The following is a 46,714-nucleotide window of genomic DNA, read 5'->3' on the forward strand; positions in this document are numbered from 1 at the left end:
TTGCCCGTCGCCGGCAGCGGATGCGTACTTTACGGCCTGGGCCGGAGCGACGCAAGGGGTTTTACCGAAAAATGTCCGGCAGATGACCCGGACCGGGAACATGGCCATCCACAGGGCCGTGGCGAAAGGCGCTGTGGATAAGTCATCGCCGGCCGGCAGACGGCGCAACACCCGAGCAAGGCGGGCGTTGTGTGTACTTTCCCCTGTTGTATGTGCTTTCCCGAGTCGTGGCGTACCGAGATCAGCGCAGGATCACGCGAGCATAGCGCTTCTTGCCCGCCTGGATGACGTAGCTCGTGCCCGTGTCGAGCATGTGGTCGCGCTCGACCACCTCGCCATCGACCTTGACCCGTCCGTTGCCCAGCATGTCCTTGGCTTGAGCGCTGTTCTTGGTCAGCCCCGAACGGTTGAGCACCGCCGCGATGGGCGCCTGGGCACTGCCCTCGAAATCCACTGTCACCTCGGGCAGGTCCTCCGGCAGCTCACCCTCCGCGAGCAGGTTGCCGGCGGACTTGTGGGCATGCGCCGCGGCCTCCTCACCGTGATAGCGCCCGATCAGCTCGCGGGCCAGAACCATCTTGATGTCGCGCGGATTGGCGCCGGCCTCGACGTCGCGCTTGAGCGCGTCGATCTCCTCGTTGGACTTGAGCGAAAGCAGCTCGAAGTAGCGCCACATCAGACTGTCGGGCATGGAGACCAGCTTGTTGAACATCGCCCCCGGCGCCTCGTCGACGCCGACATAGTTGTTCAGCGACTTGGACATCTTCTGCACGCCGTCGAGCCCCTCGAGCAGCGGCATGGTGATCACCACCTGGGGCGCCTGGCCGAAGTGCTTCTGGATCTCGCGCCCCATCAGCAGGTTGAACTTCTGGTCGGTACCGCCCAGTTCCACATCGGCCTCGAGGGCCACGGAGTCGTAGCCTTGAACCAGCGGATAGAGGAATTCGTGGATGGAGATCGCCTGATTGGCCGTGTAGCGCTTGTCGAAGTCGTCACGCTCGAGCATGCGCGCCACGGTACTCTGGCCTGCCAGCTCGATCATGTCGGCGGCGCTCATGGCCGAGAACCACTCGGCGTTGAAACGCACCTCGGTCTTCTCGGGGTCGAGGATCTTGAAGACCTGCTGCCGGTAGGTCTGGGCGTTGGCGCGCACTTCCTCTTCGGTGAGCGGCTTGCGAGTGACGTTCTTGCCGGTGGGATCGCCGATGCGCCCGGTGAAGTCGCCGATCAGGAAGATAACCTCGTGACCCAGGTCCTGGAACTGGCGCATCTTGGTCAGCAGCACGCTGTGGCCCAGGTGCAGGTCTGGCGCCGTGGGGTCGAAGCCGGCCTTGATGCGCAGCTTGCGCCCGGACTCGAGCTTCTTGACCAGCTCTTCCTCGATCAGGATTTCATGGGTGCCACGCTTGAGCAGCGCCAGCGCGCTCGCGACATAGGTCATCGTCTCCAACTCCACAGATACGGTTGTCGGTCCTGTACGCAGGCTCCTTCGAATGGGGCAGGATGGTAGCATGTCTTGGCGCCTTGCGGTGGCGCGGCCGCGACTGGGAGAGCCCCATGCCCTACTTCATCGGACTGATGTCCGGCACCAGCCTGGACGGCATCGACGCCGCCCTCGTCGAGTTCGATGCCGCAGGCAGCCCTCGCCTGCTCGCCACACACGACGAGCCCATGCCGGATGCGCTGCGCGACGCGCTGTGGCAGCTCTGCCACGCCGAAGAGGCCAGCTTCCGCGAGCTCGCCGCCGCCGAGGATGCCTTCTGCCGGCTGCAGGCCCGGGCGGTGGAGACGCTGCTGGCGGCCAGCGGCACGCCGCGCACGGCCATCGCCGCCATCGGCAGCCACGGCCAGACCATCGAACACGCCCCGACCGGGCACCATGGCGGCCCGGCCTATACCCTGCAGCTCGACAACCCCAGCCTGCTCGCCGAGCTGACCGGCTGCCCGGTGGTGGGCGACCTGCGCCGCCGCGATCTGGCCGCCGGCGGCCAGGCCGCCCCCCTGGCGCCGGCCTTCCACGAGGCGCTGTTCCGCGGTGGCGACGCTTGGCGGCTGGTGCTCAACCTGGGGGGCTTCGCCAACCTGACCCTGCTGCCGCCAGTCGGCAGCGAGGCCGCGGTGCTGGGTTTCGACACCGGTCCGGCCAACGTGCTTCTCGACGCCTGGCACGCCCGCCACCGCGGCGGACACTTCGATGCCGATGGCGCCTGGGCCGCCTCGGGCAGCGTCGATAGCGACCTGCTCGAACGGCTGCTCGCCGACCCCTTCTTTCACCAGCCGCCGCCGCGCAGCACCGGACGGGAGCACTTCCATCTCGACTGGCTCCAGGGCCATCTCGCGGACACCGAGTCGCCGGCCGACGTCCAGGCCACCCTGGCCGAGCTCACCGCCACGAGCGTGGCCCTCGGCGTGGAGATGGCCCGCGAGCAGCTGGACGCCCCGCCGGCCGAGGCGCTGATCCCCTGCGGCGGCGGCGCCCACAACCGCGACCTGTTGGCGCGCCTGGCGCGCCACCTGCCGGAGACGTCGCTGGTACCCAGCGACGACTGGGGCTGGCCGGCCGACTGGCTGGAAGCCGGCGCCTTCGCCTGGCTCGCCTGGCGACGCCTGGCGGGGCAGCCCGGCAACCTGCCCAGCGTCACCGGCGCGGCCGGTCCACGGGTGCTGGGCGGCCTCTACGCCCCCTAGCCAAAGCCCAGCCCCCTCCGTCCTAGAAGTCGTCCTCGTCGCGCAGCGAGAGCTTCTGCGCCGAATCCTGCGCCCGGGCCAGCGCCTCGCTGCCCTCGTCGCCGTACTTGATCATCATGCGCAGGTCATTGGCCGAGTCGGCGTGCACCATCGCCACCTCCTCGCTGATCTGGCCCGCCTTGAAGAGCTCGAAGAGCGCCTGGTCGAAGGTCTGCATGCCAAGATCCCGCGAGCGCGCCATGACGTTCTTGATCTCGCCCACGTCGCCCTTGCGGATCAGGTCGCCGACCAGCGGCGTGCGCAGCAGTACCTCGATGGCCGGGCAGCGGCCGCCGTCGCGAGTGGGCAGCAGCTGCTGGGCGACGATGGCGTGCAGGTTGAGCGACAGGTCGAGCCAGATCTGGTCGTGACGCTCGTGGGGGAAGAAGTGAATGATGCGATCCAACGCCTGGTTGGCGTTGTTGGCGTGCAACGTCGCCAAGCAGAGGTGGCCTGTCTCGGCGAAGGTGAGGGCGTGCTCCATGGTCTCGCGGGTGCGCACCTCGCCGATCAGGATCACATCCGGCGCCTGGCGCAGGGTGTTCTTCAGCGCCACCTCGAAGGACTCCGTGTCGATACCCACCTCGCGCTGATTGATGATCGCCTTCTTGTGCGGGTGGACGTACTCGATGGGGTCCTCGACGCTGATGATGTGGCCGCCCACTGTCTCGTTGCGCTGCTGGATCATCGACGCCAGGGTGGTCGACTTGCCGGTGCCGGTGCCGCCCACCACGAACACCAGGCCGCGCTTGATATTGGCGAGCTCGCCGAGCACCGGCGGCAGCGACAGCTCCTCCAGGTGGGGAATCTCGTAGCCGATGCGGCGAATCACCATGGCCAGCTGGTTGCGCTGCTGGAAGGCGCTGACCCGGAAGCGGCCGCGCCCCGAGAGACTCAGCGCGAAGTTGGCCTCGCGCTCCTCGCGGAAGCGCTCCCGGTGAGCCTCGGGCAGCGCGGCGGCGACCAGCTCGCGCACCTGCTCCACCGAAAGACGCTGGTCGCCGAGCGCGATCAGCTGGCCGGCGATCTTGATGGTGGGCGGTGCCTGGACCGAGATCAGCAGATCCGAGGCCTCCTTCTGGGCCATGATGCCCAGCAGCTGTTCCAGCCATTCGCGTGCGGTCATCTACCTGCTCCTGCATCGATGGGTGTCAGCCGCCTCACGGCGACAGCATGCTCTTGGCGCGGGCCTGGGCCTCGTCACGGGCCACCAGGTTGTCGCTCACCAGCTTGGCCAGGCTGGCATCCAGGGTCTGCATGCCCAGGTTGCCACCGGTCTGGATGGCCGAGTAGATCTGCGCCACCTTGTCCTCGCGGATCAGGTTGCGCACCGCCGCCGTGGCAATGAGGATCTCGTGGGCCGCCACGCGCCCGCCACCTTGGCGCTTGAGCAGGGTCTGGGCGATCACCCCCTGCAGCGATTCCGAGAGCATCGAGCGCACCATGGCCTTCTCCTCGCCGGGGAAGACATCGATGATCCGGTCGATGGTCTTGGCCGCCGAGGTGGTATGCAGGGTGCCGAACACCAGGTGGCCGGTCTCGGCCGCGGTCAGCGCCAAGCGGATCGTCTCCAGGTCGCGCAGCTCACCGACCAGGATGACGTCGGGGTCCTCGCGCAGGGCGCTGCGCAGCGCCGGGGCGAACCCCTGGGTGTCGCGGTGCACCTCGCGCTGGTTGATCAGGCAGCGCTTGCTGCGGTGCACGAACTCCACCGGATCCTCGATGGTGAGGATGTGGTCATAGCGGTTGTCATTGATGTAGTCGATCATCGCCGCGAGCGTCGTGCTCTTGCCCGAGCCGGTGGGGCCGGTCACCAGCACCAGGCCGCGCGGCAGCAGCGCCAGGCGGCGGAAGACATCGCCCAGGCCCAGGTCGTCCATGGTCAGCACCTCGCTGGGGATGGTGCGGAACACCGCCCCCGCGCCGCGTGCCTGGTTGAAGGCGTTGACACGGAAGCGCGACACCCCGGGCACCTCGAAGGAGAAGTCGGTCTCGAAGTGCTCCTCGTAGTCGCGGCGCTGGCGATCGCCCATGATGTCGTAGATCAGCTTGCGTACCTCCCGGTCATCCATGGCCGGCACGTTGAGGCGGCGGATGTCGCCGTCGACGCGAATCATCGGCGGCAATCCCGCCGAGAGGTGGAGATCGGAGGCGTTCTGCTTTGCCGAGAACGCCAGCAGTTCGGTAATATCCATGCACTTCCCCTGCTCCAGGTAAGGTTCCCCCAGTATGCCAGAGCTTTCGACATCACGGACTTCCTGTGACTGAGATGACGGATCTCATACTTCGCGAGTCGCTGGCGGCCGCCCGCAAGCGGCTGTCGTGCGCCCTGGCCTCGGCCGGGCGCCCTGCCGATGGCGCGCGTCTGCTGGCCGTGAGCAAGACCAAACCGGCCGGCATGATCCGCGCCGCCTGGCAGCTCGGGCAGCGCGATTTCGGCGAAAACTACGTCCAGGAGGCCCTCGACAAGCAAGCCGAACTGGCCGACCTGGACGGGATCGTCTGGCATTTCATCGGCCCCCTACAGTCCAACAAGACCCGCACGGTGGCCGAGCATTTCGCCTGGGTGCACAGCGTCGACCGCGAGAAGATCGCCGTGCGTTTGAACGATCAACGCCCTGCGGCGCTCGGCCCGCTCGATGTCTGCCTGCAGGTCAACGTCAGCGGCGAGGCCACCAAGGCCGGGGTCGGCCTGGAGGAGCTCGGGGCGCTCGCCGAGCGGGTCGTCGCGCTGCCCAACCTGCGCCTGCGCGGCCTGATGGCGATTCCGGCCCCGGCCGAGGGGCTCGCCGCGCAGCGCCTGCCCTTCGCCCGCCTGCGCGAGGCCCTCGAGGCGCTGCGCACGCGCCTGCCCGAGGCGCCGCTGGACACCCTTTCCATGGGCATGACGGCCGACCTGGAAGCCGCCGTGCTGGAAGGCGCCACCCTGGTACGCCTGGGCACGGCGATCTTCGGGGAGCGCACCACGCCCTAGCAACAGCGACCGGCGCATCCGCCGCTGGCGAGTCACCACGAATTGGAAGAAGGACACAACGCATGGCCAGCAGAGTCACCTTCATTGGCGCCGGCAACATGGCCAGCGCCATCATCGGCGGGATGATCGACAACGGCTACCCCGCCACCGCCATCACCGCCACCTCGCCCAGCGACGCCTTCCTGGCGCCGGTGCACGAACGCTTCGGCATCCACACCGACACCGACAACGTCACCGCGGTGCGCGATGCCGATGTCGTGGTCCTGGCGGTGAAACCCCAGGTGATGCGCGAGGTGTGCGAGGGCCTGCGCGACAGCCTGCAGCGCCAGCGCCCGCTGGTGATCTCGGTGGCCGCGGGCCTCACCGCCGAGACCCTCGACACCTGGCTCGGCGGTGGCCTGCCGCTGATCCGCTGCATGCCCAATACCCCCTCGCTGGTGGGTGCCGGCGCCTCCGGCCTCTACGCCACTCCCCAGGTCAGCGACGCCCAGCGCACGCAGGCCAGCGAACTGCTCGAGGCGGTGGGGCTGGTGGAATGGGTCGACGACGAAGCCCTGCTCGATGCCGTCACCGCGGTCTCCGGCAGCGGCCCGGCCTATTTTTTCCTGATGTTCGAGGCCATGGAGGAAGCCGGCGTCAAGCTCGGCCTGCCCGCCGAGACGGCGCGCCGCCTGGCCATCCAGACCGCCCTGGGGGCGGCGCGCATGGCGGCGCAGAGCGACCAGGAGCCGGCCCAGCTCAAGCGCAACGTGATGTCGCCCGGCGGCACCACCGAGCGCGCCATCGAGCACCTCGAGCAGGCCGGCCTGCGTCGCGCCCTGCTCGACGCCATGGATGCCTGCGCCGCCCGCGCCCGTGAAATGGCCGAGGAACTCGGCAAGCGCTGATCGCCCCACCCGCGCGCCTCACGCGCCTGTACGCACACGACATGGAGGAGCCCTGATGGGCAGTCAACTGGGAAACGCCGGCCTGCTGCTGGTCAACACCCTGATCAACATCTACCTGTTCCTGATGATGCTGCGCTTTTTGCTGCAGGCATCGCGGGCCGATTACTACAACCCGCTGAGCCAGTCGGTGGTCAAGATCACCCAGCCGGTGGTGGGCCTCTTCCAGGGCTTTCTCGGCCCGGTGATGGGCCGCTTCGACCTGGCCACCCTGGCCGCCGCCCTGGTGCTCAAGGCCGTCGCCATCGTGGTGATCCTGCAGGTGGCCGGGTTCGGCATGCCGCCCATCGCCAGCATCGCCATCGGCGCCGTGGCCGCGCTCGCCAACGCCATTCTCAAGATCTACTTTTTCGCGCTGATCGTGATGATCATCCTGAGCTGGGTGGCGCCCAACGCCAGCCATCCCGGTGCGCTGCTGGTCATGCAGCTGGTGGAGCCGATCATGGCGCCGGTGCGCAAGGTGATCCCTCCGCTGGGCATGATCGACCTGTCACCCATCGTGGTCTTCATCGCCATCAGCCTGATCGACGGTATCGTGGTCGGCTCGCTGACCCGGGCCGCCGGTGTCGCCGGCGCGCTGGTCGGCCTGTGAGCCAGCCCGACCTGAGTCGAACCCCAACGACGGGACACCCACGCCCCATGCCCGATCTTCCCCGCGATTCGGTCGGCCTGGTGACGCCACAGACGGCACACTTCGACGACCCCCTGGCCCTGGCCTGCGGCCGGACGCTGCCGGCCTATGACCTGGTCTTCGAGACCTACGGCACGCTCAACGCCGAGCGCTCCAATGCCGTGCTGATCTGCCATGCGCTGTCGGGCCATCACCACGCCGCCGGCTACCACAGCGCCGAGGAGCGCAAGCCCGGCTGGTGGGATGCGCACATCGGCCCCGGCAAGTCCATCGACACCGAGCGCTTCTTCGTCGTCTCGCTGAACAACCTGGGGGGCTGCCACGGCAGCACCGGGCCGGTGAGCGTCAATCCCGAGACCGGCCGCCAGTGGGGGCCGGACTTTCCCATGATGACGGTAGGCGACTGGGTCCACAGCCAGGCGCGCCTCGCCGACCGCCTGGGGATCGAGCGCTTCGCCGCAGTGATCGGCGGCAGTCTCGGCGGCATGCAGGTGCTGCAGTGGACGCTCACCTACCCGGAGCGGATCGCCAACGCCGTGGTGATCGCCGCCACGCCCAAGCTCTCGGCCCAGAACATCGCCTTCAACGAGGTGGCACGCCAGGCGATCCGCTCCGACCCCGAGTTCTTCGAGGGCTGGTACGCGCAGCACGGCACGGCGCCGCGCCGTGGCCTCAAGCTGGCGCGCATGGTGGGCCATATCACCTACCTGTCGGAAGACGCCATGGGCAGCAAGTTCGGCCGCGATCTGCGCAGCGACGACCTCAACTTCGGCTACGACGTGGAGTTTCAGGTGGAGTCCTACCTGCGCTACCAGGGCGATACCTTCTCGAGCTCCTTCGACGCCAACACCTACCTGCTGATGACCAAGGCGCTCGACTACTTCGACCCCGCCGCCGCCCACGGCGGCGACCTGGCACGGGCCCTGGCGCCGGCCGCCTGCCCCTTCCTGGTGGTGAGCTTCACCAGCGACTGGCGCTTCCCGCCGTCGCGCTCGCGGGAGCTCACCAACGCCCTGATCCGCGCCGGCAAGCCGATCAGCTATGTCGACATCGACTCGCCCCACGGCCACGACGCCTTCCTGCTGCCGGAGCCGCGCTACCAGGCGGTGTTCTCGGCCTTCATGACACGCGCCGCCCGAGACCTGGGCCTGGCAACGGGGACGGAGGAGACAGCCTGATGCGCACCGATCTCAAGCTGATCCACCGCTGGGTACCCCAGGGTGCCCACATTCTCGATCTGGCCTGCGGCGACGGCACCCTGCTCGCCGCCCTGGCGCGCGACAAGGGCGTCACCGGCTACGGCCTGGAGATCGATCCCGACGGCATCACCGCCTGCATCGCCAAGGGGGTCAGCGTCGTCGAGCAGAACCTCGATGCGGGACTCGCCAATTTCGAGGACGACAGCTACGACCTGGTGGTGATGACCCAAGCGCTGCAGGCGCTGCGCCGCCCCGACCGCATGCTCGACGAGATGCTGCGCGTCGCCGACGAGTGCATCATCACCTTCCCCAACTTCGCCTACTGGCGCCATCGGGTGCACCTCGGCATCCGCGGCTACATGCCGGTTTCCAAGTCGCTGCCCCACGCCTGGTACGACACCCCCAACATCCACCTGTCGACCTTCAACGACTTTGAACACCTGTGCCGCGACAAGGGTCTCACCATCACCGACCGGGCCGTGGGCATCCGCGACCACGAGGGGCACTGGACCTCGCGCCTGTGGCCCAACCTGTTCGGCGAGATCGCCATCTTTCGCGTCGGCCGCCAGTCCGGCTGACGCGCGGCTGCCAAACGAGGAACTCGTCATGAGGCATCGCACCGTCCTGTGTCGTCTGAGCGCGGCCCTGCTGCTCGCCCTCTCCCTGCCGCTCGCAGCCCAGCAGTTCGAGCAGGTGGGTGACTACCAGATCCATTACAGCGCCGTGAACACCAGCTTTCTCTCCGAGGAGATCGCCCGCGCCCACGACATCCCGCGCAACCGCGCCATGGCGCTGCTCAACGTGAGCGTGCTCGAGGAGCGCGACGACGGCACCACCCGGCCGGTGAACGCCCAGGTCGACGGCCAGGTCGGTGAGCTGGGCAGCGACACCGGCTCGCCGCTCGCCTTCCGCACCCTGCGCGACGACGACGGCCTGCTGTCGCAGGTCGCCGTGTTCCGCATCCACGAGGACGCCCCCATGCGCTTCGACCTGGACGTGCGTTACGACCGCAACGCCGAGCCCGCCGAGGTGAGCTTCATCCAGCGTTTCTATATCGAGCGCTGAAGAGGGCGTTTTCAAACTACTGTGCGGCCTGAAGGGCTCCATCCAAGCGCACCGGAAGCCGCCCGCCCAAGCGGATCGCCACAGGCCGGCCGTGGCGCCGCTCGACCTCGCAACCGTGCGCCAGCACCTCGACGCCCGCCCCCGCCACGCGTGACAGTATCGCGGCATAGGCCGGGTCGAGGTGTGCGGCCGGGGCCACGTCGGGAATGCCCTCGTGGGCCACGCAGAACAGCAGCACAGCGCGGTGGCCCTGCCCGGCCAGCGCCGCCAGCGCCTCCAGGTGCCGTCGGCCTCGCTCGCTCACCGCGTCGGGAAAGTAGCCATGGCCGTCAGCCTCCCTGAGCGTGACCTGCTTGACCTCCACGAAGGCCGTACCGCGCACCGGGTCCTCCAGGCGAAAGTCGAGCCGCGTCTTGCGCTCGCCCGCCACCGTCACCGCCGCCTCGCGTCGGAGCGCCGCGTAGCCGGAAAGCCCCGACACCCGCCCGTCACTCAGTGCCTCCTCGACGAGGCGATTGGCCCGCCCGGTGTGCACCGAGGCCAGGGCCAGGGTGCCGTCGGGCTGGGGCAGCTCGATCAGCTCCCAGGTCCAGGCCAGCTTGCGCGCCGGGTTGTCGCTCGGCGCCAGCCACACCCGGCAGCCCGGCACGTTGACCGCGCGCATCGAGCCGGTGTTGGGGCAGTGGGCGACCACCTCGCGGCCATCGTCGAGGCGTACGTCGGCCAGAAAGCGCTTGTAGCGGCGCAGCAGCGTGCCGGGCACCAGTTCGGGGTAATCCATGCGGCTCCCCTAGCGCCGCGCCAAGAAGCGCTCGAGGCGCGCCACCGCCTCCTCCAGCCGGGCGATGCCGGTGGTGAAGGCGATGCGCACGTGGTGCTCGCCACCCTGGACGGCGAAGTCGGTGCCCGGGGTGATGGCGACGTTCTCCTCCTCGAGCAGCGCCCGGCAGAAGGCCTCGCTGTCGCGGCTGTAGTGCGAGATGTCGAGCCACAGGTAGAAGGCGCCCTGGGGCGGCAGCGCCGGCGCCAGCTGCAGCGCAGCGAGCCCGGCAAGCAGGGCATCGCGACGCCGGCCGAGCTCGATACGGCGCTGCTCAAGGATGTCGCGGCACTCGGACGTGAAGGCCGCCAGGGCGGCGTGCTGGGCGGGCGTCGGCGCCGCCAGGAAGACGTTCTGCGCCAGGCGGGTGAGCGGCTCCACCGCCGCCTCGGGCGCCAGCAGCCAGCCCAGGCGCCAGCCGGTCATGCCGAAGTACTTCGAGAAGCTGTTGACCACGAAGGCATCCGGGGTGATCGACGCCGCCGACAGCGGCGGCAGATCGTAACAGAGCCCCTGGTAGATCTCGTCGACCAGCAGGTGGCCACCGCGATTCGCCACCGTCTCGGCCACGGCCGCGAGCTGCCCGGCGTCGAGCATGTGGCCGGTGGGGTTGGACGGCGTGGCAAGCATCGCCAGGCGCGTGGCGTCGTCCCAGTGGTCAGCGACCAGGCCGGCATCGAGCTGCCAGGCACTGGCGTTGTCCACCGGCACGGCATCCACCTCGGCCCCGGCCAGCGCCATGAGGTGGCGGTTGCAGGGATAGTTGGGATCGGCCATCAGCACCCGGTCGCCGGCCCCCACCAGCAGCTGGCTGGCCAACAGCAGGGCACCGGAGGCGCCGGGGGTGACCAGGATGCGCGCCGGGTCGACCGCGGCGCCGAAGTGCTCGGCGTAGTGGCCGGCGATCGCCTCGCGCAGCGCCGGCAGCCCGGCAGCCGGCGTGTAGCGGGTGTGACCGGCGGCTAGAGCCGCCTGGCCGGCCGCCACCACCGGCTCGGGGGTGGCGAAGTCGGGCTCGCCCACCTCCAGGTGAATGACGTCATGGCCGGCGGCCTCCCGGGCCTGGGCGATCTCCAGCAGGCTCATCACCCGAAAGGGGGCGACACGCGCGACGCGCGAGTTCCACGGCATGGCAGGCTCCTTGGCAGCGCTTGGGGGTTGGTGGGCCGGCTCGGCCCGCCGCATGATCACCGGGCCATTCTAGCGACTTTGTCGAATCTCGCCTAAACCCGGCACGCCAGAGGTTGCAAAGCCGGCATTTTTCCGCTAAACAAGCATGCCTTTGGCGTGAGATACCTGACCCCGTGGCGGGTATTGATCAGCAGTCACTCAAGTAACGAGGCACTCCCATGCCAGTAGCCGACACCAAGACGGAAGCGCCCAAGAAATTCACCCCGTACGAGCCGGCGCCGGGTGAAGAGTACATGAACGAACAGCAGCTGGAGCACTTCCGACAGATCCTGCTGGGCTGGAAACAGGAGCTCATGGAGGAGGTGGACCGCACCGTGCGCCACCTTCAGGAGGAGGCGAACAACTACGCCGACCCCGCCGACCGCGCCACCCAGGAAGAGGGCTTCAGCCTGGAGCTGCGCACCCGCGACCGCGAGCGCAAGCTGCTCAAGAAGATCAACGAGACCCTCGAGAAGATCGACGAGGAGGACTATGGCTTCTGCGAGGCCTGCGGCGTGGAGATCGGCATCCGCCGCCTGGAAGCCCGTCCCACGGCCACCCTCTGCGTGGACTGCAAGACCCTCGCCGAGCTCAAGGAGAAGCAGCTGGGTGGCTGAGCGGCTGCTTCGCTGCACCCTCGTGACGGGCACCCCAGGGTGCCCGTTTGCGTAACGGCCACTCCCGGCAGGAGTCGCCCATGCCCCACTACCGCGGCCGCTTCGCCCCCACGCCCTCCGGGCCGCTGCACTTCGGCTCGCTGGTCGCCGCCCTGGCCAGCTACCTGGACGCCCGCCAGGCGGGCGGCGAGTGGCTATTGCGCATCGAGAACATCGACCCGCCGCGCTGCGTGCCCGGTGCCGCCGACGCCATCCCGCGCCAGCTCGCGGCCTTCGGCCTGCACTGGGACGGCCCGGTGCTCTGGCAGCACGACCGCGACGCCGCCTACCGGACCGCACTGGAGTCACTCATCGCCCGGCAGCTGGCCTACCCCTGCAGCTGCTCGCGCAAGCAGTGGCGCGACTACCCCATCTACCCGGGCTGGTGTCGCGACGGGCTGAGCGAGCCGGACGCGCCCGCCGCCTGGCGGCTGCGCAGCGACCGCGGCCTGCGCCCGGTGACCTGGGAGGATCGCCTGTTCGGCCACCAGCACTTCGACCCGGCGCTGCTCGGCGACGTGGTGCTCCAGCGCAAGGATGGCCTCTGGGCCTATCAGCTCGCCGTGGTGGTGGACGACGCCGACCAGGGGATCAGCGACGTGGTGCGCGGCTTCGACCTGCTCGACAACACCCCCTGGCAGCGGGCGCTGCAGCACGCCCTGGCGCTGCCCGTGCCGCGCTACCTGCACCTGCCGCTGATCCTGGGCGAGGGCGAGCAGAAGCTCTCCAAGCAGAACCACGCCCCGCCGATCCCCGAAGACACCGAGGCGGCGCGACCGCTGCTCCACGCCGCCCTGGCGGCACTCGACCAGCGACCTCCCGCCGAACTCGCCACGGCGCCGGTCGCCGAGCAGCTCGCCTGGGGCGTGACCCACTGGTCGGTGGCGCGCATTCGCCCGCAATCCACCCGGCGCATCGCGGCGCCTTCCGACTGAGCGAGGCACCGGCCATGTACGTCTACCGCATCATGCTGCTGCTGGTGTTCGTGGGTTACTTGCTCTCGCCGCTGCTGATGAGCGGCTGGTCGAGCCCCGGCGTGGCCTGGTACCGTCCCTTCGCCATCTGGGGCGTGCTGATCGCCCTCACCCTGTGGCTGGAGCAGAAGAGGAAACTCGATGAGCGCTGAGCTGGCGCGCCTCTCCCCGGGCGGCCTGGTCGCCCTGGGTACCGGCTACCTGCTGGTGCTCTTCCTGCTGGCCCTGGCCGTGGAGCGCGGCTGGGTCGGCCGCGCCGTGACCCGCCATCCTGCCGTCTACACGCTGGCACTGGGCGTCTACGCCAGCGCCTGGGCGATCTACGGCAGCCTGGAGCTTGCCGCCAGCAGCGGCTACGGCTACCTCGCCTACTACCTGGGCGTGGCCGGCGCCTTCCTGCTCGCCCCGGTGCTGCTGGTGCCCATTCAGCGCTTGACGCGCAGCTATCAGCTCGCCTCCCTGGCCGACCTCTTCGCCTTCCGCTTCCGCTCGCGCTGGGTGGGCACCCTGATCACCGTGGTCAGCCTGCTCGCCGTGCTCCCGCTGCTTGCCCTGCAGGTGCAGACCCTGGGCGACAGCATCCAGCTGTTGACCGGCGCCGCCTCGCCGGGCCTGCTGGCACTGGTCTTCTGCGCCCTGAGCGCCCTGTTCGCGATGCTCTTCGGCGCCCGCCACAGCCGCCTGCACGCCCGCCACGACACCCTGCTCGCGGTGATCGCCTTCGAGTCGGTGATCAAGCTCGGCGCCCTGCTGACCCTCGGTGCCGTCGCCCTGTTCGGCGTCTTCCACGGCCCCGCCGATCTCCAGGCGTGGCTCGACGGCCCCGGCCAGCTGCACCAGGCCGCCAGCGCCCAGCCCGATGCCGCCCACTGGCGCACCCTGCTGCTGCTCTTCTTCGCTGCGGCGCTGCTCATGCCGCACATGTTCCACATCACCTTCGCCGAGACGCTGTCGCGGCGCACCCTGCTGCAGGCGAGCTGGACCCTGCCGCTCTTCCTGCTGCTGATGGCCATTCCGGTGCCGCTGATCCTGTGGGCCGCCCAGGCCCAGGGGCATGACCAGGCCGTGGGTAGCGCCTACCTGGCGTTCATGTTGTCGGAGGCCGCCTGGGTGGGGGCGCTCGCCTTCCTGGCCGGCCTGGCCGCGGCGAGTGGCACCATGATCATCATCGCCCTGGCCCTGTCGGGGATGATCCTCAACCACGTGCTGCTGGTCGCCCACCCGCCCGACGCCCAGCCCGATCTCTACCGCTGGCTGCGCTGGCTGCGCCGGGCGCTGATCGCCGCGGTGATCCTCGGCGGCTGGCTCTTCTATCACCTGATCGGCGTACACCACGACCTGACCACCCTGGGGCTCGCCGCCTTCGTCGGCATGGCGCAGTGCCTGCCGGGCCTGCTGGCGCTGCTCTACTGGCCCGGGGCCAATCGCAAGGGGATGGTCGCGGGGCTCACGGTCGGCACCCTGATATGGCTGGCCGGCCTGTGGCTGCCGCTGCTCGCCGGCTGGCCGGCGCTGGTGCTCATTCCCCCGGGGCTGGAGGGCCTTGCCGGCGAGCCCGGCTGGTACGTCGTGGCGCTGGTCTCGCTGGCCGCCAACAGCCTGATTCTCATCCTGGTATCGCTGGCCAGCCACACCTCCGCCGGCGAGCGTGCCGCCGCCGAGGCGTGCTCGGTGGACGCGGTGATCCGCCCCAAGCGCCTGCCGCTGCAGGCTGCCACCGGCGCCGACTTCACGCATCACCTGGCGCGGGCGCTGGGCAAGGAGGTCGCCGAGCGGGAGGTGGAGCGCGCCCTGGCCGACCTCGGCCTGTCGCCGCTCGACGGGCGCCCCTATGCGCTGCGCCGGCTGCGTGACCGCATCCAGGCCAATCTCTCCGGCCTGATGGGCCCCTCGGTGGCCCAGGACATCGTCGACCGCTACCTGCCCTATCGCCACGGGGGCCAGGATGCCACCGAGGACATCCACTTCGTCGAGAGCCGCCTGGAGGCCTACCGCTCACGGCTCACCGGCCTGGCCCGCGAACTCGACGGCCTGCGCCGCTACCACCGCCGCATCCTCGCCCGCCTGCCCGTGGGCCTGTGCACCTTCGGCGTCGACGACGAGCTGCTGATGTGGAACGACGCCCTGGCCGAGCTCTCCGGCATCGACGGCACAAGCGTGGTCGGTGCTCGCCGCGACGGCCTGCCAGCCCCCTGGGGCGAGCTGCTCGGTCGCCTGCTCGCGGCACCGGACGATCACCTCTACAAGCAGCCGGTGACACTTGGCGGCACCACCCGCTACCTGACGCTGCACCGCGCCGAGCTGCCCGCCGACGACGACCTCCGCGGCGGCACGGTGATCCTGATCGAGGATCACAGCGAGCTGAAGTGGCTGGAGGACGAACTGGTCCATGCCGCGCGGCTCGCCTCCATCGGGCAGGTGGCCGCCGGCGTGGCCCACGAGATCGGCAACCCCATCACCGGCATCTCGTCGCTGGCCCAGAACCTGCGCTACGACACCGAGGACCCCCAGGTGCTGGAGACCGCCGGGCAGATACAGCAGCTCACCGACCGCGTCTCGCGCATCGTCTCCTCGCTGGTCGGCTTCGCCCATGGCGGGCGCCATGTGGGCGGCAGCCGCTTCGCGCCGGTGGCCATCGCCACGGTCACCGAGGAGGCACTGCACTTGATCCGCCTGGCGCGCTCGGGCGAGGATGTCCATTACCGTAATCTCTGCACGCCCGACCTGGAGGCGATCGGCGACGCCCAGCGGCTGCAGCAGGTGATGATCAATCTGCTCAGCAACGCCCGGGACGCCAGCGAGCCCGGCGGAGAGATCACCGTCGCGGCCGACCGCGAGGGCGACTGGCTCAAGGTCAGCGTCACCGACGAGGGCCACGGACTCGACGACCGAATGCGCGAGCACCTGTTCGAGCCGTTCACCACCACCAAGCCGCCGGGTGAGGGAACCGGCCTGGGGCTGCCGCTGGTCTACAGCATCGTTGCCGAGCACCACGGACGGATCGAGATCGACTCGCCGCCTCCCGACCGGACGCGCGGCACCCGCATCAGCCTCTGGCTGCCCACCGACCGACAGGATGGTGACACCACCGATGAGCCGGATTCTGATCGTTGAAGACGAAGCCATCATCCGCACGGCCCTGCGCCGCCTGCTCGAGCGCCACGACTATCGCGTCAGCGAGGCCGGCTCCGTGGACGACGCCCTGGCCCTGGAGCCGAACGGCTTCGACCTGGTGATCAGCGACCTGCGCCTGCCGGGCGAGCCCGGTACCGAGCTGATTGCACGCGCGGCACCGACGCCGGTGCTGATCATGACCAGCTACGCCAGCATGCGCTCGGCGGTCGATGCCCTCAAGCAGGGGGCAGTGGACTATGTCGCCAAGCCCTTCGATCACGACGAGCTGCTGGAAACCGTGGCCCGCGTGCTGCACCAGCAGGCGTCGCGGTACACCGAACCCCCGGACATCACCGACAAGGCCGGCGCCCGCCATCAGATGATCGGCGAGTGTTCGGCCATGCAGGCGGTCTACACGCGCATCCGCAAGACCGCCCCAGCCGACGTCACCGTGCTGATCCAGGGCGAGTCGGGCACCGGCAAGGAGCTGGTGGCGCGCGCCCTCCACCAGCAGAGCCAGCGCACCCACGCCCCGCTGATCTGCGTCAACTGCGCTGCCATCCCCGAAACGCTGATCGAATCGGAGCTGTTCGGCCACGAGAAGGGCGCCTTCACCGGGGCCAGCGCCGCGCGTACCGGCCTGGTGGAAGCCGCCGACGGCGGCACCCTCTTCCTCGACGAGATCGGCGAGCTCCCGCTGGACGCCCAGGCGCGCCTGCTGCGCGTGCTGCAGGAGGGCGAGATCCGCCGCATCGGCTCGGTGGAGACACGCCACGTGGACGTGCGGTTGATCGCCGCCACCCATCGCGACCTGCGCGCACTCTCCAAGACCGGCGAGTTCCGCCTCGACCTCTACTATCGCCTCAACGTGATGCAAATCGACCTGCCGCCGCTGCGCGACCGCGAGGACGACATCCTGATGATCGCCGACGTGCTGCTGGAGAAGGCGTGCCGCCGCCACGGTCGCAGCGGCCTGCGCCTCTCCCGCGCCACCCGCCAGGAAATTCGCCAATACCCCTGGCCCGGCAACGTGCGCGAACTCGAGAACGCCCTGGAGCGCGGCGTCATCCTCGCCGAGGGGCACCTGATCCACCCCGATGACCTGGGCCTCACCCCGGGGCCGGCCAGCGTCGCCCGCCCCCCGGCCGAGCCGACCCCGCGCAGCCTCGAATCCGCCGCGGACGACGCGGCCGAGGGCGAGGAGGACCTCTCGCTGGAGGACTACTTCCAGCACTTCGTGCTCGAGCACCAGGACCAGATGAGCGAGACCGAACTGGCCCAGAAGCTCGGCATCAGTCGCAAGTGCCTGTGGGAGCGCCGCCAGCGCCTGGGCATCCCGCGCAAGAAGCCGGCACGCCGCACGGCCAGCTGAGTCTGCCAGGCCACCGCTACGACCATGGTTGAACGCCCGGCACACCCGCGCCTTGCCGGGAATTGTCGTGCGCCCCCGGCGACTTCTGCACCAGGTGTTACCTTCCCACACAGCAAGCGCCCCGCTTTGGCGCGAAGGCGGTAACACATCCTCCGCTCACGCCTCCGCTCGCGCCGCCGTGATTTTATAGCCAGCTGTTTTCCCAGAAAAAAGACCATCATGGCACATGGCATGCAACTCCCATGGCAAGAAAAACAACATCCGGCTGTCCCCGCGCCAACAACAACAACCAGGCGGCCAGGCGAGACAGGGCCCGTGCCAACAACAACAACCACGGGCCGTGGGATGACGCGGAAACGGGCGCAACAACAACTACACAGGCCCCGGCATCTTCCGCCCTTCGCTCCCCAACAACAACAATCAGCGAAGCACCGGATCCATCAGGACGCGACGCGCTCACTCGGCCACCAACAAGAACAAGGGCCGTCACGGCGCACCTTCGGCCAACAACAGCAACAAGCCGAAGGGAGGCAATCTGAATGCCGTCGTGGTTGGATTATTGTTTTGAATACGAGACGGTCGCTATCAGGAACGTCGACAAGCACAACAACACGGCTTGCCTGTGAACGCCTTGGTGACTGTGGTGCGTATTCAAGGCGATGCGCCATCACGAAGAAGAAACAGCCGCATGGATGCAGCGTTTTCGACCTGTCAGAGGAGGCCTTCGGGCCTCCTCTTTTGCTGTGGGCGCCACCCACGGGTGTTTCCCAAGGTGTCGGGGGTCGGCTACACTCTAGGGTTTTCGCACACCGCGCGAGGCGATATCGCCGCATGTTCAAAGGATTTACCCGCTTTCTGCAGAGTCCCGGCGCTCACCTGCGCACTCTCTTCGGCCCCGAGGAAGCCGCCGCCGGCGGCCGTGCCGGGCCCCTCATCATTCCCCGCAGCGACCATCCCGTATCGCGCCAGCACTTCAGCGAACCGGCGCTCAAGGTGCTCTATCGCCTGCACAACGCCGGTTTCGAGGCCTATCTGGTGGGCGGCTGCATCCGTGATGCACTGCTCGGTCGCATGCCCAAGGACTTCGACGTAGCCACGGATGCCACGCCGGAGCAGCTACGCGACCTCTTCCGGAACTCCCGGATCATCGGCAGACGCTTTCGCATCGTGCACGTGCGCTTCGGCCGCGAGGTGATCGAGGTCACCACCTTCCGCGGGCGGCACGGCGATGACCACGGCGACCACATCGCCCATCGCTCCGAAGAGGGCCTGCTGCTGCGGGACAATGTCTGGGGCAACATCGAGGAAGACGCCCTGCGCCGCGACTTCACCATCAATGCCCTCTATTACAGCATCGCCGACTTCTCGATCCACGACTTCGCCAACGGCGTGCACGACATCGAGACGCGCACATTGCGCCTGATCGGCGATCCGGAGACCCGCTACCGCGAGGACCCCGTGCGCATGCTGCGCGCGGTGCGCTTCGCCGCCAAGCTCGACTTCCAGCTGGCTCCGACCACCGAAGCGCCGATCGAGACGCTCGCCCCGCTGCTGCTGCAGATTCCGCCGGCGCGCCTGTTCGACGAGATTCTCAAGCTGTTCATGGCCGGCCATGGCGTGGCCACCTTCCGCCTGCTGCGCCACTACGGCCTGTTCGCCATGCTCTTCCCGGAAACCGAGGAAGTCATGGCCGAGCTGCCCTGGGCGGAACCGCTGATCGAGGCGGCTCTGGCCAGCACCGACCGGCGCGTCGAAGAGGAGCGCCCGGTGACGCCGGCCTTCCTGTTCGCCGCCCTGCTGTGGGGCCCGAGCCAGCAGCGCCAGGCAGCCCTGGAGGCCGAGGGCATGCCGCCCATCCCCGCCCAGCAGGCCGCCGCCCAGCAGGTGATCTCCCGACAGTTGCAGCACATCGCCATCCCCAAGCGCTTCAGCCTGCCCATGCGCGACATCTGGGAACTCCAGCAGCGCCTGCCCAAGCGCAGCGGCAAGCGCGCCCGCCAGACCCGCGAGCACCCGCGCTTCCGCGCCGCCTACGACTTCCTGCTGCTGCGCGAGGCCGCCGGCGAGATCGCCCCGGGGCTCGGCGACTGGTGGACCGCCTTCCAGGACGGGGACGACCACGAACAGGCACGCCTGCTGGACAAAGCAGGCGACGACACCGGCCCGGGCGGCAACGGTCGCGGCCGCCGCAGGCCCCGCAAGCGCCGGCGGCGCAGCACACGCCCCGAGTCATGAGCCTGGAGCGCCACCTCTACGTCGGGCTGGGCAGCAACCTCGACGACCCGCAGGGCCACGTCGAACGGGCGCTCGAGGAACTCGACCGGCTGCCCCTCACCCGTCGGCTTTCGGGCTCGCGGCTCTATGCGAGTCGCCCCCTGGGGCCTCAGGACCAGCCCGACTTCATCAACGCCGCGGCGCGCCTGGAAAGCCGGCTCTCGCCGCTCGCCCTGCTCGACCAGTTGCAGGCGCTGGAGCAGCGCCATCGCCGCCTACGTCGCCGGCGCTGGGGCCCCCGGACACTTGACCTCGACCTGCTACTCTACGGAGGGCTGTCCCTGCACACACCGCGCCTGACGCTGCCCCACCCCGAGATGCTGGGCCGCAGCTTCGTGATGGTGCCGCTGGCCGAGCTAGCGGGCTCGTGGACCCTGCCGGACGGGCGCACGATCGCTGCCGTGGCGGCCGGTCTGGACGGCACCGACCTGCACCCGGTGTTACCGGCGATCTGACGACAACCCGCCAGGTGTTACCTATCGACACCCTCGGGCGATTCGGGTAACAATCGCGGGTTACACCGAGGCCGAGGGGTAACGGCCCCGACGACACGACGAGAGCACGCCATGAAAACCGTGACCTTGAGCACACTGAAGGCCCGCAAGCAGGCGAGCGAGCCCTTCAGCTGCCTCACCGCCTACGACGCCACTTTCGCCCACGCGGCCGGCGAAGCCGGTATCGAGGTACTGCTGGTGGGTGACTCCCTGGGCATGGTGCTGCAAGGGCATCCCAGCACCCTGCCGGTGACCCTCGACGACATCTGCTACCACACCCGCTGCGTGGCCCGCGGCAAGGGCGGCAGCCTGCTGATGGTCGACCTGCCGTTCATGAGCAACGCCACCACCGAGCGCCTGCTGAGCGACGCCGGGGCGCTGATGCGCGCCGGCGCCGAGCTGGTCAAGGTCGAGGGCGAGGCGTGGATGGCCGAGGGCATCCGCGAGCTGACCCGCCGTGGCGTCCCGGTGTGCGCCCATCTGGGCCTCACCCCGCAGACCGTCTACCAGCTGGGCGGCTACAAGGTGCAGGGCCGCGACAGCGAGCGCGCCGCCCAGATCCTCGAGGATGCCCGTACCCTGGTGGAGGCCGGCGCCTCGGTGATCCTGCTGGAATGCGTCCCGGCGAGTCTCGGCCGCGCGGTGAGCGAGGCGCTCGAGGTGCCGGTGATCGGCATCGGCGCCGGCCCCGATACCGACGGCCAGATCCTGGTGATGCACGACGTGCTGGGGGTCACCCACGGCCGCACGCCGCGCTTCGTCAAGAACTTCCTGGCCGAGGCCGACAGCGTCGAGGATGCCTTCCGCCGCTACCACGACGACGTCAAGGCGCGTCGTTTCCCGGCCCCCGAGCACTGCTTCTGACCCCGGAGCCCGCCATGCGTACCCTGCGCGACATTGCCGCCCTGCGCGAGGCACTCGACGACCACCGCCGCCGCGACCAACGCATCGCCCTGGTGCCCACCATGGGCAACCTGCACGACGGCCACCTGGCCCTGGTCGCTGCGGCGCGCCGCCAGGCCGAGGTGGTGGTGGCCACCATCTTCGTCAATCCGCTGCAGTTCGGCCCGAACGAGGACCTTGCCGCCTACCCGCGCACCCTCGCCGAGGATCAGGCGAAGCTCGAGGCCGCCGGCTGCGACCTGCTGTTCGCCCCGGACAGCGCCGCGCTCTACCCGCACGGCCTGGACCACCAGACCCAGGTGCGCGTGCCCCAGGTGAGCGAAGGGCTGTGCGGCGGCGCCCGACCCGGCCACTTCGACGGCGTGGCCACCGTGGTCGCCATGCTCTTCAACCTGGTGCAGCCGCATCTCGCCTGCTTCGGCGAGAAGGATTACCAGCAGCTGGCGGTGATCCGCAAGATGGTCGCCGATCTGCATTTCCCCCTGGAGATCGTCGGCGTACCCATCGTGCGCGCCGAGGACGGCCTGGCGCTCTCCTCGCGCAACGGCTACCTCTCCGATGCCGAGCGCCAGGTGGCGCCGGCGCTCTACCGCACCCTGAGCCGGGCGCGCGACGCCCTGGAGGCGGGCGAGGCGCCCGAGCCGGTGCTGTCCGAGGCCAACGAGGCGCTGCGCCAGTCGGGATTCGCACCCGATTATCTCGAACTACGCGCCCGCGACCTGGGCCCCGTCACCGCCACCACCCGGGAAGCCGTGCTGCTCGCTGCGGCGCGGCTCGGCCCGGCGCGCCTGATCGACAACCTGACCCTGACGCTGCCCACCTGAGGCAGCGCCTCATCCAACACCCACGCGGTTTCACAAGGACTTCCCGCCGATGTACACCGTCATGCTCAAGGCCAAGCTGCACATGGCCCGCGTCACCCACGCCGTGCTCAACTACGAGGGCTCCTGCGCCATCGACGGCGAGCTGCTCGACATGTCCGGGATTCGCGAAAACGAGCAGATCCAGATCTACAACGTGGAGAATGGCCAGCGCTTCACCACCTACGCCATTCGCGCCGAGGAAGGCTCGAAGGTCATCTCGGTGAACGGCGCCGCGGCCCATCTCGCCGGTGCCGGCGACCGGGTGATCATCTGCAGCTACGCCCACTACAGCGAGGCGGAGCTCGACGCCCACGCCCCGGCACTGGTCTATCTCCAGGAAGGCAACGCCGTCAGCCACACCAGCAACGCCATTCCCGTCCAGTTGGCATGAGCCCGAGGTGGCTTGCCTCCCGGTTGGCCACCCTCAGCATCCTCCCCCTGATCGAGCAGTACGTCCCCACGCCAGCTATACTGAGGGGCCCTGACAACAGGCAAGTTTAGCCATATTGGCCATTGTCGCAGTGCACAAGGGTCCCCTATGCTGACGGGGCAGACGCCCGCACTCATGTTCAGGAGGTTCTTCCCATGCAAGAAGTGGTGATCGTTGCCGCCCGCCGCACCGCCGTCGGCGCCTTCGGCGGTTCCCTGGCCGGCATCCCCGCCAGCGACCTAGGCGCCCTGGTGATCAAGGACATTCTCGCCAACACCGGCGTTGCCCCCGAGCAGGTCGACGAGGTGCTGCTCGGCCAGGTACTCACCGCCGGGGTCGGCCAGAACCCGGCGCGCCAGGCCTCCATCAAGGCCGGGCTGCCCGACGCCGTGCCCGCCATGACCATCAACAAGGTGTGCGGCTCGGGCCTCAAGACCCTGCATCTCGCCACCCAGGCGATCCGCTGCGGCGACGCCGAGCTGATCCTCGCCGGCGGTCAGGAAAACATGTCGCTCGCCCCGCACGTGCTGCCCAACTCGCGCACCGGCCAGCGCATGGGCGACTGGAAGGCCATCGACTCCATGGTCCACGACGGCCTGTGGGACGCCTTCAACAACTACCACATGGGCATCACCGCCGAGAATCTGGCCGCGAAATACGGCATTACCCGCGAGGACATGGACGCCTTCGCCGCGGCTTCGCAGCAGAAGGCCTCGGCTGCCATCAAGGAGGGCAGGTTCAAGGGCCAGATCGTTCCCGTGGAGGTGCCCCAGCGCAAGGGCGACCCGCTGGTCTTCGATACCGACGAGAACCCCCGCGAGGTGACCGCCGAGAAGCTCTCCGGCATGAAGCCCGCCTTCAAGAAGGACGGCACCGTCACCGCCGGCAACGCCTCCTCCATCAACGACGGCGCCGCCGTGGTCATGATCTGCTCCGCCGAGAAGGCCAAGGCCCTGGGCCTCGAGCCGCTAGCACGCATTGCGGGCTACTCCAATGCCGCGGTCGACCCGGCGATCATGGGCATCGGCCCTGCCCCGGCTACCCGCCGCTGCCTGGAGAAGGCCGGCTGGAGTCTGGACGACCTGGACCTGGTCGAGGCCAACGAAGCCTTCGCCGCCCAGGCACTGTCGGTCAACAAGGAGCTCGGCTGGAACACCGACAAGGTCAACGTCAACGGTGGCGCCATCGCCATCGGCCACCCCATCGGCGCCTCGGGCTGCCGCATTTTCGTCTCGCTGCTGCACGAAATGATCGCCCGCGACGCCAAGAAGGGGCTGGCGACGCTGTGCATCGGCGGTGGGCAGGGGGTTGCCCTGGCCATCGAAAGATAAGCGCAAAGCTCGAAAGCAGAGCCTAAAAGAGACCGCCCCCGCAGCCAGGCTGCGGGGGCGGTCTTTCTTCCAGCTTCCGGCATTCAGCCGCCGGCTTACTTACACCGTGTTGTCGGCCGCTTCGGCCTCGAAGGCGGCCTTCTCTTCGGGGGTGATCTCCTTGATGGAGAGCTTGACGCGGTTGCGGTTGTCGATGTCGAGCACCTTGACCACCACCTCGTCCCCTTCGTTGAGGAAGTCACGCACGTCGTTGACCCGCTCGGGTACGATCTGGGAGATGTGCACCAGGCCGTCGGTTCCCGGCATGATGTTGACGAAGGCGCCAAAGTCGGCGATGCGCACCACCTTGCCGCGGTAGAGCTTGCCGATCTCCGCCTCGGCGGTGATGGCGAGCACGGTGTCGATGGCCTTCTTGGCCGCCGCCTTGTCCTCGGCGTAGATGCGCACCGTGCCGTCGTCGTCCAGGTCGATGGAAGCGCCGGTGTCATCGCAGATCTTGCGAATGGTGGCACCGCCCTTGCCGATCACATCGCGGATCTTGTCCGGGTCGATCTTGATGGTGGCCATGGAGGGCGCGTTCTCGGAGACCTCGGCACGGCTCTGGCCGATCACCGTGTTCATCTGCTCGAGAATGTGCAGACGCGCCTCGTGGGCCTGCTGCAGCGCCTGCTCCATGATCTCCTCGTTGATGCCCTCGATCTTGATGTCCATCTGCAGGGCGGTGACCCCCTCGGCGCTGCCGGCCACCTTGAAGTCCATGTCACCGAGATGATCCTCGTCACCCAGGATATCGGTGAGCACGGCGAAGCCGTCGTCGTCCTTCACCAGGCCCATGGCGATGCCCGCCACCGGCGCTTTCATCGGCACCCCGGCGTCCATCAGTGCCAACGAGGAGCCGCACACCGAGGCCATGGAGCTCGAGCCGTTGGACTCGGTGATCTCGGAAACCACGCGAATGGTGTAGGGGAACTCGTCGTCGCTCGGCAACATGGCCTGCACACCGCGCCGTGCCAGGCGGCCGTGGCCGATCTCGCGGCGCTTGGGCCCGCCCATGAAGCCGGCCTCGCCCACGCAGTAGGGCGGGAAGTTGTAGTGCAGCAGGAAGCGATCCTTGCGCTCACCCTCCAGCGACTCGATCAGCTGGGCGTCGCGCAGCGTGCCCAGGGTGGCGATGACGATCGCCTGGGTCTCGCCGCGGGTGAAGATCGCCGAGCCGTGGGTCTTGGGCAGGGTGCCCACCTCGATGGCCAGCGGGCGCACGGTCTTGTGGTCACGGCCGTCGATGCGCGGCTCGCCCTTGATCACCCGCGAGCGCACCACGTGCTTCTCGAGGCTGGCGAAGGCGCCCTTGACCGCGTCGGCATCGAACTGACCCTCTTCCTCGCCGGCCAGCTGCGCGACGGCCGCGGCCTTCAGCTCGGCCAGGGCATCCTGACGCGCCATCTTGTCGGTGATGCGGTAGGCCTCGCCCACCTTGGTCTCGAAGGCCTGCGCGACCGCATCCTTGAGCGCGGTGTTCTCGGCCGGCGGCTGCCACTCCCAGCGCTCGGCACCGGCCTCGGTGGCGAGCTCGTTGATGGCCTCGATGGCCACCTGCATCTCCTGGTGGGCGTAGAGCACGCCGCCCAGCATCTCGTCCTCGAGCAGCTCCTTGGCCTCCGACTCGACCATCAGCACGGCCTTCTCGGTACCCGCGACGACCATGTCGAGCTCGGAGGTGGTGAGCTCTTCCACCGTGGGGTTGAGGAAATACCCCTTCTCTTCGCTGAAACCGACGCGAGCGGCACCGATGGGGCCGTTGAAGGGCACGCCCGACACGGCGAGCGCCGCCGAGGTGCCGAGCATGGCGGCGATGTCCGGGTCATGGTTGCGGTCGGTGGAGAGCACCGTGCAGATGACCTGCACCTCGTTCATGAAGCCCTTGGGAAAGAGCGGGCGAATCGGACGGTCGATCAGCCGCGAGGTCAGGGTCTCCTTCTCGGTGGGGCGCCCCTCGCGCTTGAAGAAACCACCGGGGATCTTGCCCACCGCGTAGGTCTTCTCCTGATAGTGAACGGAGAGCGGGAAAAAGGGCTGGCTGGGATTGGCCTCCTTCTTCGCCACCACGGTGCACAGCACCACGGTGTCGTCCATGGTGACCATCACGGCACCGGTGGCCTGGCGGGCGATGCGCCCGGTTTCCAGGGTGACGGTGCTGCGACCGTACTGAAACGTTTTCTTGACCGGATTCACGGCGACTTCCTTCAACTTTTCTATCTCATGTATGGGTCGTTTCGACTCGGCGACCATTTTAGGGGTTGACGCCCGCCGGGGCTACCGGTTAGCGCCTTTGGCCGACCAAAAACGCAAAACGGGCAGCCCGAGGGCTGCCCGTTTTGCGTCGCCTTTGGCGCCGTCGCTTAGCGACGGAGGCCGAGACGCTGGATCAGCGACTGATAGCGCTCGAAGTCCTTGCGCTTCAAGTAGTCCAGCAGCTTGCGGCGCTGGTTGACCATGCGGATCAGGCCACGACGCGAGTGGTGATCCTGCTTGTTGGTCTTGAAGTGGTCCTGCAGGCCGTCGATGTTGGCGCTCAGCAGGGCCACCTGCACCTCGGGGGAACCGGTGTCGTTCTCGACTCGGCCGTACTCCTTGACGATCTCGGCCTTCTGTTCGGCTGTCAGTGCCATCTGTCTCTCCAGTCAGCAATATGCCTGAATGATGTGAATGGGTGAGACCACGCATATTTGCAGTCTCGAATCGTGCTTGATCCTGCCTTCTATTGCGCGACTGCCGTGCTGCACAGCCGCTTCGGCGCCACCTCCTGTGGCGCCGTCACCGTGACCAGGCCCAGGAAGGTGCCGTCACGGTAGAGCCTTGCCGTCTCGCCGCTGGCGAGCCCGGCGGTGGCCAGCCGCGCCGGCTGGCCGTGAGTCAGTCGCTGCGCTGCCGACGCCTCGGCATCGAGACGCGGCAGGTGGGCCACCAGCACGTCGGCAGGCAGCAGCGCCGCCTCGCGCGCGACCTGGTCGGGCAGCGCCTCGAGGGCCTCGAGGCTCAGCATGCCGTCGGCGGCAGCGAAGGGCCCGGTGGCGAGCCGGCGCAGCGCGCTGATATGCGCCCCGCAGCCCAGCACCTGGCCGATGTCCTCGGCCAGGGTGCGAATATAGGTGCCCTTGCTGACCCGCACCTCCAGCTCGAAGGCCTCGCTCTCGCAGGCGAGCAGCCGGGCATCATACACCCTCACGCGCCGCGCTGCACGCGCGATTGTCTTGCCCTCGCGGGCCAGCTCGTAGAGCTTGCGGCCCTGGTGCTTGAGCGCCGAATGCATCGGCGGCACCTGCTCGATCTCGCCGCGAAAGCGCGCCAGTACGCCCTCGATATCGGTGGCGTTGAGCGGCGGCACCTCACGCCGTGCCACCACCTCACCCTCGGCGTCTCCGGTGTCGGTGACTCTGCCCAGCTCGACGCGGGTGCGGTAGACCTTGTCGGCCTCGAGCAGGTGGGCGGCAAACTTGGTCGCCTCGCCGAAGCACAGCGGCAGAAGCCCGGTGGCCATGGGGTCGAGCGTGCCGGTATGCCCCGCCTTCTGCGCCTGCAGGAGGCGTCGGGCCCGCTGCAGGGCATGGTTGCTGGACACGCCCGAGGGCTTGTCGAGCAGCAGCACCCCGTTGACCGGCAAGCCGCGACGCCGACGCGCCATTAGCGACTCTCTCCCTCGTCGCCGTCCTCCGCCTCGCCGCCTTCCTCGTCGGCATGACGGGCGCGGTCGCTTTCGACCGCCTCGTCGATCAGCGAGGAGAGGTGCTGACCTCGCACCAGGCTCTCGTCGAAGTGGAAGCGCAGTTCCGGCACGTGGCGAAGCTTGATGCGCCGCGCGACCTGGCCGCGCAGGAACCCCGCGGCCTTCTTCAGCACCTGGAGGTTCTCCCGGATGCGCTCCGGACTCTGCTCGCCGAGCAGCGTCACGTAGACATCGGCATAGCCGAGGTCACGACTGACGGTGACGGCACTGACGGTGACCATGCCCAGGCGCGGGTCCTTGACCTCGCGCTGGATAAGCACCGCCAGCTCCTTCTGCAGCTGGTCGCCGACCCGGTCGGTCCGCTTGAACTCGCGCATGCCCGGCTCCGCTTAGAGCGTCCGCTCGACCTTGACCTGATCGAAGACCTCGATCTTGTCGCCGACCTGGACGTCGTTGTAGTTCTTCACACCGATACCGCACTCCATGCCGTTGCGCACTTCCTGGACGTCGTCCTTGTAGCGGCGCAGCGACTCGAGTTCGCCCTCGTAGATGACCACGTTCTCGCGCAGCACGCGGATCTTCTTGTTGCGGTACACGGTACCCTCGACGACCATGCAGCCGGCCACGGCGCCGATCTTGGGCGCGCGGAAGACGTCGCGGACCTCGGCCACGCCGACGATCTCTTCCTTCCACTCCGGCTCGAGCATGCCGCTCATGGCCTGCTTGACCTCGTCGATGAGCTGGTAGATGACGCTGTAGTAGCGCAGTTCCAGCCCCTCGCGCTCGATGATCTCGCGGGCCGCGGCGTCGGCACGCACGTTGAAGCCGATGACGATCGCCTCGGAGGCCAGCGCCAGGTTGGCGTCGGTGCCGGTGATGCCGCCCACCCCGGAGGAGACCACGGAGACCTGCACCTCGTCGGTGGAGAGCTCTTCCAGCGCGCCCTTGATCGCCTCGAGCGAGCCCTGGACGTCGGCCTTGAGCACGATGTTGAGCTTGGCCACCTCGTCCTGGCCCATCTGGCTGAACATGTTCTCCAGCTTGGCCTTCTGCTGGCGGGCCAGGCGCACCTCGCGGTACTTGCCCTGACGGAAGTTGGCGACCTCGCGGGCCTTCTTCTCGTCGGCCACCACCATGAAGTCGTCACCCGCCTCGGGGGTGCCGTCGAGGCCCTGGATCTCCACCGGCATGGCGGGGCCGGCCTCGTCGACCTGCTTGCCGAGCTCGTTGGTGAGGGCACGCACGCGGCCGTAGTGCAGGCCGGCGAGCACGATGTCGCCCTTCTTCAGGGTGCCGTTCTGCACCAGCACCGTGGCCACCGGGCCGCGCCCCTTGTCCAGGCGCGACTCGATCACCACGCCCTTGCCGGGCGCCTCGGGTACGGCCTTGAGCTCGAGTACCTCGGAGACCAGCTGCACTGCCTCGATCAGTTCCTCGATGCCCTCGCCGGTCTTGGCCGAGACGTGGACGAACTGGGTGTCGCCGCCCCACTCCTCGGAGATGACGCCGTGCTGGGAAAGTTCGTTCTTGATGCGGTCCAGGTCGGCGCCCTGCTTGTCGATCTTGTTGACCGCCACCACCAGGGGCACCTCGGCCGCCTTGGCGTGCTCGATGGCCTCGACGGTCTGCGGCATCACGCCGTCATCGGCGGCTACCACCAGAATGACCACGTCGGTGGCCTTGGCACCGCGCGCACGCATGGCGGTAAAGGCCGCGTGGCCGGGGGTGTCGAGGAAGGTCACGCCGCCGTGATCTCCCTTCACGTCCTTGCCCTGCACGTGGTAGGCACCGATGTGCTGGGTGATGCCGCCCGCCTCGCCGGTGGCCACTTTGGCCTGGCGGATGTAGTCGAGCAGCGAGGTCTTGCCGTGGTCGACGTGGCCCATCACCGTGACCACCGGGTCGCGGGTGACCTCCTCGCCCTCGTAGGAGATGCCCTCGAGGACTTCGGTCTCCAGCGCATCGTCCTTGACCAGCTTGGGCTTGTGGCCCATCTCCTCGACCACGATGGCCGCGGTGTCCTGGTCGATGGTCTGGTTGATGGTCACCGCCGCGCCCATGGTGAACATGGTCTTGATGACCTCGTTGGCCTTGATCGACATCTTGTCGGCCAAGTCGGCGACGCTGATCGACTCGGGAATCGACACTTCACGAACGATCGGCTGAGTCGGCTTCTGGAAGCCGTGCTTGCCGCCCTGGGTACCGCCGCGGCGGCCGCCGCGACGCTCGGCGCGCTTGGCCTTCTTGCCGCCGCGACGCCGCTCCTCGCGGTCGCCGCGATCGTCGTCGTCGCGCTCTTGACGGCCCTTCTTGGCGACCTTCTTGGGCGGCGCGGTGCGGCGATCGGAGCGTCCCTCCTTGGGCGGCGCCGGCGGCTGCTCGGCCGGGGCCGGCTCCTCCAGCTCGGGCACCGGGATCTCCGGCTCGGGCTCGGCCTTGGTCGTCGCCTTCTCGGCCTCGACCTTGGCGGCAGCCTCACGGGCCGACTCCTCGGCCGCACGCGCCTTGGCTTCCTCCGCCTCGCGCGCTTCGCGCTCGGCCTGGGCCTGCTGAGAATCGGCCATATCACCGACCAGCTGACGCGGGCCGCTTTCCTCGGCCGGCTCGGGGGCCGGGGCCTCCTCTTCGGCGCGCTTGACGTAGGTGCGCTTCTTGCGCACTTGCACCTCGATGCTCTTGCCACGCTCGCCGGTCTTGATCCGGCTGCGCGTCTTGCGCGTCAGGGTGATGCGGTTGCGCGCCCCGGCACCGCTACCGCCGTGGCTCTTGGTCAGGTAATCCAGCAGCTGCCGCTTGTCCTCCTCGGACACGGCATCGCTCTCGGACTTGTGGGCGAGCCCGGCTTCTTTCATCTGTTCCAGCAGGCGGGGGACATCGCGCCCCACCTTCACTGCAAAATCCTTAACGGTCATTTCCGACATGTTGACCCTCCTCAGCCCGTGACCCGTTTTACGCTTCGCCTTCGAACCATGGCGCACGGGCAGTCATGATCAGTGCTGCAGCGCGCTCCTCGTCCATGCCCTCGATATCCATCAGATCGTCGACGGACTGCTCGGCCAAATCCTCCATGGTGATGACCCCCTGGCTGGCCAGGATGAAGGCCAAGTGGCGCTCCATGCCGTCCATTTCCAGCAGGTCCTCGGCGGGCTGGGCCCCGTCCAATTCCTCCTCGGAGGCAATGGCCAGGTTGAGCAGTTCATCCTTGGCGCGCGCGCGAAGTTCTTCCACCAGCTCCTCGTCGAGCTCCTCGATCTCGAGCATCTCCTCGAGGGGTACGTAGGCGATCTCTTCCAGCGTGGTGAAGCCCTCCTCGACCAGCAGCCGGGCGAGGTCCTCCTCGATGTCCAGGTGCTGGATGAAGTGCTCGACCAGGTCGTCGATCTCCTGCTCGCGCTTGTCCTCGGCCTCGCTTTCGGTCATGACGTTGAGCCGCCAGCCGGTGAGCTCTGAGGCCAGGCGTACGTTCTGGCCGCTGCGGCCGATGGCCTGGGCCAGGTTGTCCTCGGCGACCGCCACGTCCATGGTGTGAGTCTCCTCGTCGACGAGGATAGAACCGACATCCGCCGGCGCCATGGCGTTGATGACCAGCTGTGCCGGATTGTCGTCCCACAGCACGATGTCCACGCGCTCGTTCTGCAGCTCGCTGGAGACCGCCTGGACCCGCGAGCCGCGCATGCCCACGCAGGCGCCCACCGGATCGATGCGGCGGTCGTTGGTCTTCACCGCGATCTTGGCCCGCGAGCCGGGGTCGCGCGCCGCGCCCTTGATCTCGATGAGCTGCTCGGCGATCTCCGGCACCTCGATCTTGAACAATTCGATGATCAGCTCCGGACAGGTGCGCGACAGGATCAGCTGGGCGCCGCGCGCCTCGGCATCGACCTTGGTGAGCAGCGCCCGAACGCGGTCGTTCATGCGGTAGCGCTCGCCGGGAATCATCTCGCTGCGCGGCAGAAAGGCCTCGGCATTGTCGCCCAGGTCGATGATCAGGCCATCGCGTGTCGTCTTCTTGACGATACCGGCGACCAGCTCGCCCTCGCGCTCGGCGTATTGGCGCACCACCTCGGCGCGCTCGGCCTCGCGGACTTTCTGCACGATGACCTGCTTGGCGGTCTGGGCGGCGATACGACCGAAAGCGGCGTTCTCGATCGGCTCTTCCACCACGTCGCCCAGGGTGAGCGGGGGGTCGCGGCGCTCGGCGAACGACTGCTTGATCTCGGCGTCGGGGTTCTCGAATTCGTCGTCTTCCACCACCACCCAGCGGCGGAAGGTCTCGTAGTCGCCGGTGTGGCGATCGATCTTGACCCGCACGCTGACATCCTGCCCTTCGAAGCGCTTGCGCGATGCACTGGCCAGCGCCGCCTCGACGGCCTCGAAGATCACCTCGCGGGGCACGCCCTTCTCATTGGAGATCGCATCAACGACCGTCAGAATTTCTTTACTCATGCCTTTGCCTCGCCAGAAAACCTGTCCTTATCCATCGCCATCACGACTCGAAGGTGGGCACCACGCGTGCCTGGTCGATGGTGTCGATGGGAAAGCAATATTCCTCGCCGTCGAGCTGCAGCAGGACGTCGTCCCCTTCGGTACCGGCCAGCAGCCCCTTGAACTTGCGACGCCCCTCGAACGGCACCCGCAACCGCAAGGCCACCTGGTGGCCGCGAAAGCGGGCGAACTGATCGAGCGTGAAGAGCGGACGGTCCATGCCCGGCGAGGAGACCTCCAGGTGGTATTCACCGGCGATGGGGTCCTCGACGTCGAGCACGCCGCTGACCTGGCGGCTGACGTCGGCGCAGTGCTCGACGGTCACGCCCTCGGCATGATCAATGTAGATCACCAGCCGTGAGTGCTTGCCCTGGGACAGGTAGTCGATGCCCCACAGCTCGAACCCCATGGCAGTGACCACCGGCTCGATCAGCGCATGCAGCGCGGCGTCCTTGAGTGCCACTGAGAAAGCTCCTACAGCCGTTGCATCAGGCACCTGGCCGGGAGTGAACAGGAAAGCTAGGTGGCTGATTGGCGTTGCCCGAACCGGACCCGTCGCTCGCTGCCGAGCGTGGCCCGCTAACAAAAAGCCCCTTCGCAGGAAGGGGCCTTTCACAAGAAACCTGTCATACCTCTTCTCGAAACCACCTGCCGGCGGCAGGCCTTCGGGAAGATGGTAGCGGGGGCCGGATTCGAACCGACGACCTTCGGGTTATGAGCCCGACGAGCTACCAGGCTGCTCCACCCCGCATCATTCCAGGTCGGCGATTGTAGGCAGTCGAGGCTGAAGCGTCAAGGAAAAGCGGCGCTTCCACTACAATCTTTCTGATGCCAATCCTGCGTTCTTACGATCCCCAGCGTGCCATGATGACAGGCCCGGGGTACAGATGGTGCCGAAGGCGGGACTTGAACCCGCACGGCCATAAGGCCACTACCCCCTCAAGATAGCGTGTCTACCAATTCCACCACTTCGGCAAAAGCGGACGCTGGAACTGCGACTCAGTCGCTGCTTTCCTCCAGCACTGGCGCAGCATTATCCACATCCCCGCCCTCGTCGTCAAGGGTCGGCACGCCGCGCTGCTGATCGATCACGCGCGCGTCGGGAATGCCCGATTCGGGCGCCTCACCCGCCTGGGAGGCGAAGTAGGCCAGCGTCAGCGAGGTGGCGAAGAAGGCTACCGCCAGGACCGCCGTGGCCCGGGACAGGAAGCTACCCGAGCCGCGCGAGCCGAAGACGGTCTGCGAGGCCCCGCCACCGAAGGCGGCGCCGGCTTCGGCGCCCTTGCCCTGCTGCAGCAGGATGAGAGCGACCAGGGCGATCGCGATCACCACATGGATCATGAGAATGGTAGCTTGCATGGTTTCAACCTGCTGACTGACAAATGGCTAGGAAGTCGTCGACCTGGAGAGAGGCACCGCCTACCAGGCCGCCGTCGATGTCCGGCTGGGCGAGCAGCTCGCCCGCGTTGGCGGCCTTCATGCTGCCGCCGTAGAGAATCTTCAGCGCCTCGGCCAGGGCCGGGGCGTAGTCGGCCAGGCGAGCACGAATCGCCGCGTGCACCGCCTGGGCCTGTTCGGGCGTGGCCGTCCTCCCGGTGCCGATGGCCCACACCGGCTCGTAGGCGAGTACCAGACGGGCGCGCTCGTCGGGCCCCAGGGCGTCGAACACCGCCGCAAGCTGGCCGAGGACCACCGCTTCGGTGCGCCCGGCCTCGCGCCCCTCCAGCGTCTCGCCCAGGCACAGCACCGGTGTCAGGCCGTTGGCCAGGGCCGCCTGGACGCGGGCCAGCACGCCCGCGTCGTCCTCGCCGAACAGGCTACGCCGCTCGGAGTGCCCCACCAGGACGTAGCGCGCACCGAGGTCGGCGAGCATCGCCCCGCTCACCTCGCCGGTGAAGGCACCGGCGGGCTGATCGCTCAGCGTCTGGGCGCCCACCGCCACCGGGGCGTCCCGAAAGGCGCGAGCGGCGGCACCCAGATAGGGAAAGGGCACCATCAGCGCCACCTCCACCCGCGCCGGCAAGCGGGTCGTGACCAGGGCCTGTGCAAAGGCGTCGACCAGCGCCAAAGAGCCGTTCATCTTCCAGTTGCCGGCGATCAGCGGCGTTCGCATGCTCGATCCTCTTTCAAAGTGGTGCGAAATGGTATAGGAGCACCCCGGGCAAGACAACCATGGCGACCCCAGTCAAGCCAGCTCGCTGGTCACATCGTCGGCAATGCGCCGGGCGAGGGCATCGACGTCGAAATGGGCACGCCCCTCGACCATCACCCGCAGCAGCGGCTCGGTGCCGGAGGGGCGCAGCAGTACGCGCCCCTCCTCGCCGAGGGTTTCCTCCACGGCGGCGACGCTGCGCTGCACGGCCTGGCTATCCATCAACGCGCGAGCGTCGGTGCCCGGCGTCAGGCGCACGTTGACCAGCGCCTGGGGCACCTTCTCGAGGCCACCCAGCAGCCGCGCCAGCGGCTTGCCCTCGTTGATCATGATCGCCAGCACCTGCAGCGCCGAGACGATGCCGTCGCCGGTGGTCTGAACGTCGGCACAAACGATGTGGCCGGACGACTCGCCGCCGAGCTGCCAGCCGTTGGCCGTCATGCGTTCCACCACGTAGCGGTCGCCCACCTTGGCGCGCTCGAAGGGCACGCCCATGCTATCGAGCGCCATGGCCAGGCCGAAGTTGGTCATCAGGGTGCCGACCACGCCGCCCGCCATCAGCCCGCGGGCATGGCGGTCGGCGGCGATCAGGTAGAGGATGTCATCGCCGTCGATCTCGCGGCCGTCGGCATCCACCATCAGCACCCGGTCGCCGTCGCCGTCGAAGGCGATACCCAGGTCGGCGCCCTGCTGGATCACCGCCGCACGCAGGCTGGCCGGCGAGGTGGAACCTACCTCGCGGTTGATGTTGAGCCCGTCGGGATTGGCCCCCACCAGGCTCACCTCGGCCCCCAGCTCGCGGAACACGCTGGGCGCGATGTGATAGGTGGCGCCGTGGGCGCAGTCGAGCACCATCTTGAGGCCGTGCAGGCTCACCCGATTGGGGATGGTGGACTTGCAGAACTCGATATAGCGCCCGGCGGCGTCGTCGATGCGCATCGCCTTGCCCAGCTGCCCTGCCGCCACCGTGGTCAACGGTTTCTCGAGCATCGCCTCGATGCGTGCTTCGATGCCGTCATCGAGCTTGGTGCCGGCACTGGAGAAGAACTTGATGCCGTTGTCGGCGAAGGGGTTGTGCGAGGCGGAGATGACGATGCCGGCATCGGCGCGGAAGGTGCGCGTCAGGTAGGCGATGCCCGGCGTGGGCATGGGCCCGAGCAGCGCCACGTCGACGCCCGCCGCCGAGAGCCCGGCCTCCAGCGCCGATTCGAACATGTAGCCGGAGATGCGAGTGTCCTTGCCGATCAGCACGCGGGCACGGCCCGAATCGCGGGCCAGCACGCGTCCCATGGCCCAGCCCAGCTTGAGCATGAAGTCCGGCGTGATCGGGTACTCGCCCACCGTGCCGCGGATCCCGTCGGTGCCGAAATAGCGTCTTGTCATTAGCAGCCTTCCTTGAGTACAGCCCAGGTCATGTTGATGGCGTCCAGCGCGGGCCCCACGTCGTGGACGCGCACGATCCTCGCCCCGCGCTCCACCGCCAGCGCCGCCAGCGCCAAGCCGCCGGGCAGGCGCTCTTCCACCGGGCGGCCGAGCACCTTGCCGATCATGCTCTTGCGCGACATGCCCACGAGCAGCGGGAGGCCGAGCCGCTCCAGCTGATCCAGCCGGTTGAGCAGGCGCAGGTTGTGCTCCACGGTCTTGGCAAAGCCGAAGCCGGGGTCGAGCAACAGCCGCTCGCGACGCAAACCGGCCGCCTCGCAGGCCGCCACCCGCGTTGCGAGAAAATCACTCACCGCGGTCTCGATGAGGTCATCATAGTACGGCGCCTCCTGCATGTCGGCAGGCTCGCCCTGCATGTGCATCAGGCACACCGGCAGGCCACTGGTGGCGGCCGCCGCCAGGGCACCCTCGCGGCGCAGGCTGCGCACGTCGTTGAGCATGCCGGCGCCGGCCTGGGCTACCGCTCGCATCACCTCGGGGCTGCTGGTGTCCACCGACACCAGGGCGTCCAACTCGCGGACCAGCGCCTCGACCACCGGCACCACGCGATCCAGCTCCTGCTGGGCGCTGACGGGCGCGGCGCCGGGCCGGGTGGATTCGCCGCCCACGTCGATGATCGCCGCCCCTTCGGCCAGCAGCCGCTCGGCATGGCGCAGGGCATCGTCTCGCGCGTTGTGGCGCCCCCCGTCGGAGAAGGAGTCGGGGGTGACGTTGAGCACCCCCATCACGCGGGGAAAGGAGAGGTCGAGCCGATGGCGGCCGCACGGCAGCCAGGCCGGGGACGCGGATTCCATCATGGTGTCGTTCCTGTGGCGAGTCAGGCGCGGATTGGCGGGCCCAAGGGTATCACAAACAACTCGGGCGCCCCGCAGGACGCCCGTCGTCGACGTGGCGGAATCAGGAACCGGCTGGCCCGCCCAGCGGGTCGGACGGACGGCGTCGCGGCTCGTCGTCCTCCTCGTCCTCGTCCTGGGATGGTGCAGGCTCGGGGTCCGTCTCGCCACCGGACGGGGACGCGCCGCCACTGGGGTCATCCCACCCCTCGGGTGGACGGGGCTGGCGCCCTTCCATGATGTCCTTGAGCTGGGTCGAGTCGACGGTCTCGTACTGCATCAGCGCCTCGGCCATGGCATCGAGCTTGTCGCGATTCTCCTCGAGGATCTGCTTCGCCTTGGCGTAGCACTCGTCGATGATCTTGCGCACTTCCTTGTCGAGCTTGGTGGTGGTCTCGCCGGACTTGAGCTTGCCGCCCTGCCCCGCGCCGCCGAGGAACTGGTGAGACTCGTCCTCGTCGTACATCACCGGCCCCATCTCTTCGGAGAGCCCCCACTTGGCCACCATGTTGTGGGCCAGCTCGGTGGCGCGCTTGATGTCGTTGGACGCTCCGGTGGTGACCCCGTTGGGCCCCAAGGTCATCTCCTCGGCGATGCGGCCACCGAACAGCGAGCAGATCTGGCTGATGAGCTGCTGGCGCGACAGGCTGTAGCGGTCCTGCTCGGGCAGGAACATGGTCACGCCCAGCGCGCGGCCGCGAGGTATGATGGTCACCTTGTAGACCGGGTCGTGCTCCGGCATCACCAGGCCGATGATGGCGTGACCCGACTCGTGGTAGGCGGTGTTGAGCTTCTCCTTCTCGGTCATGACCATGGAGCGGCGCTCGGCGCCCATCATGATCTTGTCCTTGGCCAGCTCCAGCTCTTCCATGCTCACCAGGCGCTTGTTGCGCCGCGCGGCGAACAGCGCCGCCTCGTTGACCAGGTTGGCCAGGTCGGCGCCGGAGAAGCCCGGCGTGCCGCGGGCGATCAGCACCGGCTTGACGTCGTCGGCCAGCGGCACCTTGCGCAGGTGCACGTTGAGGATGTGCTCGCGACCGCGGATGTCGGGCAGCGGCACCACCACCTGGCGGTCGAAGCGGCCCGGGCGCAGCAACGCCGGGTCGAGCACGTCGGGGCGGTTGGTGGCGGCGATGACGATGATGCCCTCGTTGGCCTCGAAGCCGTCCATCTCCACCAGCAACTGATTGAGGGTCTGCTCGCGCTCGTCGTTGCCGCCGCCCATGCCGGCGCCGCGCGACCGACCCACGGCATCGATCTCGTCGATGAAGATGATGCACGGCGCCTGCTTCTTGGCCTGCTCGAACATGTCGCGCACGCGCGAGGCGCCCACGCCGACGAACATCTCGACGAAGTCGGAGCCGGAGATCGAGAAGAAGGGCACCTTGGCCTCGCCGGCAATGGATTTGGCGAGCAGCGTCTTGCCGGTACCGGGCGGGCCCACCATCAGCACGCCGCGCGGAATGGTGCCGCCCAGGCGCTGGAACTTGGAGGGATCGCGCAGGAAGTCGACCAGCTCCTCGACCTCCTCCTTGGCCTCGTCACAGCCGGCCACGTCGGAGAAGGTGGTCTTGACCTGGTCGTGGGAGAGCAGCTTGGCCTTGGACTTGCCGAAGCTCATGGGCCCGCCCTTGCCGCCGGCGCCCCCCTGCATCTGGCGCATGAAGAACACGAAGATGGCCAGGATCAACAGGATCGGGAAGCTGGCGATCAGCAGTCGTGTCCACAGACTCTGCTGCTCGGGCTCCTTGCCGACCACGGTGACGTTGTTGGCCAGCAGGTCATCCATCAGCTTGGGGTCGTCCGCCGCCGGCCGGATGGTCTGGAACTGCGAGCCGTCGGTGCGCTCACCGGTGATGGTATAGCCATCGATGGTGACGCTGCGCACCTGTTGATTCTGCACCTGCTGGACGAACTGCGAGTAGTTCATCGTCTGCGGGGTGCTGTCGACGCTGAAGTTGTTGAACACCGTCAGCAGCACCGCCGCGATGACCAACCACAGAATCAGGTTCTTCGCCATATCATTCAAGGGAGTACCCTCATTACAAGCAACTGTCGGCCGATCACGCCTGGCAATGGGACCACGCGCACAGCGATAGCGTTCCCCGCCGTCGCCGCCTGGCTGTCAAACTCCACTGTGACACAGTTGAGTCGCCATGTCCGGCCATTACGCCATTAGTCTTTCTCTATCGGCAACCGACCCTCCGGTTGCCGGCCGTTCAAGCGGCCGAGCCGGGCTCAGCCGCGGAATCCGTCTGCCAGCAGGTACACTTCACGAGAGCGGGAGCGCGACGCCTCCGGCTTGCGGGTGACGACCCGGCGAAAATTCTCGCGCAGCGCCTTGAGGAAGGGATCGAACCCCTCACCCTGGAACACCTTGGCGAGAAAGCGCCCCTCTGGCGCGAGCGTCTGCTGCGCCAGGTCGAGTGCCAGTTCCACCAGGTACATCGCCTGGGGCTGGTCGATGGCAGCCATGCCACTCATGTTGGGGGCCATGTCGGACATCACAAGGTCCACCGGGCGATTCCCCAGGGTGTCGAGCAACGCGTCGAGCACGGCCTCCTCGGTAAAATCCCCCTGAATGAACTCGACCCCCGCCAGGGCATCCATCTCGAGAATATCTGAGGCGAGGACCAGACCCTCGTCGCCGACCTTCTCGGCCGCCACCTGGCTCCAGCCGCCGGGCGCCGCCCCCAGGTCGATCACCGTCATGCCCGGGCGGAACAGGCGATCCTTCTCGTCGAGCGCCAGCAGCTTATAGCTGGCCCGCGAGCGGTAGCCCTCCTGCCAGGAGCGCTGCACATAGGGGTCGTCGAAATGCTCCTTGAGCCAGCCGGCACTGCTCTTGCTGGCCGCACCCTTGCCGGCACGGCGAGCGGAAGCGGCACGGCGACCTGAGGCGCCATCGCGCGAGGAGGGAGTGGAACGAGCCACGACATCACCTTGAAACGAAACGGGTAAGCGTGAGGGCCAGCGGCCCGGGGCGGTGTACTGGGCGTCTGGACGGGAGGCCCGTGTTCGGACCCTGCCATGCTTTCACCGGCTAGCGTTTCCCCGTACCATAGCGGGCTGCGCGCAACCGGGAAGACGCAAGATACCATGAGCTTGTCACAGGCACAAAAGAAAGCATTCCGCAGCATCGGTCACCACCTGAATCCGGTGGTCACCGTCTCCGAGAACGGCCTCTCCGAGGGCGTGCTCGCCGAGCTCGACCGGGCGCTGACCGACCATGAACTAATCAAGATCAAGCTCGCCATGGCCGAGCGCGACGACCGCGCCGCCATGCTCAACGAGCTCGTTGCCGACAGCGGCGCCGAACTGGTACAGACCATCGGCAAGGTGGCGCTGCTCTACCGGGCCAGCCCCGGCGGCAACCCCAAGCTCTCCAACATCAAGCGCTTCGAGAACCATCACGGCCGCCACTGAGCTGTCGCTCAGAGTCGCTCAGAGTCGCTCAGAGCTGTAAGCGTTGAGCCGTAAGCTGCTGTAGGTCAGACCGAAACACCCCCGAGGCACTGCCTCGGGGGTGTTTTCTTACAGCTTCCAGCTTATGGCTTACAGCTGCCCGAAGGGCTACAGGTGCTCGACGCCGGCGATCTCGTACTCGACCTCGCCGCCGGGCGTCTTGACCACCACCACGTCGCCCTCCTCCTTGCCGATCAGGGCGCGGGCGATGGGCGAGGTGACCGAGATACGGCCCGCCTTGATGTCGGCCTCGTCCTCGCCGACGATGCGGTAGCGCACCTCCTCGTCGGTATCGAGGTTGATCAGTTCCACGGTGACGCCGAAGATCACCTTGCCGGTCTTGGGCAGCTTGGTGACATCGATCACCTGGGCGCTCGAGAGCTTGCTCTCGATCTCCTGGATGCGCCCCTCGATGAAGCCCTGCTGTTCACGCGCCGCGTGGTACTCGGCGTTCTCCTTGAGATCGCCGTGCTCGCGGGCCTCGGCGATGGCGGCGATCACCCTGGGGCGTGCCTCGCTCTTGAGCTCCTCGAGCTCCTTGCGCAGGCGCGCCTCCCCAGCAACGGTCATCGGGACCTTGTTCATTGCGTTGCTCCTGCATGCAGTTCCTGAAGCCGCCGCACCGTGATCGCATTGCCGTATTCCAGCGCCAGACAAACGGCACTCGCCCCTGCCAGGGTGGTGGCATAGGGAACCTTGCGGGCAAGCGCGGTACGGCGGATGACCGAGGAGTCATTGATCGCCTGACGACCCTCGGTAGTGTTCACGATATAGGCAATCTCGTCGTTCTTGAGCAGATCGACGATATGCGGACGGCCTTCGTAGACCTTGTTGACGATCTCGACCGGCAGGTCGGCCGCTTTCAGGGCGGCGGCAGTGCCACGCGTGGCCACTAGACCGAATCCTAATGCTAGCAGAGAACGCGCCACTTCGATAACACCCACCTTGTCGGGATCGCGCACCGAGAGGAACGCCTTGCGCTCCCCCTCGAGCCGCGGAATCGCCTCGCCGGCGCCCAGCTGCGCCTTGTAGAAGGCCTCGGCGAAGGTGTCGCCGGAGCCCATCACCTCGCCGGTGGACTTCATCTCCGGCGACAGGATGGGATCGACGCCGGGGAACTTGTTGAACGGGAAGACCGCCTCCTTGACGCTGTAGAAGTGCGGCACGAGCTCGGCCTCGAAGCCCTGCTCGGCCAGCGTCTTGCCGGCCATGCAGCGGGCGGCGACCTGGGCCAGCGAGAGGCCGATGCACTTGGAGACGAAGGGCACGGTGCGCGAGGCGCGCGGGTTGACCTCGATCACGTAGATCTCGTCGTCCTGCCAGGCGAGCTGCACGTTCATCAGCCCCTTGACGCCGAGCTCCACGGCCATCTTCTTGACCTGCTCGCGCATGGCGTCCTGCACCTCGGCAGGCAGCGAATAGGGCGGCAGCGAGCAGGCCGAATCGCCGGAGTGCACCCCCGCCTGCTCGATATGCTGCATGATGCCGCCGATCACCACCGTGTGGCCGTCGGAGACGGCGTCGATGTCGATCTCGATGGCGGCGTTGAGGAAGTGGTCGAGCAGCACCGGCGAGTCGTTGGAGACCTTGACCGCGTGGGTCATGTAGTTCTCCAGTTCGTCGGCGGAGTAGACGATCTCCATGGCGCGACCGCCCAGCACGTAGCTGGGGCGCACCACCAGCGGGTAACCGATCGCCTCGGCCTTGGCGAAGGCGTCCTCGAAGCTGCGCGCGGTGGCGTTGGGCGGCTGCTTGAGGTCGAGCTTGTCGATCATCTGCTGGAAGCGCTCGCGGTCTTCGGCGCGGTCGATGGCATCCGGGGTGGTGCCGATGATCGGCACCCCGGCGGCCTCCAGCTCGCGGGCCAGTTTGAGCGGAGTCTGGCCGCCGAACTGCACGATCACCCCGGCCGGCCGCTCCTTGTCGGCGATCTCCAGCACGTCCTCCAGCGTCACCGGCTCGAAGTAGAGGCGGTCGCTGGTGTCGTAGTCGGTGGAAACGGTCTCCGGGTTGCAGTTGACCATGATGGTTTCATAGCCGTCGTCGCGCATGGCGAGTGCGGCGTGCACGCAGCAGTAGTCGAACTCGATGCCCTGGCCGATGCGGTTGGGTCCGCCGCCCAGCACCATGATCTTCTGGCGGTCGGATACCTCGGCCTCGCACTCCTCCTCGTAGGTGGAGTACATGTAGGCGGTGTCCGAGGCGAACTCGGCGGCACAGGTGTCGACGCGCTTGTAGACCGGGCGGATGCCTGCCTTCTGGCGGGTCTTGCGGAACTCCTTCTCGGCCACCCCCAGCAGGCTCGCCAGGCGAGCATCGCTGAAGCCCTTGCGCTTGAGGCGAAAGAGCTCGCGCGGCGAGAGCTCGGAGAGCGAGCGCTTGGCCACCTCCTCCTCGAGGCGCACCAGCTCCTCGAGCTGCACCAGGAACCAGCGGTCGATCTTGGTCAGGGCGAAGACCTCGTCGACGCTCATCCCGGCGCGCATGGCATCGGCGATGAAGAAGATGCGCTCGGCCCCGGCGGCCTGCAGCTCGCCCTTGATGTGGGCCATAGCGTCGTCGGTGAACTCGGTCACCTTCGGGTCGAGACCGTCGTTGCCGGTCTCCAGGCCACGCAGCGCCTTCTGCAGCGACTCCTGGAAGGTGCGCCCGATGGCCATCACCTCGCCCACCGACTTCATCTGGGTGGTCAGCCGGTCGTTGGCCTGGGGGAACTTCTCGAAGGTGAAGCGCGGAATCTTGGTGACCACGTAGTCGATGGCCGGCTCGAAGGAGGCCGGGGTGCGCCCGCCGGTGATGTCGTTGGCCAGCTCGTCCAGGGTGTAGCCCACCGCCAGCTTGGCGGCGATCTTGGCGATGGGGAAGCCGGTGGCCTTGGAGGCCAGCGCCGAGGAGCGCGACACCCGCGGGTTCATCTCGATCACCACCATGCGCCCGCTGTCCGGGTCGACGCCGAACTGCACGTTGGAGCCGCCGGTCTCGACGCCGATCTCGCGCAACACCGCCAGCGAGGCGTCGCGCATGATCTGGTACTCCTTGTCGGTCAGCGTCTGGGCCGGGGCCACGGTGATGGAGTCGCCGGTGTGCACGCCCATGGGATCGAAGTTCTCGATGGCGCAGACGATGATGCAGTTGTCGTTCTTGTCGCGAACGACCTCCATCTCGTACTCCTTCCAGCCCAGCAGCGACTCGTCGATCAACAGTTCATGGTTGTTGGAGAGCTCGAAGCCGCGCTGACAGATCTCCTCGAACTCCTCCTTGTTGTAGGCCACACCGCCGCCGGAGCCACCCATGGTGTAGGAGGGGCGGATGATCACCGGAAAGCCCAGCGATGCCTGAATGCGCCAGGCCTCGTCCATGCTGTGCGCCACCTCGGCCTTGGGGCACTCCAGGCCGATGCGCTTCATGGCCTGGTCGAAGAGGTCGCGGTCCTCGGCCTTGTTGATGGCGTCGGCGTTGGCGCCAATCATCTCCACGCCGTACTTCTCGAGCACGCCATGCTTGTCCAGATCGAGCGCACAGTTGAGCGCCGTCTGGCCGCCCATGGTGGGCAGCACGGCATCGGGGCGCTCGGCCTCGATGATCTTGGCCACCGCCTGCCAGGTGATCGGCTCGATGTAGGTGGCATCGGCCATCACCGGATCGGTCATGATGGTGGCCGGGTTGGAGTTGACCAGGATGACCCGGTAGCCCTCCTCGCGCAGCGCCTTGCAGGCCTGGGCGCCGGAGTAGTCGAATTCGCACGCCTGGCCGATGACGATGGGGCCGGCGCCGATGATCAGGATGCTGTGAATGTCGGTACGCTTGGGCATGGTGCTTCCCGCAAAAAAAGGTGACGAACGAGGGACGGCGGCCGACGTCTAGCGACGCGCCTGCATCATCGCGACGAAACGGTCGAACAGCGGCGAGACATCGTGCGGGCCGGGGCTCGCCTCGGGGTGCCCCTGGAAGCTGAAGGCCTGACGGTCGGTGCGCTCGATGCCCTGCAGCGAGCCGTCGAACAGCGAGCGATGGGTGGCGCGCAGGTTGGCCGGCAGGGTCGCCTCATCGGCGGCGAAGCCGTGGTTCTGGCTGGTGATCATCACCTGGCCGCTGTCGAGGTCCTGCACCGGATGGTTGGCGCCGTGGTGGCCGAACTTCATCTTCACCGTCTTCGCCCCGGAGGCCAGCGCCAGCAGCTGGTGCCCCAGGCAAATGCCGAACACCGGAATCTCGGTCTCGAGAATCTCCTGGATGGCGGTGATGGCGTAGTCGCAGGGCTCGGGGTCGCCCGGACCGTTGGCCAGGAAGACGCCGTCGGGGTTCAGGGCCAGCACCTTGGCGGCCGGGGTCTGGGCCGGCACCACGGTGAGGCGGCAGCCGCGCGAGGCGAGCATGCGCAGGATGTTGCGCTTCACCCCGAAGTCATAGGCGACCACGTGGTAGGAACGCTTGCCCTGGGTGGCGTCGGCATAGCCCTCGCCCAGCGCCCACTCGCCCTCGTGCCACTCGTAGGGCGTCTGGCAGGAGACCACCTTGGCCAGGTCCATCCCCTTGAGCCCGGGGAAGTCGCGCGCCGCGGCCAGCGCCCGCTCCACGGCATCGTCGCCCTCGGCCAGGGGGCCGGCGAGGATCGCGCCGTTCTGGGCGCCCTTGTCGCGCAGGATGCGCGTCAGGCGGCGGGTATCGATGTCGGCGATGCCCAGCACGTTCTGGCCGGCCAGGTAGTCGGAGAGCGTCCGCTCGCTGCGAAAGCTGCTCGCCAGCAGCGGCAGGTCGCGGATCACCAGGCCAGCGGCGGCGATGGCGCCGGACTCGACGTCCTCGGCATTGATGCCGGTATTGCCGATGTGCGGGTAGGTGAGGGTGACGATCTGGCGGGTATAGGACGGATCGGTCAGGATCTCCTGATAGCCGGTCATGGCCGTATTGAACACCACCTCACCGCTGGTCTGTCCATCGGCACCGATGGCCGTGCCGTGGAATACACTGCCCTCTTCCAGGGCCAGTATCGCGGGTCTGTTCAACGCAACGTCCTCCCATGCTCGTCAAGGAATTCTAGTCGGCTCGCGCCCATCGAGCCGGGCGAGCGCCTCTCGCACCTGCGCACGACCAGGCCGCGGCCCGGTCGTGAATCGCTCCCGGGTGGCCGGCCCGCAAAAAAGCGGGACGAAACCCGATGAAGACCGGTTTCATCCCGCTTGTTGTCATTCGCTCGGAATGCCTGGGCCGAAGCAACAAGCGCTCGAAAGGGCTTTCGCCCATGCGCCCGGCCAAAATTTTGGGGATGTTACCGGATATGGGGATTGGCGGCTACCCCCGGATCCGTCGCGCGGCCCCGACAGCCCGTCTCACAGCCCCAGCACGTCCGGCATGCCGTAGCGTCCATTGCCCCGCTCGGCCACCCAGCGCGCCGCGCGCACCGCGCCCTTGGCGAAGGTCATGCGGCTCGACGCCTTGTGGGTGATCTCGACGCGCTCGCCCTCGGTGGCGAACATCACCGTGTGCTCGCCGACGATGTCGCCGGCGCGCACGGTGGCGAAGCCGATCTCCTTGGGATCGCGGGGCCCACACTGGCCGACGCGCTCGAAAACCCCGTGCTCCTTGAGATTGCGGCCCAGAGCTTCGGCCACCACCTCGCCCATCTTCAGCGCCGTACCGGAAGGCGAATCCACCTTGTGGCGGTGGTGGGCCTCGATCACCTCGATGTCGTAGCCCTCGTCACCCAGCGCCCTGGCCGCGGTTTCCAGCAGCTTGAGCGTCAGGTTCACGCCCACGCTCATGTTGGGCGCGAAGACCATGGCGAGCTGGTCGGCATAGCCGTCGAGCTCGGCGAGCTGGGCGTCGTCGAGGCCGGTGGTACCGATGACGATACGCTTGCCATGTTTGGCACAGAACGCCAGGTTGGCGAGTGTCACTGCCGGGGCGGTGAAGTCGATCAGCACATCGAAGTCGTCGACGATGGCATCGAGCGAGTCCGCCGCCGCCACGCCCAGCCGGCCCAGACCCGCCAGTTCGCCGATATCGGCGCCGGCCAGCGTACTGCCCGGCTCGATGACGCCGCCGGCGAGGGTGGCCTCGGCATCCTGCTCCACGGCGTTGACCAGGGTGCGGCCCATGCGGCCGGCGACACCGACGATGGCGATACGGGTCATGCGGACTCCTGCGACTGGTTGACGGGAATGGAGCGGGAGTATAGCAGAGCCGCTCGCCTCCCGACCCCTTGGGCAGGGCCTCCGATTCCCCCACACTGGGCCTATCGTGGGGCCTATCGAGAGCACGGGCCATGACCATGGACACGACACCCGACCGCCTGCCCAGGGACCATCCCCTGCCGGACCTGCTCGCGCGTTCCCCGCGGGTGCTGCTGCTCGGCGCCCCGGGCAGCGGCAAGACGACGCTCGCCCGGGCTGTGGCCGCCCGCCTCGCCGAACAGGGTCGGACACTCCGCTGCCTGAGCGCCGACCCTGGCCTGCCCGGCTTCGGCCCGCCCGGCGCGGTGTGCCTGGGCGTGTGGCACGACGGCGACTGGCGGCTCGAGGCCCTCGCGGCGCTGGCCACCCTCGATTCGGCGCGCTTTCGCCTGCCGCTGGTGGAGGCCGTGCGCCGCCTGGCCGAGCGCGTCACCGCCGGCCCGCTGCTGGTCGACGCCCCCGGCGTGGTGCGCGGCACGCCGGGGGCGGAGCTGCTGCCAG

The 46,714-nt window shown here is 68.0% G+C and carries 42 protein-coding genes and 2 tRNA genes; 20 read left to right on the forward strand and 24 right to left on the reverse strand.

The features are described from left to right. Positions 1 to 241: 241 nt before the first annotated feature. A complete protein-coding gene (tyrS, locus tag FEF15_RS14565) occupies positions 242 to 1,441 on the reverse strand; it encodes a tyrosine--tRNA ligase (RefSeq protein WP_163559898.1) in 1,200 nt (399 codons plus the stop codon). A 116-nt stretch (positions 1,442 to 1,557) separates the two neighbouring features. On the opposite strand from tyrS, the gene FEF15_RS14570 reads away from it, so the two are divergent. Beyond that, positions 1,558 to 2,688 (forward strand): anhydro-N-acetylmuramic acid kinase, encoded by a 1,131-nt coding sequence (locus tag FEF15_RS14570; protein WP_163559899.1) that lies wholly within the window; start codon positions 1,558 to 1,560, stop codon positions 2,686 to 2,688. A gap of 22 nt (positions 2,689 to 2,710) precedes the next feature. Here FEF15_RS14570 and FEF15_RS14575 read toward each other — a convergent pair whose 3' ends face one another. Continuing rightward, the gene (locus FEF15_RS14575; RefSeq protein ID WP_163559900.1) at positions 2,711 to 3,853 is read right to left on the reverse strand and encodes a PilT/PilU family type 4a pilus ATPase; all 1,143 of its coding nucleotides are present in this window, start codon (positions 3,851 to 3,853) and stop codon (positions 2,711 to 2,713) included. Positions 3,854 to 3,887: 34 nt separating this feature from the next. Further along, positions 3,888 to 4,922: a type IV pilus twitching motility protein PilT gene (locus tag FEF15_RS14580; protein WP_163559901.1), complete on the reverse strand. Its 1,035-nt coding sequence runs from the start codon at positions 4,920 to 4,922 to the stop codon at positions 3,888 to 3,890. Between the two features lie 74 nt (positions 4,923 to 4,996). Between FEF15_RS14580 and FEF15_RS14585 the strand changes: the two genes are divergently transcribed. From FEF15_RS14585 to FEF15_RS14610, 6 genes are all read left to right on the forward strand, one after another. Continuing rightward, entirely contained in the window at positions 4,997 to 5,701 is a 705-nt protein-coding gene (locus tag FEF15_RS14585) for a YggS family pyridoxal phosphate-dependent enzyme (protein ID WP_163559902.1), read from the forward strand. Between the two features lie 62 nt (positions 5,702 to 5,763). Then, positions 5,764 to 6,588 (forward strand): pyrroline-5-carboxylate reductase, encoded by an 825-nt coding sequence (gene proC, locus FEF15_RS14590; protein WP_163559903.1) that lies wholly within the window; start codon positions 5,764 to 5,766, stop codon positions 6,586 to 6,588. Positions 6,589 to 6,643: 55 nt separating this feature from the next. After that, positions 6,644 to 7,237: a YggT family protein gene (locus tag FEF15_RS14595; RefSeq protein WP_163559904.1), complete on the forward strand. Its 594-nt coding sequence runs from the start codon at positions 6,644 to 6,646 to the stop codon at positions 7,235 to 7,237. A 47-nt stretch (positions 7,238 to 7,284) separates the two neighbouring features. Then, positions 7,285 to 8,454, forward strand: a complete 1,170-nt coding sequence (locus FEF15_RS14600; protein WP_163559905.1) for a homoserine O-acetyltransferase — start codon at positions 7,285 to 7,287, stop codon at positions 8,452 to 8,454. After that, positions 8,454 to 9,053 carry a methionine biosynthesis protein MetW gene (gene metW, locus FEF15_RS14605; RefSeq protein ID WP_163559906.1) on the forward strand — a complete coding sequence of 200 codons (600 nt, stop codon included), beginning with the start codon at positions 8,454 to 8,456 and terminating at the stop codon, positions 9,051 to 9,053. Before FEF15_RS14600 ends, metW begins: the two co-directional genes overlap by 1 nt. Before the next feature lie 28 nt (positions 9,054 to 9,081). Next, positions 9,082 to 9,540, forward strand: coding sequence for a DUF4426 domain-containing protein (locus tag FEF15_RS14610; RefSeq protein WP_163559907.1), 459 nt, complete (start codon positions 9,082 to 9,084; stop codon positions 9,538 to 9,540). Between the two features lie 16 nt (positions 9,541 to 9,556). Here the strand turns inward: FEF15_RS14610 and sfsA are convergent, their stop codons facing one another. Together sfsA and FEF15_RS14620 are read right to left on the reverse strand one after the other, a co-directional pair. Then, positions 9,557 to 10,321 (reverse strand): DNA/RNA nuclease SfsA, encoded by a 765-nt coding sequence (sfsA, locus tag FEF15_RS14615; protein WP_163559908.1) that lies wholly within the window; start codon positions 10,319 to 10,321, stop codon positions 9,557 to 9,559. 9 nt (positions 10,322 to 10,330) lie between these two features. Further along, positions 10,331 to 11,491 carry an aminotransferase class I/II-fold pyridoxal phosphate-dependent enzyme gene (locus tag FEF15_RS14620; RefSeq protein ID WP_163559909.1) on the reverse strand — a complete coding sequence of 387 codons (1,161 nt, stop codon included), beginning with the start codon at positions 11,489 to 11,491 and terminating at the stop codon, positions 10,331 to 10,333. 218 nt (positions 11,492 to 11,709) lie between these two features. Here FEF15_RS14620 and dksA point away from each other — a divergent pair, with 218 nt between their 5' ends. The 11 genes from dksA (at position 11,710) to FEF15_RS14675 (ending at position 23,941) form a co-directional block, all read left to right on the forward strand. Further along, positions 11,710 to 12,147: an RNA polymerase-binding protein DksA gene (dksA, locus tag FEF15_RS14625; protein ID WP_163559910.1), complete on the forward strand. Its 438-nt coding sequence runs from the start codon at positions 11,710 to 11,712 to the stop codon at positions 12,145 to 12,147. Between the two features lie 80 nt (positions 12,148 to 12,227). Further along, the gene (gene gluQRS, locus FEF15_RS14630) at positions 12,228 to 13,121 is read left to right on the forward strand and encodes a tRNA glutamyl-Q(34) synthetase GluQRS (RefSeq protein ID WP_163559911.1); all 894 of its coding nucleotides are present in this window, start codon (positions 12,228 to 12,230) and stop codon (positions 13,119 to 13,121) included. A gap of 14 nt (positions 13,122 to 13,135) precedes the next feature. After that, positions 13,136 to 13,312 (forward strand): hypothetical protein, encoded by a 177-nt coding sequence (locus tag FEF15_RS14635; RefSeq protein WP_163559912.1) that lies wholly within the window; start codon positions 13,136 to 13,138, stop codon positions 13,310 to 13,312. Next, positions 13,302 to 16,274 carry an ATP-binding protein gene (locus FEF15_RS14640; RefSeq protein ID WP_163559913.1) on the forward strand — a complete coding sequence of 991 codons (2,973 nt, stop codon included), beginning with the start codon at positions 13,302 to 13,304 and terminating at the stop codon, positions 16,272 to 16,274. Before FEF15_RS14635 ends, FEF15_RS14640 begins: the two co-directional genes overlap by 11 nt. After that, positions 16,252 to 17,646, forward strand: a complete 1,395-nt coding sequence (locus tag FEF15_RS14645) for a sigma-54 dependent transcriptional regulator (protein ID WP_163559914.1) — start codon at positions 16,252 to 16,254, stop codon at positions 17,644 to 17,646. The genes FEF15_RS14640 and FEF15_RS14645 overlap by 23 nt, the downstream gene beginning before the upstream one ends. 831 nt (positions 17,647 to 18,477) lie before the next feature. After that, positions 18,478 to 19,881, forward strand: coding sequence for a polynucleotide adenylyltransferase PcnB (gene pcnB, locus FEF15_RS14650; RefSeq protein ID WP_163559915.1), 1,404 nt, complete (start codon positions 18,478 to 18,480; stop codon positions 19,879 to 19,881). After that, positions 19,878 to 20,375 (forward strand): 2-amino-4-hydroxy-6-hydroxymethyldihydropteridine diphosphokinase, encoded by a 498-nt coding sequence (gene folK / locus FEF15_RS14655; RefSeq protein ID WP_163559916.1) that lies wholly within the window; start codon positions 19,878 to 19,880, stop codon positions 20,373 to 20,375. The genes pcnB and folK overlap by 4 nt, the downstream gene beginning before the upstream one ends. Positions 20,376 to 20,486: 111 nt before the next feature. Continuing rightward, positions 20,487 to 21,278: a 3-methyl-2-oxobutanoate hydroxymethyltransferase gene (gene panB, locus FEF15_RS14660; protein ID WP_163559917.1), complete on the forward strand. Its 792-nt coding sequence runs from the start codon at positions 20,487 to 20,489 to the stop codon at positions 21,276 to 21,278. 14 nt (positions 21,279 to 21,292) lie between these two features. After that, on the forward strand, positions 21,293 to 22,141 hold the full coding sequence (panC, locus tag FEF15_RS14665; RefSeq protein WP_163559918.1) for a pantoate--beta-alanine ligase: 849 nt from the start codon (positions 21,293 to 21,295) through the stop codon (positions 22,139 to 22,141). Positions 22,142 to 22,190: 49 nt separating this feature from the next. Beyond that, complete coding sequence (gene panD / locus FEF15_RS14670) at positions 22,191 to 22,571, forward strand: aspartate 1-decarboxylase (protein WP_163559919.1); 381 nt, start codon at positions 22,191 to 22,193, stop codon at positions 22,569 to 22,571. Positions 22,572 to 22,765: 194 nt separating this feature from the next. Next, positions 22,766 to 23,941 (forward strand): acetyl-CoA C-acetyltransferase, encoded by a 1,176-nt coding sequence (locus FEF15_RS14675; protein ID WP_163559920.1) that lies wholly within the window; start codon positions 22,766 to 22,768, stop codon positions 23,939 to 23,941. 99 nt (positions 23,942 to 24,040) lie between these two features. Here the strand turns inward: FEF15_RS14675 and pnp are convergent, their stop codons facing one another. The 15 genes from pnp to rlmE all read right to left on the reverse strand — a co-directional run bounded on the left by pnp (position 24,041) and on the right by rlmE (position 39,509). Next, positions 24,041 to 26,173 carry a polyribonucleotide nucleotidyltransferase gene (gene pnp / locus FEF15_RS14680; RefSeq protein WP_205598549.1) on the reverse strand — a complete coding sequence of 711 codons (2,133 nt, stop codon included), beginning with the start codon at positions 26,171 to 26,173 and terminating at the stop codon, positions 24,041 to 24,043. A gap of 167 nt (positions 26,174 to 26,340) precedes the next feature. Further along, on the reverse strand, positions 26,341 to 26,610 hold the full coding sequence (rpsO, locus tag FEF15_RS14685) for a 30S ribosomal protein S15 (RefSeq protein WP_163559922.1): 270 nt from the start codon (positions 26,608 to 26,610) through the stop codon (positions 26,341 to 26,343). An 89-nt stretch (positions 26,611 to 26,699) separates the two neighbouring features. Next, a complete protein-coding gene (truB, locus tag FEF15_RS14690; protein WP_163559923.1) occupies positions 26,700 to 27,623 on the reverse strand; it encodes a tRNA pseudouridine(55) synthase TruB in 924 nt (307 codons plus the stop codon). Next, on the reverse strand, positions 27,623 to 28,042 hold the full coding sequence (gene rbfA / locus FEF15_RS14695) for a 30S ribosome-binding factor RbfA (protein ID WP_163559924.1): 420 nt from the start codon (positions 28,040 to 28,042) through the stop codon (positions 27,623 to 27,625). Before rbfA ends, truB begins: the two co-directional genes overlap by 1 nt. Positions 28,043 to 28,054: 12 nt before the next feature. Then, positions 28,055 to 30,586, reverse strand: a complete 2,532-nt coding sequence (gene infB / locus FEF15_RS14700) for a translation initiation factor IF-2 (RefSeq protein ID WP_163559925.1) — start codon at positions 30,584 to 30,586, stop codon at positions 28,055 to 28,057. 28 nt (positions 30,587 to 30,614) lie between these two features. Next, positions 30,615 to 32,108, reverse strand: coding sequence for a transcription termination factor NusA (nusA, locus tag FEF15_RS14705; RefSeq protein WP_163559926.1), 1,494 nt, complete (start codon positions 32,106 to 32,108; stop codon positions 30,615 to 30,617). Positions 32,109 to 32,148: 40 nt separating this feature from the next. Next, entirely contained in the window at positions 32,149 to 32,610 is a 462-nt protein-coding gene (rimP, locus tag FEF15_RS14710; protein ID WP_163559927.1) for a ribosome maturation factor RimP, read from the reverse strand. 211 nt (positions 32,611 to 32,821) lie between these two features. After that, a tRNA-Met gene (locus tag FEF15_RS14715) sits at positions 32,822 to 32,898 on the reverse strand. Between the two features lie 137 nt (positions 32,899 to 33,035). Beyond that, positions 33,036 to 33,122 (reverse strand) — tRNA-Leu (locus tag FEF15_RS14720). A gap of 24 nt (positions 33,123 to 33,146) precedes the next feature. After that, positions 33,147 to 33,506: a preprotein translocase subunit SecG gene (secG, locus tag FEF15_RS14725; RefSeq protein ID WP_163559928.1), complete on the reverse strand. Its 360-nt coding sequence runs from the start codon at positions 33,504 to 33,506 to the stop codon at positions 33,147 to 33,149. Between the two features lie 4 nt (positions 33,507 to 33,510). Further along, positions 33,511 to 34,260, reverse strand: a complete 750-nt coding sequence (tpiA, locus tag FEF15_RS14730; RefSeq protein ID WP_163559929.1) for a triose-phosphate isomerase — start codon at positions 34,258 to 34,260, stop codon at positions 33,511 to 33,513. 72 nt (positions 34,261 to 34,332) lie between these two features. After that, a complete protein-coding gene (gene glmM / locus FEF15_RS14735; RefSeq protein WP_163559930.1) occupies positions 34,333 to 35,682 on the reverse strand; it encodes a phosphoglucosamine mutase in 1,350 nt (449 codons plus the stop codon). Beyond that, on the reverse strand, positions 35,682 to 36,539 hold the full coding sequence (gene folP / locus FEF15_RS14740; protein WP_163559931.1) for a dihydropteroate synthase: 858 nt from the start codon (positions 36,537 to 36,539) through the stop codon (positions 35,682 to 35,684). The genes glmM and folP overlap by 1 nt, the downstream gene beginning before the upstream one ends. Before the next feature lie 100 nt (positions 36,540 to 36,639). After that, positions 36,640 to 38,604: an ATP-dependent zinc metalloprotease FtsH gene (gene ftsH, locus FEF15_RS14745; protein WP_163559932.1), complete on the reverse strand. Its 1,965-nt coding sequence runs from the start codon at positions 38,602 to 38,604 to the stop codon at positions 36,640 to 36,642. 209 nt (positions 38,605 to 38,813) lie between these two features. After that, positions 38,814 to 39,509 carry a 23S rRNA (uridine(2552)-2'-O)-methyltransferase RlmE gene (gene rlmE / locus FEF15_RS14750; protein WP_163559933.1) on the reverse strand — a complete coding sequence of 232 codons (696 nt, stop codon included), beginning with the start codon at positions 39,507 to 39,509 and terminating at the stop codon, positions 38,814 to 38,816. Between the two features lie 165 nt (positions 39,510 to 39,674). Between rlmE and yhbY the strand changes: the two genes are divergently transcribed. Further along, a complete protein-coding gene (yhbY, locus tag FEF15_RS14755; RefSeq protein ID WP_163559934.1) occupies positions 39,675 to 40,001 on the forward strand; it encodes a ribosome assembly RNA-binding protein YhbY in 327 nt (108 codons plus the stop codon). 147 nt (positions 40,002 to 40,148) lie between these two features. On the opposite strand, the gene greA is transcribed toward yhbY, so the two are convergent. From greA to dapB, 4 genes are all read right to left on the reverse strand, one after another. Then, a complete protein-coding gene (gene greA, locus FEF15_RS14760; RefSeq protein WP_163559935.1) occupies positions 40,149 to 40,625 on the reverse strand; it encodes a transcription elongation factor GreA in 477 nt (158 codons plus the stop codon). Further along, the gene (gene carB / locus FEF15_RS14765; RefSeq protein ID WP_163559936.1) at positions 40,622 to 43,852 is read right to left on the reverse strand and encodes a carbamoyl-phosphate synthase large subunit; all 3,231 of its coding nucleotides are present in this window, start codon (positions 43,850 to 43,852) and stop codon (positions 40,622 to 40,624) included. Before carB ends, greA begins: the two co-directional genes overlap by 4 nt. A 48-nt stretch (positions 43,853 to 43,900) precedes the next feature. Next, positions 43,901 to 45,046 carry a glutamine-hydrolyzing carbamoyl-phosphate synthase small subunit gene (gene carA, locus FEF15_RS14770; protein ID WP_163559937.1) on the reverse strand — a complete coding sequence of 382 codons (1,146 nt, stop codon included), beginning with the start codon at positions 45,044 to 45,046 and terminating at the stop codon, positions 43,901 to 43,903. Positions 45,047 to 45,370: 324 nt separating this feature from the next. Continuing rightward, complete coding sequence (gene dapB, locus FEF15_RS14775) at positions 45,371 to 46,174, reverse strand: 4-hydroxy-tetrahydrodipicolinate reductase (protein WP_163559938.1); 804 nt, start codon at positions 46,172 to 46,174, stop codon at positions 45,371 to 45,373. Between the two features lie 131 nt (positions 46,175 to 46,305). Here dapB and FEF15_RS14780 point away from each other — a divergent pair. After that, the coding region (locus tag FEF15_RS14780; protein ID WP_163559939.1) for a Clp1/GlmU family protein at positions 46,306 to 46,714 on the forward strand (409 nt) is incomplete at its 3' end.

The sequence above is a fragment of the Halomonas sp. NO4 genome (assembly GCF_010994375.1).
Taxonomy (GTDB): Bacteria; Pseudomonadota; Gammaproteobacteria; order Pseudomonadales; family Halomonadaceae; genus Halomonas.

What these genes read in the sequence shown, in the direction of transcription:
- tyrS (WP_163559898.1), bottom strand. Translation starts at nt 1,441, where the DNA reads ATGACCTATGTCGCGAGCGCGCTGGCGCTGCTCAAGCGTGGCACCCAT.
- FEF15_RS14570 (WP_163559899.1), top strand. Translation starts at nt 1,558, where the DNA reads ATGCCCTACTTCATCGGACTGATGTCCGGCACCAGCCTGGACGGCATC.
- FEF15_RS14575 (WP_163559900.1), bottom strand. Translation starts at nt 3,853, where the DNA reads ATGACCGCACGCGAATGGCTGGAACAGCTGCTGGGCATCATGGCCCAG.
- FEF15_RS14580 (WP_163559901.1), bottom strand. Translation starts at nt 4,922, where the DNA reads ATGGATATTACCGAACTGCTGGCGTTCTCGGCAAAGCAGAACGCCTCC.
- FEF15_RS14585 (WP_163559902.1), top strand. Translation starts at nt 4,997, where the DNA reads ATGACGGATCTCATACTTCGCGAGTCGCTGGCGGCCGCCCGCAAGCGG.
- proC (WP_163559903.1), top strand. Translation starts at nt 5,764, where the DNA reads ATGGCCAGCAGAGTCACCTTCATTGGCGCCGGCAACATGGCCAGCGCC.
- FEF15_RS14595 (WP_163559904.1), top strand. Translation starts at nt 6,644, where the DNA reads ATGGGCAGTCAACTGGGAAACGCCGGCCTGCTGCTGGTCAACACCCTG.
- FEF15_RS14600 (WP_163559905.1), top strand. Translation starts at nt 7,285, where the DNA reads ATGCCCGATCTTCCCCGCGATTCGGTCGGCCTGGTGACGCCACAGACG.
- metW (WP_163559906.1), top strand. Translation starts at nt 8,454, where the DNA reads ATGCGCACCGATCTCAAGCTGATCCACCGCTGGGTACCCCAGGGTGCC.
- FEF15_RS14610 (WP_163559907.1), top strand. Translation starts at nt 9,082, where the DNA reads ATGAGGCATCGCACCGTCCTGTGTCGTCTGAGCGCGGCCCTGCTGCTC.
- sfsA (WP_163559908.1), bottom strand. Translation starts at nt 10,321, where the DNA reads ATGGATTACCCCGAACTGGTGCCCGGCACGCTGCTGCGCCGCTACAAG.
- FEF15_RS14620 (WP_163559909.1), bottom strand. Translation starts at nt 11,491, where the DNA reads ATGCCGTGGAACTCGCGCGTCGCGCGTGTCGCCCCCTTTCGGGTGATG.
- dksA (WP_163559910.1), top strand. Translation starts at nt 11,710, where the DNA reads ATGCCAGTAGCCGACACCAAGACGGAAGCGCCCAAGAAATTCACCCCG.
- gluQRS (WP_163559911.1), top strand. Translation starts at nt 12,228, where the DNA reads ATGCCCCACTACCGCGGCCGCTTCGCCCCCACGCCCTCCGGGCCGCTG.
- FEF15_RS14635 (WP_163559912.1), top strand. Translation starts at nt 13,136, where the DNA reads ATGTACGTCTACCGCATCATGCTGCTGCTGGTGTTCGTGGGTTACTTG.
- FEF15_RS14640 (WP_163559913.1), top strand. Translation starts at nt 13,302, where the DNA reads ATGAGCGCTGAGCTGGCGCGCCTCTCCCCGGGCGGCCTGGTCGCCCTG.
- FEF15_RS14645 (WP_163559914.1), top strand. Translation starts at nt 16,252, where the DNA reads ATGAGCCGGATTCTGATCGTTGAAGACGAAGCCATCATCCGCACGGCC.
- pcnB (WP_163559915.1), top strand. Translation starts at nt 18,478, where the DNA reads ATGTTCAAAGGATTTACCCGCTTTCTGCAGAGTCCCGGCGCTCACCTG.
- folK (WP_163559916.1), top strand. Translation starts at nt 19,878, where the DNA reads ATGAGCCTGGAGCGCCACCTCTACGTCGGGCTGGGCAGCAACCTCGAC.
- panB (WP_163559917.1), top strand. Translation starts at nt 20,487, where the DNA reads ATGAAAACCGTGACCTTGAGCACACTGAAGGCCCGCAAGCAGGCGAGC.
- panC (WP_163559918.1), top strand. Translation starts at nt 21,293, where the DNA reads ATGCGTACCCTGCGCGACATTGCCGCCCTGCGCGAGGCACTCGACGAC.
- panD (WP_163559919.1), top strand. Translation starts at nt 22,191, where the DNA reads ATGTACACCGTCATGCTCAAGGCCAAGCTGCACATGGCCCGCGTCACC.
- FEF15_RS14675 (WP_163559920.1), top strand. Translation starts at nt 22,766, where the DNA reads ATGCAAGAAGTGGTGATCGTTGCCGCCCGCCGCACCGCCGTCGGCGCC.
- rpsO (WP_163559922.1), bottom strand. Translation starts at nt 26,610, where the DNA reads ATGGCACTGACAGCCGAACAGAAGGCCGAGATCGTCAAGGAGTACGGC.
- truB (WP_163559923.1), bottom strand. Translation starts at nt 27,623, where the DNA reads ATGGCGCGTCGGCGTCGCGGCTTGCCGGTCAACGGGGTGCTGCTGCTC.
- rbfA (WP_163559924.1), bottom strand. Translation starts at nt 28,042, where the DNA reads ATGCGCGAGTTCAAGCGGACCGACCGGGTCGGCGACCAGCTGCAGAAG.
- infB (WP_163559925.1), bottom strand. Translation starts at nt 30,586, where the DNA reads ATGTCGGAAATGACCGTTAAGGATTTTGCAGTGAAGGTGGGGCGCGAT.
- nusA (WP_163559926.1), bottom strand. Translation starts at nt 32,108, where the DNA reads ATGAGTAAAGAAATTCTGACGGTCGTTGATGCGATCTCCAATGAGAAG.
- secG (WP_163559928.1), bottom strand. Translation starts at nt 33,506, where the DNA reads ATGCAAGCTACCATTCTCATGATCCATGTGGTGATCGCGATCGCCCTG.
- tpiA (WP_163559929.1), bottom strand. Translation starts at nt 34,260, where the DNA reads ATGCGAACGCCGCTGATCGCCGGCAACTGGAAGATGAACGGCTCTTTG.
- glmM (WP_163559930.1), bottom strand. Translation starts at nt 35,682, where the DNA reads ATGACAAGACGCTATTTCGGCACCGACGGGATCCGCGGCACGGTGGGC.
- folP (WP_163559931.1), bottom strand. Translation starts at nt 36,539, where the DNA reads ATGATGGAATCCGCGTCCCCGGCCTGGCTGCCGTGCGGCCGCCATCGG.
- yhbY (WP_163559934.1), top strand. Translation starts at nt 39,675, where the DNA reads ATGAGCTTGTCACAGGCACAAAAGAAAGCATTCCGCAGCATCGGTCAC.
- greA (WP_163559935.1), bottom strand. Translation starts at nt 40,625, where the DNA reads ATGAACAAGGTCCCGATGACCGTTGCTGGGGAGGCGCGCCTGCGCAAG.
- carB (WP_163559936.1), bottom strand. Translation starts at nt 43,852, where the DNA reads ATGCCCAAGCGTACCGACATTCACAGCATCCTGATCATCGGCGCCGGC.
- dapB (WP_163559938.1), bottom strand. Translation starts at nt 46,174, where the DNA reads ATGACCCGTATCGCCATCGTCGGTGTCGCCGGCCGCATGGGCCGCACC.